The 56,347-nt window shown below is 65.0% G+C and carries 53 protein-coding genes (1 of these 53 cut by a window edge); 19 read left to right on the top strand and 34 right to left on the bottom strand.

Annotated features, from left to right (window positions below; all coding sequences use genetic code 11):
• On the top strand, positions 1-1,067 hold the 3' portion of the coding sequence (locus HMPREF3113_RS09675; RefSeq protein WP_070471890.1) for a sensor histidine kinase. The gene continues 301 nt to the left of window position 1, outside the view; only the last 1,067 of its 1,368 coding nucleotides appear in the window; its start codon lies beyond the left edge, outside the window; its stop codon occupies positions 1,065-1,067.
• Between the two features lie 64 nt (positions 1,068-1,131).
• Here HMPREF3113_RS09675 and glmU read toward each other — a convergent pair whose 3' ends face one another.
• Positions 1,132-2,496 carry a bifunctional UDP-N-acetylglucosamine diphosphorylase/glucosamine-1-phosphate N-acetyltransferase GlmU gene (gene glmU, locus HMPREF3113_RS09670; RefSeq protein WP_070425991.1) on the bottom strand — a complete coding sequence of 455 codons (1,365 nt, stop codon included), beginning with the start codon at positions 2,494-2,496 and terminating at the stop codon, positions 1,132-1,134.
• An 85-nt stretch (positions 2,497-2,581) separates the two neighbouring features.
• Here glmU and HMPREF3113_RS09665 point away from each other — a divergent pair, with 85 nt between their 5' ends.
• Positions 2,582-2,965, top strand: a complete 384-nt coding sequence (locus tag HMPREF3113_RS09665; protein WP_019183638.1) for a GtrA family protein — start codon at positions 2,582-2,584, stop codon at positions 2,963-2,965.
• An 84-nt stretch (positions 2,966-3,049) separates the two neighbouring features.
• On the opposite strand, the gene HMPREF3113_RS09660 is transcribed toward HMPREF3113_RS09665, so the two are convergent.
• The 9 genes from HMPREF3113_RS09660 to HMPREF3113_RS09620 all read right to left on the bottom strand — a co-directional run bounded on the left by HMPREF3113_RS09660 (position 3,050) and on the right by HMPREF3113_RS09620 (position 10,274).
• The gene (locus HMPREF3113_RS09660; RefSeq protein WP_019183637.1) at positions 3,050-3,472 is read right to left on the bottom strand and encodes a F0F1 ATP synthase subunit epsilon; all 423 of its coding nucleotides are present in this window, start codon (positions 3,470-3,472) and stop codon (positions 3,050-3,052) included.
• A gap of 115 nt (positions 3,473-3,587) precedes the next feature.
• Positions 3,588-4,994: a F0F1 ATP synthase subunit beta gene (gene atpD, locus HMPREF3113_RS09655; RefSeq protein WP_070471889.1), complete on the bottom strand. Its 1,407-nt coding sequence runs from the start codon at positions 4,992-4,994 to the stop codon at positions 3,588-3,590.
• 37 nt (positions 4,995-5,031) lie between these two features.
• Positions 5,032-5,895, bottom strand: a complete 864-nt coding sequence (atpG, locus tag HMPREF3113_RS09650; RefSeq protein WP_019183635.1) for a F0F1 ATP synthase subunit gamma — start codon at positions 5,893-5,895, stop codon at positions 5,032-5,034.
• 108 nt (positions 5,896-6,003) lie between these two features.
• Positions 6,004-7,551 (bottom strand): F0F1 ATP synthase subunit alpha, encoded by a 1,548-nt coding sequence (atpA, locus tag HMPREF3113_RS09645; RefSeq protein WP_019183634.1) that lies wholly within the window; start codon positions 7,549-7,551, stop codon positions 6,004-6,006.
• A 44-nt stretch (positions 7,552-7,595) separates the two neighbouring features.
• Positions 7,596-8,123: a F0F1 ATP synthase subunit delta gene (locus HMPREF3113_RS09640; protein ID WP_019183633.1), complete on the bottom strand. Its 528-nt coding sequence runs from the start codon at positions 8,121-8,123 to the stop codon at positions 7,596-7,598.
• 3 nt (positions 8,124-8,126) lie between these two features.
• Positions 8,127-8,597 (bottom strand): F0F1 ATP synthase subunit B, encoded by a 471-nt coding sequence (locus HMPREF3113_RS09635; RefSeq protein ID WP_019183632.1) that lies wholly within the window; start codon positions 8,595-8,597, stop codon positions 8,127-8,129.
• 111 nt (positions 8,598-8,708) lie between these two features.
• On the bottom strand, positions 8,709-9,011 hold the full coding sequence (atpE, locus tag HMPREF3113_RS09630) for a F0F1 ATP synthase subunit C (protein ID WP_017354883.1): 303 nt from the start codon (positions 9,009-9,011) through the stop codon (positions 8,709-8,711).
• A 66-nt stretch (positions 9,012-9,077) separates the two neighbouring features.
• Positions 9,078-9,872 (bottom strand): F0F1 ATP synthase subunit A, encoded by a 795-nt coding sequence (atpB, locus tag HMPREF3113_RS09625; protein ID WP_046273137.1) that lies wholly within the window; start codon positions 9,870-9,872, stop codon positions 9,078-9,080.
• A gap of 33 nt (positions 9,873-9,905) precedes the next feature.
• Positions 9,906-10,274, bottom strand: coding sequence for a hypothetical protein (locus HMPREF3113_RS09620; RefSeq protein ID WP_026069845.1), 369 nt, complete (start codon positions 10,272-10,274; stop codon positions 9,906-9,908).
• 542 nt (positions 10,275-10,816) lie between these two features.
• On the opposite strand from HMPREF3113_RS09620, the gene HMPREF3113_RS09615 reads away from it, so the two are divergent.
• The gene (locus HMPREF3113_RS09615) at positions 10,817-11,635 is read left to right on the top strand and encodes a TonB-dependent receptor (protein WP_019183629.1); all 819 of its coding nucleotides are present in this window, start codon (positions 10,817-10,819) and stop codon (positions 11,633-11,635) included.
• A gap of 339 nt (positions 11,636-11,974) precedes the next feature.
• Here HMPREF3113_RS09615 and lpdA read toward each other — a convergent pair whose 3' ends face one another.
• The 4 genes from lpdA to HMPREF3113_RS09595 all read right to left on the bottom strand — a co-directional run bounded on the left by lpdA (position 11,975) and on the right by HMPREF3113_RS09595 (position 16,208).
• Complete coding sequence (gene lpdA / locus HMPREF3113_RS09610) at positions 11,975-13,786, bottom strand: dihydrolipoyl dehydrogenase (RefSeq protein ID WP_019183627.1); 1,812 nt, start codon at positions 13,784-13,786, stop codon at positions 11,975-11,977.
• Between the two features lie 17 nt (positions 13,787-13,803).
• Positions 13,804-14,001: a hypothetical protein gene (locus tag HMPREF3113_RS09605; RefSeq protein ID WP_070471888.1), complete on the bottom strand. Its 198-nt coding sequence runs from the start codon at positions 13,999-14,001 to the stop codon at positions 13,804-13,806.
• A gap of 81 nt (positions 14,002-14,082) precedes the next feature.
• On the bottom strand, positions 14,083-15,486 hold the full coding sequence (aceF, locus tag HMPREF3113_RS09600) for a dihydrolipoyllysine-residue acetyltransferase (RefSeq protein ID WP_019183625.1): 1,404 nt from the start codon (positions 15,484-15,486) through the stop codon (positions 14,083-14,085).
• Positions 15,487-15,686: 200 nt separating this feature from the next.
• Positions 15,687-16,208: a DNA-deoxyinosine glycosylase gene (locus HMPREF3113_RS09595; RefSeq protein ID WP_070471887.1), complete on the bottom strand. Its 522-nt coding sequence runs from the start codon at positions 16,206-16,208 to the stop codon at positions 15,687-15,689.
• 192 nt (positions 16,209-16,400) lie between these two features.
• On the opposite strand from HMPREF3113_RS09595, the gene HMPREF3113_RS09590 reads away from it, so the two are divergent.
• From HMPREF3113_RS09590 to glpK, 3 genes are all read left to right on the top strand, one after another.
• On the top strand, positions 16,401-17,033 hold the full coding sequence (locus tag HMPREF3113_RS09590; protein ID WP_019183623.1) for an OmpW/AlkL family protein: 633 nt from the start codon (positions 16,401-16,403) through the stop codon (positions 17,031-17,033).
• Positions 17,034-17,182: 149 nt separating this feature from the next.
• Complete coding sequence (gene glpD, locus HMPREF3113_RS09585) at positions 17,183-18,676, top strand: glycerol-3-phosphate dehydrogenase (protein ID WP_070471886.1); 1,494 nt, start codon at positions 17,183-17,185, stop codon at positions 18,674-18,676.
• A gap of 47 nt (positions 18,677-18,723) precedes the next feature.
• Complete coding sequence (glpK, locus tag HMPREF3113_RS09580; RefSeq protein WP_070471885.1) at positions 18,724-20,223, top strand: glycerol kinase GlpK; 1,500 nt, start codon at positions 18,724-18,726, stop codon at positions 20,221-20,223.
• Between the two features lie 73 nt (positions 20,224-20,296).
• Here the strand turns inward: glpK and HMPREF3113_RS09575 are convergent, their stop codons facing one another.
• Together HMPREF3113_RS09575 and HMPREF3113_RS09570 are read right to left on the bottom strand one after the other, a co-directional pair.
• A complete protein-coding gene (locus tag HMPREF3113_RS09575; RefSeq protein ID WP_070426001.1) occupies positions 20,297-21,091 on the bottom strand; it encodes a MetQ/NlpA family ABC transporter substrate-binding protein in 795 nt (264 codons plus the stop codon).
• Positions 21,092-21,204: 113 nt separating this feature from the next.
• Positions 21,205-22,170, bottom strand: a complete 966-nt coding sequence (locus tag HMPREF3113_RS09570) for a helix-turn-helix transcriptional regulator (RefSeq protein WP_019183619.1) — start codon at positions 22,168-22,170, stop codon at positions 21,205-21,207.
• A 91-nt stretch (positions 22,171-22,261) separates the two neighbouring features.
• Between HMPREF3113_RS09570 and HMPREF3113_RS09565 the strand changes: the two genes are divergently transcribed.
• Positions 22,262-22,873 (top strand): hypothetical protein, encoded by a 612-nt coding sequence (locus HMPREF3113_RS09565; protein ID WP_070471884.1) that lies wholly within the window; start codon positions 22,262-22,264, stop codon positions 22,871-22,873.
• 121 nt (positions 22,874-22,994) lie between these two features.
• Entirely contained in the window at positions 22,995-23,771 is a 777-nt protein-coding gene (locus tag HMPREF3113_RS09560) for a DUF481 domain-containing protein (RefSeq protein ID WP_019183617.1), read from the top strand.
• 102 nt (positions 23,772-23,873) lie between these two features.
• On the opposite strand, the gene hemC is transcribed toward HMPREF3113_RS09560, so the two are convergent.
• The 6 genes from hemC to HMPREF3113_RS09530 form a co-directional block, all read right to left on the bottom strand.
• On the bottom strand, positions 23,874-24,785 hold the full coding sequence (hemC, locus tag HMPREF3113_RS09555) for a hydroxymethylbilane synthase (RefSeq protein WP_070471883.1): 912 nt from the start codon (positions 24,783-24,785) through the stop codon (positions 23,874-23,876).
• Positions 24,786-24,859: 74 nt separating this feature from the next.
• The gene (locus HMPREF3113_RS09550; RefSeq protein WP_019183615.1) at positions 24,860-25,588 is read right to left on the bottom strand and encodes a LytR/AlgR family response regulator transcription factor; all 729 of its coding nucleotides are present in this window, start codon (positions 25,586-25,588) and stop codon (positions 24,860-24,862) included.
• Between the two features lie 10 nt (positions 25,589-25,598).
• Entirely contained in the window at positions 25,599-26,645 is a 1,047-nt protein-coding gene (locus tag HMPREF3113_RS09545; RefSeq protein ID WP_046273129.1) for a sensor histidine kinase, read from the bottom strand.
• Between the two features lie 4 nt (positions 26,646-26,649).
• Positions 26,650-27,315: an alpha/beta hydrolase gene (locus HMPREF3113_RS09540; RefSeq protein ID WP_172838074.1), complete on the bottom strand. Its 666-nt coding sequence runs from the start codon at positions 27,313-27,315 to the stop codon at positions 26,650-26,652.
• Between the two features lie 75 nt (positions 27,316-27,390).
• Positions 27,391-29,298, bottom strand: coding sequence for a glucans biosynthesis glucosyltransferase MdoH (gene mdoH / locus HMPREF3113_RS09535; RefSeq protein WP_070471882.1), 1,908 nt, complete (start codon positions 29,296-29,298; stop codon positions 27,391-27,393).
• Positions 29,299-29,793: 495 nt separating this feature from the next.
• Positions 29,794-29,973 carry a hypothetical protein gene (locus tag HMPREF3113_RS09530; protein ID WP_019183611.1) on the bottom strand — a complete coding sequence of 60 codons (180 nt, stop codon included), beginning with the start codon at positions 29,971-29,973 and terminating at the stop codon, positions 29,794-29,796.
• A 194-nt stretch (positions 29,974-30,167) separates the two neighbouring features.
• Here HMPREF3113_RS09530 and HMPREF3113_RS09525 point away from each other — a divergent pair, with 194 nt between their 5' ends.
• A complete protein-coding gene (locus tag HMPREF3113_RS09525) occupies positions 30,168-30,557 on the top strand; it encodes a DUF2628 domain-containing protein (protein ID WP_070471881.1) in 390 nt (129 codons plus the stop codon).
• Between the two features lie 30 nt (positions 30,558-30,587).
• Here HMPREF3113_RS09525 and arsC read toward each other — a convergent pair whose 3' ends face one another.
• Positions 30,588-31,022, bottom strand: coding sequence for an arsenate reductase (glutaredoxin) (arsC, locus tag HMPREF3113_RS09520; RefSeq protein WP_070471880.1), 435 nt, complete (start codon positions 31,020-31,022; stop codon positions 30,588-30,590).
• Entirely contained in the window at positions 31,019-31,771 is a 753-nt protein-coding gene (arsH, locus tag HMPREF3113_RS09515) for an arsenical resistance protein ArsH (protein ID WP_070471879.1), read from the bottom strand. The genes arsC and arsH overlap by 4 nt, the downstream gene beginning before the upstream one ends.
• A 39-nt stretch (positions 31,772-31,810) precedes the next feature.
• On the opposite strand from arsH, the gene HMPREF3113_RS09510 reads away from it, so the two are divergent.
• Together HMPREF3113_RS09510 and arsB are read left to right on the top strand one after the other, a co-directional pair.
• On the top strand, positions 31,811-32,137 hold the full coding sequence (locus HMPREF3113_RS09510; protein ID WP_070471878.1) for an ArsR/SmtB family transcription factor: 327 nt from the start codon (positions 31,811-31,813) through the stop codon (positions 32,135-32,137).
• A 25-nt stretch (positions 32,138-32,162) separates the two neighbouring features.
• A complete protein-coding gene (gene arsB / locus HMPREF3113_RS09505; RefSeq protein WP_070471987.1) occupies positions 32,163-33,215 on the top strand; it encodes an ACR3 family arsenite efflux transporter in 1,053 nt (350 codons plus the stop codon).
• A gap of 80 nt (positions 33,216-33,295) precedes the next feature.
• Here arsB and arcD read toward each other — a convergent pair whose 3' ends face one another.
• From arcD to HMPREF3113_RS09485, 4 genes are all read right to left on the bottom strand, one after another.
• On the bottom strand, positions 33,296-34,720 hold the full coding sequence (arcD, locus tag HMPREF3113_RS09500; RefSeq protein WP_070471877.1) for an arginine-ornithine antiporter: 1,425 nt from the start codon (positions 34,718-34,720) through the stop codon (positions 33,296-33,298).
• Positions 34,721-34,828: 108 nt separating this feature from the next.
• Positions 34,829-37,423 (bottom strand): methyl-accepting chemotaxis protein, encoded by a 2,595-nt coding sequence (locus HMPREF3113_RS09495; RefSeq protein WP_070471876.1) that lies wholly within the window; start codon positions 37,421-37,423, stop codon positions 34,829-34,831.
• Positions 37,424-37,669: 246 nt separating this feature from the next.
• The gene (locus tag HMPREF3113_RS09490) at positions 37,670-39,136 is read right to left on the bottom strand and encodes a SulP family inorganic anion transporter (protein ID WP_070471875.1); all 1,467 of its coding nucleotides are present in this window, start codon (positions 39,134-39,136) and stop codon (positions 37,670-37,672) included.
• 176 nt (positions 39,137-39,312) lie between these two features.
• Complete coding sequence (locus HMPREF3113_RS09485; protein ID WP_070471874.1) at positions 39,313-40,197, bottom strand: helix-turn-helix domain-containing protein; 885 nt, start codon at positions 40,195-40,197, stop codon at positions 39,313-39,315.
• 121 nt (positions 40,198-40,318) lie between these two features.
• Between HMPREF3113_RS09485 and HMPREF3113_RS09480 the strand changes: the two genes are divergently transcribed.
• Complete coding sequence (locus HMPREF3113_RS09480) at positions 40,319-42,520, top strand: TonB-dependent receptor (protein ID WP_070471873.1); 2,202 nt, start codon at positions 40,319-40,321, stop codon at positions 42,518-42,520.
• 32 nt (positions 42,521-42,552) lie between these two features.
• Here HMPREF3113_RS09480 and HMPREF3113_RS09475 read toward each other — a convergent pair whose 3' ends face one another.
• Entirely contained in the window at positions 42,553-43,602 is a 1,050-nt protein-coding gene (locus HMPREF3113_RS09475; protein ID WP_070471872.1) for a DUF5694 domain-containing protein, read from the bottom strand.
• A gap of 193 nt (positions 43,603-43,795) precedes the next feature.
• Here HMPREF3113_RS09475 and HMPREF3113_RS19110 point away from each other — a divergent pair, with 193 nt between their 5' ends.
• Together HMPREF3113_RS19110 and HMPREF3113_RS09470 are read left to right on the top strand one after the other, a co-directional pair.
• The gene (locus HMPREF3113_RS19110; protein ID WP_259462124.1) at positions 43,796-43,918 is read left to right on the top strand and encodes a Sec-independent protein translocase family protein; all 123 of its coding nucleotides are present in this window, start codon (positions 43,796-43,798) and stop codon (positions 43,916-43,918) included.
• A gap of 107 nt (positions 43,919-44,025) precedes the next feature.
• Complete coding sequence (locus HMPREF3113_RS09470; RefSeq protein ID WP_139146333.1) at positions 44,026-44,550, top strand: intracellular growth attenuator family protein; 525 nt, start codon at positions 44,026-44,028, stop codon at positions 44,548-44,550.
• Between the two features lie 28 nt (positions 44,551-44,578).
• Here HMPREF3113_RS09470 and HMPREF3113_RS09465 read toward each other — a convergent pair whose 3' ends face one another.
• The 5 genes from HMPREF3113_RS09465 to HMPREF3113_RS09445 all read right to left on the bottom strand — a co-directional run bounded on the left by HMPREF3113_RS09465 (position 44,579) and on the right by HMPREF3113_RS09445 (position 50,879).
• Positions 44,579-44,929, bottom strand: a complete 351-nt coding sequence (locus tag HMPREF3113_RS09465) for an outer membrane protein assembly factor BamE (RefSeq protein ID WP_070471870.1) — start codon at positions 44,927-44,929, stop codon at positions 44,579-44,581.
• An 11-nt stretch (positions 44,930-44,940) separates the two neighbouring features.
• Positions 44,941-45,123 carry a hypothetical protein gene (locus HMPREF3113_RS09460; RefSeq protein ID WP_070471869.1) on the bottom strand — a complete coding sequence of 61 codons (183 nt, stop codon included), beginning with the start codon at positions 45,121-45,123 and terminating at the stop codon, positions 44,941-44,943.
• A 1,042-nt stretch (positions 45,124-46,165) separates the two neighbouring features.
• A complete protein-coding gene (locus HMPREF3113_RS09455; RefSeq protein ID WP_070471868.1) occupies positions 46,166-48,595 on the bottom strand; it encodes an AAA family ATPase in 2,430 nt (809 codons plus the stop codon).
• Complete coding sequence (locus tag HMPREF3113_RS09450) at positions 48,592-49,167, bottom strand: hypothetical protein (protein ID WP_070471867.1); 576 nt, start codon at positions 49,165-49,167, stop codon at positions 48,592-48,594. Before HMPREF3113_RS09450 ends, HMPREF3113_RS09455 begins: the two co-directional genes overlap by 4 nt.
• Positions 49,164-50,879 (bottom strand): SIR2 family protein, encoded by a 1,716-nt coding sequence (locus tag HMPREF3113_RS09445; protein ID WP_070471866.1) that lies wholly within the window; start codon positions 50,877-50,879, stop codon positions 49,164-49,166. Before HMPREF3113_RS09445 ends, HMPREF3113_RS09450 begins: the two co-directional genes overlap by 4 nt.
• A 266-nt stretch (positions 50,880-51,145) precedes the next feature.
• Here HMPREF3113_RS09445 and HMPREF3113_RS09440 point away from each other — a divergent pair, with 266 nt between their 5' ends.
• The 5 genes from HMPREF3113_RS09440 (at position 51,146) to HMPREF3113_RS09420 (ending at position 56,149) form a co-directional block, all read left to right on the top strand.
• Entirely contained in the window at positions 51,146-52,186 is a 1,041-nt protein-coding gene (locus tag HMPREF3113_RS09440) for a hypothetical protein (protein ID WP_070471865.1), read from the top strand.
• Positions 52,187-52,301: 115 nt separating this feature from the next.
• Positions 52,302-52,703: a helix-turn-helix transcriptional regulator gene (locus HMPREF3113_RS09435; protein WP_070471864.1), complete on the top strand. Its 402-nt coding sequence runs from the start codon at positions 52,302-52,304 to the stop codon at positions 52,701-52,703.
• Between the two features lie 15 nt (positions 52,704-52,718).
• Complete coding sequence (locus HMPREF3113_RS09430) at positions 52,719-53,102, top strand: hypothetical protein (protein WP_070471863.1); 384 nt, start codon at positions 52,719-52,721, stop codon at positions 53,100-53,102.
• Entirely contained in the window at positions 53,102-54,562 is a 1,461-nt protein-coding gene (locus HMPREF3113_RS09425; protein WP_070471862.1) for a YfjI family protein, read from the top strand. Before HMPREF3113_RS09430 ends, HMPREF3113_RS09425 begins: the two co-directional genes overlap by 1 nt.
• An 861-nt stretch (positions 54,563-55,423) precedes the next feature.
• On the top strand, positions 55,424-56,149 hold the full coding sequence (locus HMPREF3113_RS09420; RefSeq protein WP_070471861.1) for a MobA/MobL family protein: 726 nt from the start codon (positions 55,424-55,426) through the stop codon (positions 56,147-56,149).
• The last annotated feature ends 198 nt before the right edge of the window (positions 56,150-56,347 follow it).

Genomic DNA, 56,347 nt, shown 5'->3' with positions numbered 1-56,347 from the left:
AACTCGGCGATGTGCTGCGCGCACAGCGCCAGGACCTGGTCCAGCGCGAACTGCTGCTGGACACCATGGTGCAGAACACGCCGGTGTCCATGCTCCTGCTCACCCACGGGGGCGACGGCGTGCAGCGCGTGGTGTTCTCCAACCTGGCCGCGCGCAAGCTGCTGCACAGCGGCTGGAAGCTGGAAGGCCAGCGCATGCATGATGTCATGGCGACGATGCCGATCGAGCTGCGCGACGCCATCGCCCGTGGCGGCGACAGCCTGTTCGCGGTCCGCGGCGAGGGCCAGGACAGCGACGATGAGCGCGACGAAGACGATGAGCAGATCTACCATCTGTCACGGCGCAACTTCCACCTCAACGGCCGCCCGCACGACCTGCTGCTGATCCGCCTGCTGACCGCCGAACTGCGCCGCCAGGAAGTGCAGACCTGGAAGAAGGTGATCCGCGTGATCAGCCACGAGTTGAACAATTCGCTGGCCCCGATCGCCTCGCTCGCCCACTCCGGTGGCGAGCTGGTCCGGCGCGGCAAGACCGAGCGGCTGGAAGAAGTGTTCGGCACGATCGAAGAGCGCGCGCGGCACCTGGAAGGGTTCATCCGCGGCTACGCACGCTTCGCCAAACTGCCGCAGCCGCAGCTGCAGACCGTGCAGTGGAACCTGTTCCTGGGCGGGCTGCAGCACCAGATCCCGTTCCGCATGGCCGAGGTGCCCGACGACCTGCACAGCCGCGTGGACATCGCCCAGCTGGGGCAGGCGCTGCTGAACCTGCTCAAGAATGCGCATGAAGCCTGCAGTGAAGCCGAACCACCCAACGACGATGTCGAGGTCCGCCTGACCCGGCTGCCGCAGTGGTTGCGGCTGGAAGTCCTGGATCGCGGCAAGGGCATGAACGAGGCGGTGCTGCAGAATGCGTTGATGCCGTTCTATTCGACCAAGCGCAACGGCACCGGGCTGGGGCTGGCGCTTACCCGCGAGATCGTCGAGGCACATGGCGGCCGCATTTCGCTGCAGAACCGCCGCGAGGGCGGCCTGTGCGTCGCGGTGTTCCTGCCGGCCGACGCCCGGTAGTGCCGGCCGCTGGCCGGCACCGTCGTGGACCCGGGATCGCCTGCTTGCCGGCCAGCGGCCGGCGTTACTTCTTCGTGGGGCGCTTCCAGCCGTCGATGGTTTCCTGGCGTGCGCGCGCGACGGTCAGCTTGTCGGCCGGGGCGCCGCGGGTGATCACCGAGCCGGCGGCGACAGTCGCGCCTTCACCGATCACCACCGGCGCGACCAGCGAGCTGTTGGAGCCGATGAAGGCCCGGTCGCCAATGGTGGTCTGCGACTTGTTCACGCCGTCGTAGTTGCAGGTGATGGTGCCCGCGCCGATGTTGACCTTGCTGCCGATCACCGCATCGCCCAGATAGGTGAGGTGGTTGGCCTTGCTGCCGGCGCCGAGCACGACCTTCTTGGTTTCCACGAAATTGCCGACGTGCGAGCCCTCGGCCAGCACGGTACCCGGGCGCAGGCGCGCGAACGGACCGATCTCCGCCGCGCCTTCGCTGATCACGCCATCCAGGTCGCAGTGCGGCTTGACCACGGTGCCCGCGGCCAGGGTGACGTCCTTGAGCCGGGTGAACGCGCCGATGCTGACGCCGTCGCCCAGCACCACGCGCCCTTCCAGGATCACGTTGACGTCGATCTGCACGTCACTGCCGACGGTGACCGGGCCACGGATATCCAGCCGCGCCGGATCCAGCACGCGCGCGCCCTGCGCGCACAGTGCACGCACTTCGCGCAGCTGCCAGGCGCGTTCGAGCTGGGCCAGCTGCCACGGGTCGTTGGCGCCTTCGGCGTCCTGCGGGTCCTGCACGAAGGCCATCTCGGCCGGGGTGTAGTCACTCGCTGCCGCGGCAAAGATGTCGGTCAGGTAGTACTCGCCCTGCGCGTTGGCATTGGACAGCTGGGACAACCAACGGCGCAGCGCGGTCGATTCGGCGGTGATGATGCCGGTATTGATGGTGCGGATGCTGCGCTGTTCGTCGCTGGCATCCTTCTGTTCGACGATCGCACCGACCTTGCCCTCGGCGTTGCGCACGATCCGGCCGTAGCCGGTCGGGTCGGCGACCTCGGCCACCAGCACGGCCAGGCGGCCCGGCTGCGACAGCAGGTGGCGCAGCGTCTCGCCGCGGATCAACGGCACGTCGCCGTACAACACCAGAACGGTTGCCGCATCCGGTACTTCGGGCATGGCCTGCAGCACGGCATGCCCGGTGCCCAGCTGCCGGCTCTGCTCTGCCCAGTGCAGGTCCGGCTGGTCCGCGAAGGCCTGCCGCACCGCCTCACCGCCATGGCCATAAACCACGTGGATCGCCTCGGGCTGCAGCTGGCGCGCGGTGTCGATGACGTGGGCGAGCATCGGGCGGCCGGCAATGGGCTGCAGCACTTTCGGCAGGGCCGACTTCATGCGCTTGCCGGCGCCGGCGGCCAGGATGATCACGTGCAGGGGCTGGGTCATGGGCAGATCACGTTCCGGGAATCGTAGAAGGGAATTCTAGTGCGCCGCTCGTTAACATGTGGGATTGCCCGCACCCGGATCGCACGTGAGTCTCCTCCGCCAAGGCAGCAGCTATCTCGTCATCGGCCTGATCCAGCTCGCGCTGGACTGGGCCGTGTTCGTGGCTGCCACCGCGCTGGGCATGCCTGCGGCACCCGGCAATCTGCTGGGGCGCGTGAGCGGCATGCTGCTCGGCTTCTGGCTCAATGGCCGTTACACCTTTGCCCGCGATGGCGAACACCGGCTGGGCTGGCCACGGTTCGTGCGCTTCCTGCTGCTGTGGGGCGTGCTGACCGCGATCAGTACGCTGCTGGTGACGCTGGCGGCCGAGCATCTCGGGCTTCGCTACGCGTGGCTGGCCAAACCCCTGGTCGAAGGTGGCCTCGCAGCAGTGTCGTTCCTGCTGATGCGGACGCTGATCTTCCGCTGAGCCGGCATCCCCGGAGGCAGGCAAAAAAAAACGCCGGCAAGCCGGCGTTTTCCCTTCGCGGATGGCGCCGTCGCGCCACTCCGCTCAGTGCTTGAGGTTCTTGCGCAGGCGCTCCAGCGCCTGCAGCTGGGCGGACACTTCCGCCAGGCGCTGCTGCGCTTCGGCCACTTCCATTGCTTCACCACGGTTGGCCAGGATGCGCTCGGCTTCTTCCTTGGCCTTGCGGACCGAGGCTTCGTCGATGTCCTGGGCACGGATCGCGGTGTCGGCCAGCACGGTCACGACCTGCGGCTGCACTTCGAGAATGCCGCCGGAGATGGCGAAGTCGATCTGCTCGCCGCTCGGCGTGGTCACCACCACCTTGCCCGGCTTCAGGCGGGTGATCAGCGGGGCGTGCTTGGGCGCGATGCCCAGCTCACCCAGCTCACCGGTGGCCACGACCAGGGTCGCCTCACCACGGAAGATTTCCTGCTCGGCGCTGACGATGTCGCAACGGATGGTGCTCATGAAACTCTTCTCGCTTTAGGGCGGGCTCGCGCCCACCGCAGGATGTCCTCAGCGGTGGGCATGCGCCCACCCCGTGTGACGGGTCGGGACGGGCATGGCGCCCGTCCCCGCCGCATCAGGCCTTTTCAGCCATCTTCTTGGCCTTCTCGACCGCTTCTTCGATGCTGCCGACCATGTAGAACGCCTGTTCCGGCAGGTGGTCGTATTCGCCATCGACGATGGCCTTGAAGCCACGGATGGTGTCCTTCAGCGACACGTACTTGCCCGGCGAGCCGGTGAACACTTCGGCCACGTGGAACGGCTGGCTGAAGAAGCGCTCGATCTTGCGGGCGCGGGTCACGGCCTGCTTGTCTTCTTCGGACAGTTCGTCCATGCCCAGGATCGCGATGATGTCCTTCAGTTCCTTGTACTTCTGCAAGGTCTGCTGGACGCGCTGGGCGGTGTCGTAATGCTCGTTGCCGATGACCAGCGGGTCCATCTGGCGGCTGGTGGAATCCAGCGGATCCACGGCCGGGTAGATACCCAGCGAGGCGATCGAACGCGACAGGGTCACGGTCGAATCCAGATGGGCGAACGTGGTGGCCGGCGACGGATCGGTCAAGTCATCGGCGGGCACGTACACGGCCTGGATCGAGGTGATCGAGCCATTCTTGGTCGAGGTGATGCGCTCCTGCAGGACGCCCATTTCCTCGGCCAGGGTCGGCTGGTAGCCCACGGCCGACGGCATACGGCCCAACAGTGCCGACACTTCGGTACCGGCCAGGGTGTAGCGGTAGATGTTGTCGACGAACAGCAGCACGTCCTTGCCCTTGCCGTTTTCGTCCTTCTCATCGCGGAAGTACTCGGCCATGGTCAGGCCGGTCAGGGCGACGCGCAGACGGTTGCCCGGCGGCTCGTTCATCTGGCCGTACACCATCGCGACCTTGTCCAGGACGTTGGAGTCCTTCATCTCGTGGTAGAAGTCGTTGCCCTCACGGGTACGCTCACCCACGCCGGCGAACACGGACAGACCGCTGTGCGCCTTGGCGATGTTGTTGATCAGTTCCATCATGTTGACGGTCTTGCCGACGCCGGCGCCGCCGAACAGGCCGACCTTGCCGCCCTTGGCGAACGGGCACATCAGGTCGATGACCTTGATGCCGGTTTCCAGCAGCTCGGTGGCCGGGGACTGGTCTTCGTACGACGGAGCCGAACGATGGATTTCCCAGGTGTCGCTGGCGGTGACCGGACCGGCTTCGTCGATCGGGCGACCCAGCACGTCCATGATGCGGCCCAGCGTGCCCGCGCCGACCGGCACCGAAATGGCGCGTTCGGTGTTGGTGGCGACCAGGTTGCGCTTCAGGCCGTCGGTGGAGCCCAGCGCGATGCAGCGGACCACGCCGTCACCCAGCTGCTGCTGCACTTCCAGCGTGATTTCGGTGTTGTCCACCTTCAGCGCGTGGTACACCTTCGGCACCGACTCGCGGGGGAATTCGACGTCGACGACGGCGCCGATGATCTGAACGATCTTGCCCTGACTCATTGCTGCAATCCTCTAATGTGTGCTTTGACTGTGCGCGTCAGACTGCTGCCGCGCCGCCGACGATTTCGGAGATTTCCTGGGTGATCGCTGCCTGGCGCGCCTTGTTGTAGACGAGCTGCAGGGTGCCGATCAGCTTGTTCGCGTTGTCACTGGCCGACTTCATCGCGACCATGCGGGCTGCATGCTCGGACGCGACGTTTTCCAGCACGGCCTGGTACACCAGCGACTCGACGTAACGCGTCATCACGTGCTCGAGCACGGTCGCGGCGTCGGGTTCGTACAGGTAGTCCCAGTCGTGATGCGCGACCTGCTTCTCAGCCGCCGGCAACGGCAGCAGCTGATCGAAGCTGGCCTTCTGCGTCATCGTGTTGATGAAGCGGTTGTAGACCAGGTACACGCGGTCGACCTTGCCTTCGGTGAACGCATCGAGCATCACCTTGATCACGCCGATCAGCTGTTCCAGGTGCGGCACATCGCCCATGTGGGTGACGGTGCCGACCATGTTGACCTTGACGCGACGGAAGAAGGTCGAGGCCTTCTGGCCGACGGTGACCACGTCGATCTCGGCGCCCTTGTCCTGCCACTGGCGCACTTCGCCCAGCATCTTGCGGAACAGGTTGTTGTTCAGGCCGCCCGCCAGACCGCGGTCGGAAGAGACCACGATGTAACCGACGCGCTTGACTTCGTCACGCTGGACCAGGAACGGATGCTGGTAGTCGGTGCTGGCCTGGGCCAGGTGACCGATCACCTGCTTCATCGCCTGCGCATACGGACGCGACGTCTTCATCCGCTCCTGCGCCTTGCGGATCTTGGAGGCCGAGACCATTTCGAGCGCACGCGTCACCTTGCGGGTGTTCTGCACGCTCTTGATCTTGGTTTTGATTTCGCGTCCGCTTGCCATCTCTTCTTCCCGTGGCGCGGGGCACAGGCCCCGCGTTTGACGTAGAGCGGAGCGTTGCTCCGCTGCTTTCAGCCCAGCGGAGCAACGCTCCGCTCTACAGGACCGGTATTACCAGCTGCCGGTGGTCTTGAACTCGGTGATGCCCTTCTTGAAGGCAGCTTCGATGTCATTGTCCCAGCCGCCGGTCGCGTTGATCTTGCTGATCAGCTCGCCCTGGGTGTTGGCGAAGTGCGCATGCAGACCTTCTTCCAGCGCCAGCAGCTTGTTGACCGGCACGTCGTCGAGGTAACCCTCGTTGACGGCGTAGATCGACAGCGCCTGGTTGGCGATGGACATCGGGGCGTACTGCTTCTGCTTCATCAGCTCGGTGACGCGCTGACCGCGCTCGAGCTGCTTGCGGGTGGCTTCGTCCAGGTCCGAGGCGAACTGCGCGAAGGCAGCCAGTTCACGGTACTGGGCCAGCGAGATACGGATGCCGCCGGACAGCTTCTTGATGATCTTGGTCTGGGCCGCACCACCGACGCGCGACACCGAGATACCGGCGTTCACGGCCGGGCGGATGCCCGAGTTGAACAGATCGGTTTCCAGGAAGATCTGGCCGTCGGTGATCGAGATCACGTTGGTCGGCACGAAGGCCGAGACGTCACCGGCCTGGGTTTCGATGATCGGCAGCGCCGTGAGCGAGCCGGTCTTGCCCTTGACGGCCCCGTCGGTGAACTTCTCCACATACTCTTCGGACACGCGGGCAGCGCGCTCGAGCAGGCGGGAGTGCAGGTAGAACACGTCACCCGGGTAGGCTTCACGGCCCGGCGGGCGCTTCAGCAGCAGCGAGATCTGGCGGTAGGCGACAGCCTGCTTGGACAGATCGTCGTACACGATCAGCGCGTCTTCGCCGCGGTCCATGAAGTACTCACCCATGGTGCAGCCCGAGTAGGCGCTGATGTACTGCATCGCGGCCGATTCGGACGCGGTCGCAGCGACCACCACGGTGTGCGCCAGGGCGCCGTTCTCTTCCAGCTTGCGCACGATGTTGGCCACGGTCGAGGCCTTCTGGCCGATCGCGACGTACACGCACTTGATGCCGGTTTCTTTCTGGTTGATCACCGCATCGATGGCCAGGGCGGTCTTGCCGGTCTGGCGGTCACCGATGACCAGCTCGCGCTGGCCGCGACCGATCGGGATCATCGAGTCGACGGACTTGTAACCGGTCTGCACCGGCTGGTCGACCGACTTGCGCCAGATCACGCCCGGCGCAACGCGCTCCACCGGCGCAGTGGCCTTGGCCGCGATCGGGCCCTTGCCATCGATCGGCTCACCGAGCGCGTTCACGACGCGGCCCAGCATTTCCGGACCGACCGGCACTTCCAGGATGCGGCCGGTGGTCTTGGCGACGTCGCCTTCGCGCAGGTGCTCATAGCCACCCAGGACCACGGCGCCGACCGAGTCGCGCTCCAGGTTCAGGGCCAGGGCGAAGGTGTTGTTCGGCAGTTCGATCATTTCGCCCTGCATCACGTCGGCCAGACCGAAGATGCGCACGATGCCGTCGGACACGCTGGTCACGGTGCCTTCGTTGCGCGATTCCGCGGCCAGCTTGACCTTCTCGATGCGGTTCTTGATCAGTTCGCTGATTTCGGAGGGGTTGAGCGTGGTTGCCATCGTCAAGTCCTAGTGCCGGCAATCACGCCGGACGTTAAATGAATTCAGTTAGCGAGCGCGGTCTGCAGGCGCGACAGCTTGCCCTTGAGCGAGCCATCGATGACCACATCGCCGGCGTCGATCACGGCACCGCCGATCAGCGACGCATCGACCGCGGTCGTCACGTCCACCTCGCGGCCGAAGCGCTTGCGCAGCGCGGCCTTGATGGCGTCCAGTTCGGCGCCGGACAGTTCGGTGGCCGAGGTCACCGTGGCCTTGACCACGTGTTCGGCTTCAGCGCGCAGCTGGTCGTACATGCCGGCGATTTCCGGCAGCAGCGGCAGACGGTGCGCATCGGCCAGGATGGCCAGGAAGCGACCGAAGGTCTCGCTGGACGATTCCGGCACCAGCATCGCGACGGCATCGTCGCGGTCCAGTTCCGGGTTCGACAGCAAGGCCGCCACGCGCGGGTCGGCAGCTACGTGGGCGGAGAACGCAAGCGCGTCCGACCACGGCGCGAACGTGCCTTCGTCGCGCGCGGTCGCGAACGCGGCGCGGGCATACGGGCGTGCAAGCGTGAGGGCCTGGCTCATCGATCAGATCTCCGAGGCCAGCTCGTCGAGCAGCGCCTTGTGGGCGTTGGCGTCGATTTCGCGCTTGAGCAGCTTTTCGGCACCGCTCACGGCCAGGGCGGACACCTGCTTGCGCAGATCTTCACGGGCACGGTTGGCGGCAGCTTCGATCTCGGCGTGGGCCAGGTCTTTCTGGCGGTTGGCTTCGACGATGGCTTCATTCTTGGCGGCATCAACGATCTGGTTGGCGCGTGCGTGGGCCTGATCGATGATCTCGTTGGCCTTGGTGCGCGCATCCTTCAGTGCATCGTTGACCTTTTCCTGCGCCTGGGCCAGATCCTTCTGGCTGCGGTCGGCAGCGGCGAGGCCTTCAGCGATCTTCTGCTGACGCTCTTCGATGGCGTTCATCAACGGCGGCCAGATCTTGGTCGCGATGATCCAGATCAGACCGGCAAACGCCAGTCCCTGGGCAACGAGGGTAAAACCGATATCCATGGGGTTCGCTCAATCGGGGGTGACGGGGTGGATGGGCCGCCTTGGCGGCGCATCCGATCCTTCATCCGCGATCAGGCGCACACGGCGCCTGATCGTTTCGCTGTTGCTGGATTAACCAGCAACCTGCGGCAGGCGTGCAACGAACTCGCCGATCATCGGGTTGGCGAAGGCCAGCAGCAGGCCGACGGCGACCGAGATGATGAACGCGGCGTCGATCAGGCCGGCGGTGATGAACATGCGGACCTGCAGAACCGGAATCAGTTCCGGCTGACGGGCAGCCGATTCCAGGAACTTACCGGCCATGATGGCCAGACCGAGACCGGCACCCAGCGCGGCCAGGCCGATCATGATGCCGACGGCGAGGACGGTGGAGCTCTGGACTTGGGCGAGGTTGGTCAGGACGGCGAAGTACATGGTTTTCTCCTGGAACTTTGAATAGCTAAGGGTTTAGAAACAAACGGATGAAGGGTGAAGCGAAACTCAGTGAGCGTCTTCCGACAGGCTCAGGTACACGATGGACAACATCATGAAGATGAACGCCTGCAGCGGAATCACCAGCAGGTGGAACAGCATCCAGCCCAGGCCGAATGCACCGCCTGCGATGGCACCGGCGATACCCGCACCGCCCAGCACCCAGATCAGCAGGAAGACGATTTCGCCGCCGAACATGTTGCCGAACAGTCGCATCGCCAGCGAAATCGGCTTGCTCAGCCACTCGACGATGTTGAGGATCAGGTTGAACGGCATCATCCACTTGCCGAACGGCGCGGTCAGGAATTCCTTGGTGAAACCACCCAGGCCCTTGGAACGCAGCGCGAAGAACAGCATCAGGAAGAACACGCTGATCGACATGCCCAGGGTGGCATTGACGTCAGCGGTGGGGACCGGCTTCCAGTACGGCACGCCGAGGGCTTCCAGCGGCATGGCGATGAAGTCGGCCGGGATCATCTTGATGAGATTCATCATGAGGATCCAGAAGAACAGGGTGATCGCGATCGGGGTCACCAGCTTGCTGGTGCCGTGGTAGGTGTCCTTGGCCTGGCGGTCAACGAACTCCAGGCAGATCTCGACGAATGCCTGCCACTTGCCCGGGACGCCGGCGGTGGCCTTGCGGGTTGCCATCCAGAAGCCGAACACCATCAACAGGCCCATCAGGACCGAAGTCACAATGGTGTCGACGTGAATCGCCCAGAAACCACCTTCCTGCATATGGAACGTCAGGTTGTGCAGGTGATGTTGGATGTAGGAGGTGGGTGTCAGCGCCTCGCCTGCCATGTGTCCGGAACCTTGAGTTAAATGAAAATTGGATCAGCGCCTGGCCAGAGCCAGGACCTGGAACATCAATCCGACGGCGATACCGGCCAGCAGCGCCAATGCAGGCAGCTTGAAGACCAGGAAACCCACCATCAGGACGCCGAATACGAGCACCCACTTTGCCACGACCGCCAGAATCAGGCGGGTCATCGCCGAGCCTGCGGCCTGCACCCCACCCCCCAGCGCCATCCGCGCAGCCACCCAGCCGGCCGCCGAAACCGCCACGCCGGAGAGCAACGCCCCCAGGGCTGCCTTCGGGCCTCCCCACAGCAGCAGGGCCAGAGCCAGGACAGCCACTGCAACGAGCGGGTAAACCGCTGCGCGCAGCATCAGTCGCCGACCCGCGTCAACGGAGTTCAGCACGTGAATGTCCTGCATGGTTGTGAGTAGGAAAGGCCGAGGTCGCAAGCTAGCGCCTCGTCGAGCCGCCAAATTATAGCAATGGGACAATTTGAGAGACAACCGCTGCCTGTTCATCCCGGATGTAAGCCCGCCGTTGGCGGCTCTTGCGAACCTGTTCCACCACCGGGCCAATCCCACTGCGCAAAGGGACACGCGATGCGGCGGTGCAGCATATTGAACTTTGGTCGCACGGTCCGGTCATAACGACCAGCCTGCCGTTGAATCCTCGTCGGCGTCCCGCGCGCAGGCCAGTACAGGGTGGCCCCGAAGCCCTCTCCGGGGCCACCCTCTTTTTGCGGCCTGCGGCGCTGGCGGCCGGGTCGAACAACGCCGGCGGGTAGCGCGTGTAACGGGGTCTGGCCCGGGAACCGGCCAGCAAACCGCCCTTCGGTAAGCCAAAGTGCATGAACGGTACACACAGCCTCCACCATACCTTCACGAATGGTGGACGTCGCAGTGGGCAATGTGACGCCACATCACTAGAACCACCGCAAGGACCCCCGATGCGCCCGATGCTCTCCCTGCTTGCCGTGCCAGTCGCACTGGCCGCGCTTTCCTACGCCGCTCCGTCCCACGCTGCCGAAGGCGATGACCGCTTCGCCCTGCGCCTGGGTGCGATGCAGATCGATTCGGACAACACGATCCGCGGCAACACCAACATCGCTGGCCAGGATGTGGGCTTCTCCGAAGATTTCGGCCTCGGTGGCAAGGAATGGGAGCCGCGCGTGGACGGCATGTTCCGCATCAGCAACCGCCAGCGCCTGCTGTTCAACTACTTCAAGTACGACAAGGATCGCCGCGAGACCCTCGACCAGGGTGTGAGCTTCGGCGATACCAACGTGCCGGCCGGCAGCTTCATCAAGGGTGAGCTGAAGTATCAGGTCGCCAGCCTGGTCTACGACTACTCGGTCGTGGACACCGACAAGTTCGACCTCGGCCTGCAGCTGGGTGCCGAGTACGCCAAGGTGAGCACCAAGGCTTACGCGGATGTCGGTGATCTGTACCAGGGCGAGTTCCTGGACGAGAAGGCCGACGGTGTCGCCCCGGTGGTTGGTGCACGCCTGAGCTTCACCCCGTCCGAGAAGTGGATGATCACCTTCCAGGGCCAGTACCTGAACACCAAGTGGGGCAACTTCGATGATTACGACGGCGACCTGAGCCGTGCCAATGCGATCGTCGATTACCGCTTCACCAAGAACTTCGGCGTGTTCGCCGGCTACGACTGGTTCAAGCTCGACGTCGATCAGACCGGCAGCGATGGCACGATCGGTCTGAAGCAGGAGTTCAAGGGTCCGGTGGCAGGCGTCAGCTTCGTCTTCTAAGCCCTTCGCAACACCTCTCTCCAAGCGCGGCCTCCGGGATATCGGGGGCCGCGCTTTTTTTTGCGTTGCGGGGTGGGGCAACAGCATGGTGATGGGGTGGCGGGCACGGATACCCTATCGCGCGAATGTCCCCCGGCGACGGCCTGTGGCCGTCACCTCCTCCTTGATTTCGCCCCACAGGGTATCCGTACCCGCCTCGACAAGTTCCGGTGGTGGCCTGCAGGAGAGCGCCAGGCGCCCGAGCGAAGCTGGATCGACAACAGCAGCAACAAAAAACCCCGGCATTCGCCGGGGTTTTTCGTTGAACGGGAGCCACCACCAACAGCGGTGATCGACCAGTTACTTCTTCTTCGGCATGTACAGATCGGTGATCGTGCCGTCGTAGATCTCCGCGGCCATTGCCACCGATTCGCTCAGCGTCGGATGGGCGTGGATGGTGTGGCCGATGTCCTCGGCCTCCGCGCCCATCTCGATCGCCAGGCCGATCTCGGCCAGCAGGTCACCGGCGTGCACGCCGACGATCGCGCCACCGATGATGCGGTGGGTCTCTTCGTCGAAGATCAGCTTGGTGAAGCCCTCGGTACGGCCGATGCCGATCGCGCGGCCGCTGGCGGCCCACGGGAACTTGGCTACGCCGACCTTCAAGCCCTTGGCCTTGGCTTCGGTTTCGGTCACGCCGACCCACGCGATTTCCGGGTTGGTGTAGGCCACCGACGGAATCACGCGCGCCACCCATTCCTTCTTCTCGCCGGCGGCCACTTCCGCGGCCAGCTTGCCCTCGTGCGTGGCCTTGTGGGCCAGCATCGGGTTGCCGACGATGTCGCCGATCGCAAAGATGTGCGGCACGTTGGTGCGCATCTGGCGGTCCGCCGGGATGAAGCCACGGTCGGTGACCTGCACGCCGGCCTTCTCGGCATCGATCTTCTTGCCGTTCGGCGAGCGGCCCACGGCGACCAGCACGCGGTCGAAGGTGGTTGCCTCCAGACCCGGCTTTTCGCCTTCCACGGCGGCTTCGAAGGACACGGTGATGCCGGCCTTGTCGGCCTTGACGTCGGTCGCCTTGGTCTTCAGGTGCACCACGATGCCCTGCTTCTTCAGGCGATCGGCCAGCGGCTTGACCAGGTCCTTGTCGGCGCCCGGCATCAGCTGGTCCATGAACTCGACCACGGTCACTTCACTGCCCAGCGCGCCGTACACGGTCGCCATTTCCAGGCCGATGATGCCGCCACCGACCACCAGCAGCTTGCCCGGCACGTCCGCCAGTTCCAGCGCATCGGTGGAGTCCATGACGCGCTTGTCGTCCCACGGGAAGTTCGGCAGCTTCACCGCCTGCGAACCGGCGGCGATGATGCACTGCTCGAAGCGCAGCAGCTGGGTCTTGCCGTCGTCGCCGACGATCTCCAGCTCGTTGGCCGAGACGAACTTCGCCAGGCCCTGCACGGTGCGCACCTTGCGCTGCTTGGCCATGCCGGCCAGGCCCTTGGTCAGCTGGGTGACCACCTTTTCCTTGTAGCTGCGCAGCTTGTCCAGGGTGATGGTCGGCTTGCCGAACTCGACGCCGAAATCACCGGCATGGGCAACTTCATCGATCACTGCGGCGGCATGCAGCAGCGCCTTGGACGGGATGCAGCCCACGTTGAGGCAGACGCCACCGAGGCTGGCATAACGTTCCACCAGTACGGTGTCCACGCCCAGATCGGCCGAGCGGAAGGCAGCGGTGTAACCGCCCGGGCCGGCGCCCAGCACCACCATCTTGCACTCGATGTCGGCCGGCTTGCCCGAGGACAGCGCCGGCTGCGGCGCGGCCGGTTCGGCCGGGGCGCGGTGCGAGGGGGTCACCGGCGGCTTGCTGGCCGGTGCGTCGGCCTTGGGTGCCTCGGCCTTGGCCGGCGCGGCCGGTGCAGCCGCCTCACCTTCAGCCTCCAGCAGCAGCACCACATCGCCTTCGGAGAGGTTGTCGCCGAGCTTGACCTTGATTTCCTTGACCACGCCAGCAGCCGACGAGGGCACTTCCAGCGTTGCCTTGTCCGATTCCAGCGTGACCAGACCCTGGTCCTTCTTCACCGTGTCACCCACGGCGACCAGCAGTTCGATCACCGGCACACCGCTGTAATCGCCGATGTCGGGAACCTTGATTTCAATTGCGGCCATTCGTGTTCTCCTGGTGCTCAGCCGGCCTTGCCGCCGAGCAGTTGCTGCAGTTCTTCGAGCGACTCGTCCAGATCTTTCCAGCGACGGTCGAGCTTCTTTTCCCTGGTGTCGCTGGCCTGGATCGGCGGCGCCACCTGTTTCATCATCCGCCGGCCCGCACCACACGCCAGGCCGGTGCCGCTGTAACGCTGGCCCTCCACGGTGGAGGACCGCACGTTATCGTCCAGCACCGGCGCCCTGCGCTCGCTGCACCATCGGCAGCGCCATCAGCAGCCCGGCCAGGACCAGGCCCTGCTTCACAGAAGGACGCGCCGCATGTCGGCCAGCACCTGCGAGAGGTAGGTGGTGAAGCGGGCGGCCAGCGCGCCATCGATGACGCGGTGGTCATAGCTCAGCGACAGCGGCAGCATCAGCTTCGGCGCGAACTCCTTGCCGTTCCAGACCGGCTGGATCGACGACTTGGACACGCCCAGGATGGCCACTTCCGGCGCATTGACGATCGGGGTGAACGCAGTGCCACCAATGCCGCCCAGCGAGCTGATCGAGAAGCAGCCACCGCTCATGTCCGCCGGGCCGAGCTTGCCATCACGCGCCTTCTTGGCCAGTTCGCCGGATTCCTGCGCGATCTGCACCACGCCCTTCTTGTCGACATCGCGGATCACCGGCACGACCAGGCCGCTCGGCGTATCGGCCGCGAAGCCGATGTTGAAGTACTTCTTCAGGGTCAGGTTCTCGCCGCTGGCATCCAGCGAAGCGTTGAACTCCGGGAACTTCTTCAGTGCCGCGGCGCTGGCCTTGACCAGGAAGGCGAGCATGGTCAGCTTGATGCCGGCCTTCTCGTTTTCCTTGTTCAGGGCCACGCGCAGGGCTTCCAGCTCGGTGATGTCAGCCTGCTCGAACTGGGTGACGTGCGGAATCATCGCCCAGTTGCGGGCCAGGTTCGCGCCCGAAATCTTCTTGATGCGCGACAGCGGCTGGACCTCGACCTCACCGAACTTGCTGAAGTCGACCTTCGGCCAGGCCAGCAGGTTCAGGCCGCCACCGGCCGCCACCGTGCCGCCAGCGGCGGCGCCGCCGCCGGCCAGGGCCGACTTGACGAACTTCTGCACGTCGGACTTGGTGATGCGGCCACCCTTCTCGGTGCCGCTCAGCTGGTTCAGGTCCACGCCCAGCTCGCGGGCGAACACGCGCACGGCCGGCGATGCGTAGGGCACCTTCTGCGGCAGCACGCTGTCGGCGTTGAAGGCGACCGGCGGGCTGGTCGGCGAGCCGCCCGACGGGGCAGCAGCGGCCGGGGCCGGCTGGGTCGGCTTGGCGGCGGACTGTTCGATGTCACGGGCGGCCAGCTTGTCCGGCTCGGCCGGGGCGGCGACGGGCTCGACCTTGGTCGCGGTCTCGGCCGCTTCGGTCTTGGCGGCCGGGGCCGGGGCAGCCGCAGCGGCCGGCGCGGCGGCCTCTTCGCTGACTTCGATCAGGGCCACGAGCTTGCCCTCGGAGAGGTTGTCGCCGACCTTGACCTTGATTTCCTTGACGATACCGGCCACCGAGGACGGCACTTCCATCGTGGCCTTGTCCGATTCCAGCGTCACCAGACCCTGGTCTTTCTTGACGGTATCTCCAACGGCGACCAGTACCTCGATTACCGGGATATCGCTGTAGTCACCGATATCGGGGACAAGTGCTTCCTTGATTTCGGCCATGGGGAAAACTCCGGCAATCTGGTGTAGGGAATCGCCTATTGTGGGGGTATCGCGCGCCAGCGCCAACCGGCTTGGCGAATTTTCCGCCCCCCTGTCCCGGGACAGGCTGTTGCAGGCATCTGCTTTGGCCGCATTCGGCTTGGCACAGTGCAAAGCGGAATTTTCCAGTCGGTACCGTATTGTCCGCCGCTGTCCCCGCCTCAGCGGCGCACGGCATCGAACAGCGGCTGCCACGCCTGCACCAGCCGGGGCAGCGGCCAGGCCGCATTGGCGGGGCTGGTGGAGGGCAGCGACCAGACCGGCAACGCCTGCGCCCGTCCGACAAGCGCGGGCGCGATGAACCGCTGGAACGCGCGGTAGGCGGTGCCGCCATTGCAGGCGATCGCGCACAGCGCGGGCAGCCCCTCGATCAGTGCGCCCAGCGCATTGGGGATTTCACTGCCACGCACGATCGACGCATCCAGGCTGCCGCGCCGTTCGCACCGCCCGATCACATCCCACACGCCCACGCCGGTCGCGTTCAGTGCATGCATGCGATCGGGATAAGCAAGCGTTGCGTCGATCCCGCACAGCACGCCCATCAACGGCCAGAAACGATTGCGCGGATGCGCGTAGTACTGCGCGGCCTGCAGCGACGCCACGCCGGGCATCGAGCCGAGCACCAGCACGCGGCATCCTGCATTCAGCTGCGCAGGAAAGCCGATGCAGCGTGTTGTTTCCATCACACGGTCACCAGATGCATGAATGTCGGAGGTTGCATGATCGCCCGGAAATACAGCGGTTTGGCACTGATCGCTGAATGGAAACAACTAAAATTTAACGCGCGTCGGATGCGATTCATATTGCGGGGACTACGGTTGCCTCGCCCCACAACACCGGGGCCCAGAACAAAAACATCCTGAGGAGATTCCCCCATGCGCTCCATCCGTACTCTGACCCTGGCTACCCTGACTGCTCTTGCTTTTGCGCCGGCTGCTTTCGCGCAGGACAGCACCGTTGATACCGCGTCCGGCAAGCACTTCGCCGTGGTCGGCGGCGTCTCGCTGCTGCAGCCGAAGAATGACCCGCTGGACGGCGTGCGCAAGGTGGACGGTGGCCCGGCCCCGACCCTGAGCTTCAGCTACTACATCAACGACAACTGGGCCGTGGAACTGTGGGGCGCAGCGGACAAGTTCGACCACCGCGTGCGCGGCACCGATGGCGCCCGCCTGGGCACCGTCGAGCAGCAGCCGATCGCGCTGAGCGGCCAGTACCACTTCGGCCAGGCCGACAACGTGTTCCGTCCGTTCGTGGGCGCCGGTTACTACGAGTCCAACTTCAGCAATGAAGACCTCGCCAGCGACATCGGCCACATCGGTGTGAAGACCGCCAAGGGCGCGATCGGCACCGTCGGCGTGGACATGAACATCAACAGCACCTGGTTCGCCCGCGCCGATGCCCGCTACATGCATTCGCGCCCGGAACTGACCGTCAACGGCGAAGGCACCGGCGACAAGGCCAAGCTGGATCCGTGGACCGTGGGCTTCGGCATCGGCGCGCGCTTCTAAGCACGCCTCTTCCGCACCACGCAGTACGCACAACGGGCCCCTTGCGGGCCCGTTGTCGTTGTGGGGCCCGCTACTTTCATCGGGCGTTGCCGACCACTGCCCGACACTGGCCACCACGGCGGACCACGCCGATCCGCCCCGGGGAACCGATGCGCGAGTCCTTCGACATGCTGGTGGTGGGCGGCGGCATCAATGGCGCCGGGATCGCGCGGGATGCGGCCGGGCGCGGGCTCTCGGTATGTCTGTGCGAGCAGGATGACCTGGCCGCCCACACCTCCAGCGCCAGCACCAAGCTGATCCACGGTGGCCTGCGCTACCTGCAGCAGGGTGAAGTCGCGTTGGTGCGCAAGGCGCTCAACGAACGCGAAACGCTGCGCCAGCTCGCCCCGCACCTCATTGCCCCGACTACGTTCGTGCTGCCGCATGCGCGCCATCTGCGCCCGGCCTGGATGCTGCGTGCCGGCCTGTGGCTGTACGACCACCTGGGCCGCCCCAATCCGCATTTCCCGCCCTCGCAGCGCATCGACCTGGAACGCGATCCCCGCGGCGAGACGTTGCAGCCGGGCTACCGGACCGGCTTCACGTATGCGGACGCCCGCGTCAACGATGCCCGGCTGGTGGTGCTCAACGCACTGGATGCACACGAGCGCGGTGCCGATATCCGCACCCGCACCCGCTGCGAACAGTTGATCCGCCACCGCGACCACTGGTGGGCGGTGCTGCGTACGGCCAGCGGCGACGTGCAGCGCATCCGCGCCCGCTGCGTGGTCAACGCCAGCGGCCCCTGGGCCGGCACGGTGCTGCAGCGCGCGGGGCTGGATGCACCGCTCGGGCTGCGGCTCGTGCAGGGCAGCCACCTGGTGGTGCCGCGCCTGTTCGCACATGACAGCGCCTACCTGTTCCAGCAGCCCGACCAGCGCGTGGTGTTCGCGATCCCGTTCGAGCAGGACTTCACCCTGATCGGCACCACCGATACCGATTACGACGGTGATCCGGCGTGGGTCAAACCGCGCGCGGAGGAGCAGGCCTATCTGCTTGATGCGGTGAACCGGTTCCTGCGCGTGCCGGTCGAGGCCGAGGACATCGTCTGGCGCTACAGCGGCGTGCGCCCGCTGCTGGCCGATCATCATCGCGCTGCATCGCAGGTCACCCGCGATTACCGGTTGGAGCTGGATACCGCCGGCGCCCCGCTGCTGAGCGTGCTGGGCGGCAAACTCACCACGTATCGCGCGTTGGCCGAGGAAGCGCTTGGGCGCCTGTCACCCTCGCTGCCGGCGATGGGACCGGCCTGGACGGCCGGCGGGCCACCGCTGCCCGGTGGCGACGGTGGCGACGCGGTACAGGTGGCTGAGACCCTGCAGCGCGATCATCCTCACCTGTCCCCTGCCCTGCTCCAGCGCCTGGCCACCAGCTACGGCACGCGCGCAAGCGGCCTGCTTGCCGGCGCCCAGACACGCGACGCATTGGGCCAGGACCATGGCGGCGGCCTGCACGAGCGCGAGCTGGACTACCTGATCACGCACGAATGGGTACGCACCGCCGAGGACGTGCTGTGGCGCCGCAGCCATCTCGGCCTGCGGCTGGACGCTGCACAGCGCGAGGCCCTGGCGGCCACCGTGCAGGCGCGCGTTTCGATGCCGTAGGCTGTATGTCTGTCACGCCTCACGGCATCGATTCCACGGAGCAGACCATGGACAAGCACTACGTGCTCGCCATCGACCAGGGCACGACCAGTTCGCGCGCCATGCTGTTTGATCGTGCCGGGCGCATCGCCGGCAGCGCGCAGCGCGAGTTCACCCAGATCTTCCCCCAGCCGGGCTGGGTCGAGCACGATCCGCGCGAGATCCTGACCAGCGTCTACACCACGATCACCGAACTGTTGAACCGCCACCAGGTGGACCCGCGCACGATCGCCGGGATCGGCATCACCAACCAGCGCGAGACCACCGTGGTCTGGGACAAGGCCACCGGCCAGCCGATCCATAACGCGGTGGTATGGCAGTCGCGGCAGAGCCATGCGATCTGCGAGCAGCTCAAGGCCGACGGCCACGAGCCGCTGATCCGGCGCAGGACCGGGCTGCTGATCGATGCCTATTTTTCCGCGACCAAGATCCGCTGGATCCTCGATCACGTCGAGGGCGCGCAGGCACGTGCCGAACGCGGCGAGCTGCTGTTCGGCACCATCGACAGCTGGCTGATCTGGAACCTCAGTGGCGGCCAGGCGCACGTCACCGACGTGACCAATGCCGCGCGCACGCTGCTGTTCGATATCCATGCGCTGCAGTGGGACGATGAGCTGCTGGCGTTGTTCAACATTCCGCGCGCGATGCTGCCGCAGGTCCGCAGCTCCAGCGAGGTGTATGCCACCACCCAGGCGCAGTTCTTTTTCGACCAGCACCTGCCCATCGCCGGCATCGCAGGGGATCAGCAGGCCGCGCTGTTCGGCCAGGCCTGCTTCGAGCCGGGCATGGCCAAGAACACCTACGGCACCGGCTGTTTCATGCTGATGAACACCGGCGACAAGGCGGTGGTATCCGAGAACGGGCTGCTCACCACCATCGCCTGGGGCATCGATGGCCGCGTGGAATACGCACTGGAAGGCTCGATCTTCGTCGCCGGCTCGGTGGTGCAGTGGCTGCGCGACGGGCTGCGCATGTTCGGCAAATCCAGCGATTGCCAAGCGTACGCCGAGCGCGCCGCCGACAACGGTGGCGTGTACCTGGTGCCGGCGTTCGTGGGACTGGGCGCACCGTACTGGCGCAGCGATGTGCGTGGCGCGATGTTCGGCCTGACCCGCGGCACCACCAAGGAACACTTCATCCGCGCGGCGGTGGAATCCATGGCGTACCAGACCCGCGATGTGCTGGCGGCGATGCAGGCCGATGCGGGCATCGAGCTGAAGGAACTGCGCGCCGATGGCGGTGCGATCGCCAATGACTTCATGGCGCAGTTCCAGAGCGACATCCTGGGCGTGCCGGTGCTGCGCCCGCAGGTGGCCGAGACCACCGCGCTGGGCGCCGCGTATCTGGCCGGGCTGGCCACCGGCTTCTGGAGCAGCCGGGCGGAGATCGCCGAACAGTGGGCGGTGGACCGCCGCTTCACCCCGCAGATGCCGACGGATCAGCGCGAGGCGCTGTACCGCGGCTGGCAGCAGGCGGTGGAAGCGACGATGGGCTTCCGCGTGGGGTGACGCCCGCGTCGGCGATCATTGCCGCGCGGGGCGCGGCCAGCCACGCATGGCGTGGCGCTACCGCGGGTGCCGGTCAGAACGCGGGGAGGACGGCGCCCTTGTACTTCTCGGCGATGAAGGCCTTCACTTCCGGGCCGGTCAGGGCCTTGGCCAGCTGCTGTACGCGGGCATCGTCCTTGTTGTCCGGGCGGGCAACGAGGAAGTTCACGTACGGAGAATCCTTGCTCTCGATCGCCAGCGCATCCTGGGTCGGGTTGAGCCCGGCATCCAGCGCGTAGTTGGTGTTGATCAGGGCCAGATCGACCTGGTCCAGCACGCGCGGCAGCATCGCCGAGTCCAGCTCGCGGAACTTGAGCTGCTTCGGGTTGGCGGTGATGTCGCGCTGGGTCGCCAACGCGTTGGTCGGGTCCTTGAGCGTGATCACGCCGGCCTTGTGCAGCAGGATCAGCGCGCGGCTGTTGTTGCTCGGGTCGTTGGGGATCACCACATCGGCGCCGTTGGGCAGCGCATCGAGCGATTTGAAGCGGCGCGAGTACGCACCGAAGGGCTCGATATGCACGCCGATCACCTTGACCAGGTCGGTCTTGCGGTCGCGGTTGTAGGCGTCCAGGTAGGGCTCGGTCTGGAAGTAGTTCACGTCGACCTGCTTCTGCACCAGCTGGTCATTGGGCTGCACGTAATCGTTGAACACGCGCACCTCCAGGGTCAGCCCCTCCTTCTCCAGGATCGGCTTGACCACGGCCAGGATCTCGGCGTGCGGCACCGCAGTGGCCGCGACCACCAGCTTCTGGGAATCATGGGCCGGCTTGCCACAGGCGGACAGGGCCAGCGAGGCGGCAAGCAACGGGAGCAGCAGGTACTTTTTCATGGGGGCAGCGGAATCCGTAGGGGCAGCAACGCCCCACGATACCGCACGCCCCGGCCCTTGCGGAATCCGGGGCATATGACCCCACGACATGAGCCGATGCCGGCCGGGCCGGCTTACTCGTAGCTGGTCAGCGCCAGGGCCAGCAGGGCCTTGGCCTGTTCGCGCAGCATCACCGGCTCGACGATCTCCGCGTCCGAGCCGTAGTGCAGCACGTCCATCAGCAGCTCACGCGAGACGCTGTAGGGCAGTTTCAGCTCGTAGCGGCCATCGGGCAGGAAACGGCCCTGCTGCTTGGAATGCCAATGCTCATCGGCCACCCAGCGCGCGGCTTTGGCACTGAAGACGATCGTGGCCCAGCCCTTGGGCGGCCCGGAGAAGATGCCGTAGCTGGCGCCGAGCTGCTCGTCCAGCTCGCTCTCATCCACATCGCGCGCGGTGGTATCGATCACGCGCGCCTTGTAGATGCGGTCCACGGCGAAGCTGCGCAGGCCTTCGCGGCCGTGGTCCCACGCATCGAGGTACCAGTTGTCGCGGTAGTGGGTCATGCGCTGCGGCGACACGGTGCGCTGGGTCGCCTCGTCGGTGGAGCGGGCCCGGTACTCGAAGGCCAGCTGCTTGCGCTCGAGCACCGCCGAGGCCACCGCGCGGAAGCTGGCCTCATCGAATTTGCGCCCGCGGTGCGGAATCACCCGGACCCGGTCGACCGGCCAGCTGGAGACACCGGCCTGCGCCGCCAGCAGCCCTTCGATGCGCTGCTGCAGCGGGGCCAGCACCGAGGAGAGCACGCCGCCCCCTGTCCGCGAAAGCAGGTGCTGGGAGGCCAGCAGCGCGTGCAGCTCTTCCGAGCTCAGCCACAAGCCCGGCAGCTCGAAGCGGTCGCTTTCGTCGGCCTGGTAGCGGAAGCCCGCCTCGCCATCGCCTTCCACCGGCGCCATCAGCGCATCGCGCAGGAAGGCCAGGTCGCGGTAGACAGTCGCGCGGGAACACTCCAGTTTTTCCTGCAGGGCCGCCACCGTTACCGGATAACGGGCGGACTTGAGCAGGCGATGCAGGGCGTTGATGCGTTCATATCGGTCCATGACCCGATTATGTCCGAGTCGCCGTCGTTGTGGCGGCTTCGGCTGCATCTTCGGCTATCGTGGGGCCCCCCATCGCCTGCTGCCGCCCGTCATGCGCCTGTTGCCCGCCCTTGCCCTGTCCGCCGCCGCCCTGCTGCCCAGCGGCTGCGGGCGCACTGAAACGCCCGTGGCTGCGGTGCCTGCCGCGACCGCACCGGCCGCCGACCCGGTCGGCACGGTGCTGGCCGCCAGCCAGCGCTTCGGCCAGCTGCGCAGCTTCCATGCGGTGATGAAAATGCAGGGCCCGCGCGCGGTGGAAGCGCAGATGGACTACGTGGCCCCGGACCGCTACCGCCTCGTCACCGAGGATGGCCCGCAGACCATCATCGGCGGCACCTTCTTCCTGCAGCGTGCCGGCGAAGTGCGCCAGATCCCGGTGCCCGAAGGGATGCTGGCCCAGTGGCGCAATCCGTTGCCCGCTGATCTGGAGCCGGCGCAGCTGCAGGTGCGCGACCTCGGCGAAGAACGCGCCGGCGGCCAGCGCGCACACAAATACGAGGTGCGCCACGCCACTGCAGCGCCCGATGGCCTGCTGTACTGGGTCAATGTGCAGGGCCTGCCGGTGCAGATCGAGCGCAAGGGCCAGACCAACGGGCAGCCGTTCCGGATTACCGTGACCTACTCGCGCTTCGACGACGCCTCGCTGCGGATCGATATTCCCTGAACAGGGGCGAGGCCGAACGGGTCCTAAAGCCCCGGCCCATCGCCGAATGTGACGTGGAACGCATCAAGTATCATCCCCCCCTTGTTGTCCCTCCCCCTTGTCCGATCACGGAGAACCGTTGATGTCCCTGCGCGTTTCGTTGCTTGTTCCCCTGCTGCTCTGCGCCCCGGCGGTTTATGCACAGGACGTTGCCGAACTGGCGGCGATGACCTCCCCCTGGAGCGGCAGTGGCGGCGAACTGGGCTTTGCCTCGGCCCGCGGCAACAGCAATACCGAGAGCTTCAACGGTCGTCTGCGCCTGCGCTACACCGATGATGACTGGGTGCACAGCATGGACCTGTTCGGCCTGCGCTCGCGCTCGGAGTACACCGATACCAACGACGACGGCACCACCATCCGCCGCCGCAACACCACCGCCAACCGCTACACCGGCAGCGCCGGCAGTGCGCTGCAGCTGGGCGAACACCGCCAGATCACCGCCACGGTGCGTTACGAGCGCGACGATTTCGCCACCTACGACCGCCAGAGCTCGTTCGGTCTCGGTTACGGCACCCGGATCATCGACGCCGAGCGGTTCTACATGGACGCGCAGATCGGTCCGGGTGTGCGCCGCACCCACAACACCGAAGACGACTCGACCCGTACCGGCCTGATCGGCCGCGGCCTGTTCGATCTCAAGTACACGCTGACCCCGAACACCGACCTGGTGAACACGCTGCTGGTCGAATCGGGCTCGTACAACACCTTCGCGCAGAACGATTTCGGCGTATCGGTGAGCATGAACGAGCATCTGGCACTGAAGGCCGGCTGGCAGGCGCGTCACAACAGCGACGTCGCCGATGACAAGCGCAAGACCGACACGCTGACCACGATGAACGTGGTCTACAAGTTCAAGTAATCGCTGCGGGCGCCGGTGCGCCCGCCATCGTGACGTAGTGCCGGCCGCTGGCCGGCTACCCGGGAACCTCGCGCGATCTGGAATGCCGGCCAGCGGCCGGCACTACACCGCGAGCAGCTCCCCGGCGCCGGCATCGAGCAGGCCGCGCGCGACGCGCTGGCCCAGCGTCTCCGGATCACTGGCCGGGCCCCGCGCTTCCGCGCGCACGATGCGGCCATCGGCGACCCCGCCGACCAGGCCCTGCAGGAACAGATCCTCGCCCTCCCATTGCGCAAAGCCGGCCACCGGCACATGGCAGCTGCCGTGCAGCGCGCGGTTCATGGCGCGCTCGGCTTCCACGCAGGCACGCGTGTCGGCATCGTCCAGCGCAGCGAACAGGCCCATCACCGCCGCGTCCTCGCCGTTGCACTCCACCGTGACCGCGCCCTGCGCCGGGGCCGGCAACCAGTCCGGGGCGGCCAGGCGCGCCACGATGCGGTGGCCCAGGCCCAGGCGTTCCAGCCCGGCGACCGCCAGCACGATCGCGTCGTAACCGCCGTTGTCGAGCTTGGCCAGGCGCGTGTTGACGTTGCCGCGCAGGTCCTGCAACTCCAGATCCGGGCGCAGCGCGCGCAGCTGGGCCTGGCGGCGCAGCGACGAGGTGCCCACCCGGGCGCCGATCGGCAATGCCTCCAGCGAGGCGTACAGATTTGAAATGAACCCGTCGGCCGCGTCATGACGGGTCAGCATGGCTGGCAGCGCGAAGGGCGCGTCCAGTTCCATCGGCACGTCCTTGAGCGAGTGCACGGCGCAATCCGCTTCGCCACGCAGCATCGCCAGTTCCAGTTCCTTGAGGAACAGGCCCTTGCCGCCGATCGCCGCCAGCGAGCGGTCCAGCACCTCATCGCCGCGGGTGCTCATCGGGATCAGCACCACCTCCAGCCCCGGGTGCACCTGGCGCAGGCGGTCGGCGACGTATTCGCTCTGCCACAGGGCAAGCGGGCTCTTTCGGGTGGCGATGCGCAGGGTCTTCATGGCGCCATTATCGACGCACGGAGGCATATCGACCAACGGTGAGCGCCTGCCAGGCCCGATGGGATCCCCGTGGCCTACAGGTGTTTGAGGTCCTGCTTGAGGCTGGCCACGCAGCGGCGGCTGACTTCCAGCGGCCCGTGGCCATGGCGCAGCACCGCCTGGACCTGGCCTGCGCCATTTCGTCGCAGCTCCACCAGTTCGTGCCGGGCGACCAGGCAATTGCGATGGATGCGCACGAATCGGGTGCCGAATTCTTCTTCCAGCGACTTCAGCGATTCTTCCAGCAGGTCTTCGCCGCGCGCGTGGTGCACGACGACGTATTTCTCTTCGGCCTGCAGGTAATGGATGTCCTCGACCGGGATCAGCCGCAGGCTGCCGCGCAGGCGCGCGCACAGCAGCGTGCGCGCCTGCTGGCTGGCGGCGGTCGCCGGGCCGCTGCGGCCGGCCAGGAAGGTCCGCGCCCGTTCAAGGGCGGCAGCCAGGCGCTCGGGGCGCACCGGCTTCATCAGGTAATCGATGGCCGCCGCTTCGAACGCGGACAGCGCATGCGCGTCGTACGCGGTGCAGAACACCACGGCCGGGCGGGGTTCGAAGGTCGCCAGATGGCGTGCGGCCTCCAGCCCGTCCAGGCCGGGCATGGCGATATCGAGCAGGACCAGGTCCGGTTGCAGTTCGGCGCAGGCATGCAGCGCCTGTTCGCCGTTCTCGGCCTCGGCCACCACCTCGATGCCGGCCTGGTCGGCAAGCAGGGAGCGCAGGCGCTCGCGGGCCAGCGGTTCGTCGTCGGCGATCACCACCTTCAATACAGTTTCCTCACTGGACCGGGACCGTGATTTCGCAAGCATAGTAGCCGTCGGCCCACGCCCCCGTCATCCGCGCGGCCGGGCCGAAGCGCCAAGCCAGGCGGTGGGCGATGTTGCGTTGTGCGTGGCCTGCGCCCTGCAGCAGCGGCAGCCCGCGGGTGGCCGGATCCGGCGCCGGGTTGCGCACCCGGATGCGCAGCTGGGTGCCGTCGCTGGACAGCGCCAGCACGATCGTGCCGCCGGCAGGCACCCGTGAGATGCCGTGCAGCACCGCGTTCTCGACCAGCGGTTGCAGCACCAGCCGCGGCATCGGCAACGACCATGGCAACGGCTCGTCGCGCAGCCAGATCACCTTCAGGCGTTCGCCCAGGCGCAGCGATTCGATCGACAGATACTGCTCGGCCAGTTCGCACTCGGCCTGCAGGGTGGAGTCGCCATCGCCGGCACCCAGCGCGGCACGGAACAGGTCCGACAAATCCAGGACCGCGCGCTCGGCCACGTCCGGATCGCGGCGCAGCAGGCTGGCGATCAGGTTCATGCTGTTGAAGAGGAAATGCGGCCGGATCCGCGCCTGCAGCGCATCGGCCTGGGCCCGTGCATTGGCCAGCATCTGCGCGCTGCCACGATCACTGACGTAGAAGTAGCGCAGCGCCAGTGCGCTGATCAATGCGGTCATCGCCGCGCTGCCCAGCGTGAACCGCCAGAAGCCGACGGTCTGGGCGAAGCTGCCGCCGCCGATCACCCCGTACAACGCATGCACGATCGCCGCGCACGCGCCGGCGATCAGGCCGGTCATCACCACCACCAGCACCATGCCCGGCACCTCGGGCAGGCGCGAGAGCATGGCACGCACGCTGCACAGGCTGACCGTCACTGCCAGCGCCAGCCACAACGCGAAGCCGCTGGCGGACAGAAAGTCCGGCAGCGTCCAGTGGCGGCTGCCATCGGGTGCCAGCGCCACCACCACGACCACCAGCTCGGCCAACCCGAGCATCGCCGCCAGTCGCGGCAGGCGGCACAGCTCGGGCAACCAGGACTGCTGGCGCGGGTCGTTCATGGCGTCAGGCGGCCAAGCGCGCCTCGAGCCAGTTGCCCAGTGCGTCGAGCTCGTCGGCACAGACCTGGTGGGCCATCGTATAGGTATGCCACTCCACCGGCAGGCCGAGCGCGCCCAGCGTCTGTGCGGTGTGCTCGGCGATCGCCACCGGAATCACCGGATCCTGCGTGCCATGGGCCATGAAGACCGGCACGCTGATCGCACCGGCCACACGCGCGGCCGCAGCCTTGGCCGGGTCGGGCAGATAGGTCGACAGCGCGATCAGCCCGGCCAGCGGACGGGTGCGGCGCAGCAGCGCGCTGAGGATCACCGCCCCGCCCTGGGAGAAGCCGGCCAGCAGGATGCGCTCGGCCGGAATGCCGCGGGCGATCTCGCGCTCGATCAGCAGTTCCAGTTCCACGATCGAGGCATCCACGCCGGCGCTGTCGGCGCGCGAGCGAAAATCCATGCTGACGATGTCGTACCACGCGCGCATCGGCACGCCGTTGTTGATCGTGATCGGCTGCACCGGCGCATGCGGGAACACGAAGCGGATCGCCGGCCAGTGCGGGCGCACCAGCTCGGGCACGATCGGGGCGAAGTCATGGCCATCGGCACCCAGGCCATGCAGCCACAGCACCGACCACTGCGGGTCGGCGCCGGTTTCGTTTTCCACGGTATCCAGCATCAGGCGGCTCCAGTACGTTCAAGCCGCATTATGACCGCGCCCCGCTGCAATGGGGCGCTGATCGCGGCAACGCAGGGCTCAGCCGGCCGGGTGCGCCTCGACAGCCGCACGGCGCAGCTCGGCCGCGCGCACCAGCACCTTGGGCGGTGCCGATTCTTCCGGGATTTCCATCAGGCCCAGCCGGTGCATCCACACGCCGGCGGTGCGCGAGGAGGTGAAGCCCACCACCGGAATCGCCAGCACCATGCCGATCACCACCGGCGCCATCCACGCCGCCAGCGAGGGCGAGACCGCATAGGCCAGTGCCCCCATGAACAGACCGAACACGCTCAGCCCGCCATAGCCACGTGCCAGTGCCAGCCAGGACACTCCGCCATCGTCGCGCTGCTGCGCATCCCAGCCCGAGTCCTTGCCGGCCAGCACTTCGGCCACGCCGCGCGACTGCACGTACATCACCACCGGCGCCATCAGCGCGGCAAGGATGGTCTCCAGCAGCATCGAGATGAAGGCGCGGATCGTGCCACCGCAGCCGCGGCGTTCCACCGGCTCCAGCAGCATGGCCAGATAGCCCAGTACCTTGGGCGAGAGCAGCACCACCATGGTGATCGCGAACATGCGGATCACCTGCGTCTCGTCCTGGTGGCGCCAGTAAACGCCCGGCGAGAGATGCAGTACTTCATTGAGGTCGATGCCGCCCTGGAACAGCGGGATCGCGATGCCGATCAACATCAGCATGGCCCACATCGGCGCGGTGAAGTAGTGACCGATTCCGACCAGCATGTGCATGCGGCTGACCCAGTGCAGGCCCTTGGAGCCAACCACCTTGGCGTGCTGCAGGTTGCCCTGGCACCAGCGGCGGTCACGGACCAGCAGGTCGGTAAGGGTCGGCGGGCCTTCCTCATAGCTGCCTTTGAGGTACGGCACCATGTGGGTGGCCCAGCCGCCGCGGCGCATCAGCGCGGCTTCGACGAAATCGTGGCTGAGCACATGCCCGCCAAACGGCTCCTTGCCCGGCAGCGAGGGCAGGCCGGCCTGCTCGGCGAAGGCCTGGGTGCGGATGATCGCGTTGTGGCCCCAGTAGTTGCTCTCCGCGCCATGCCACCACGCCACGCCGCGGCCGATCACCGGGCCGTAGACGCGCCCGCCGAACTGCTGCATGCGGGCAAACAGGGTGCGCCCGCCGACCACCGCCGGCAGGGTCTGGATCAGCCCGACATCCGGGTTGTGCTCCATCCCTGCGACCAGGCGCACGATGGTGTCGCCGGTCATCAGGCTGTCGGCGTCCAGGATCAGCATCTGCGGGTAGGCGCCGCCGAAGCGGCGGACCCAATCGGCGATGTTGCCGGCCTTGCGCCCGCTGTTGTCGCCGCGGCGACGGTAGAAGATGCGGTCATGGCCGCCCACGGCATCGCACAGGGCGCGGTAGGCCGCTTCTTCGGCCTGCCCGATGTCATCGCGCCGGGTGTCGCTGAGCACGTAGAAATCGAAGTTCGCCAGCTGCCCGGTCTCGGCCACTGACTCGTAGATCGCCTGCAGGCCGGCCAGCAGCCGGCGCGGATCTTCGTTGTAGGTGGGCATCAGCAGCGCGGTGCGCGTGTGCACGGTCGGCAGCGGTGCGTCCGGGTCGATGCCCAGCTTGTAGCCCCGATCGAACACGGCGGTCAGGAAGCCCGCCACGGCGCCGGCGAACGACAGTGCGATCCACGCAAACAGGCCCACGAACAGCACCAGCAGGCAGGCCTCGAGCACGCTGATGCCGTTGACGGCCAGCACCTTCCACATCATCCGGCTCGCTGCGGCGGTCATCGCCGCGGTGCCGCCCAGGATGTAGAAACGGCGCAGCCCGATCATCCGCGGCGAGGTGCGCTGGCGTGGCACCTGCAGCCGGCCTTCGCGCAGCGACTGCTCGGGCATCGGCAACGGCGACTCGGCCGGCAACGTCGCCCGGCCGGCATCCAGCGGGGCGTTGAGGGTCTGGGTACTCATGCGCGGTGTCCCTGTGCAGGGCGTGCCAGGCCGGGGGTGCCAAGTGCGGAAGGGGGCGTCCTGAGCCCGGCGTGCGCGCTGGCACGCATGCGTCCTGTCGGTGCGGGCCGGAGACCGGCACGCAGCGTATGTCTGTGACTACCGGAACCCACGAACTCTCCAAACCGACTTGAGACGAAAAATGCGGCTCAGTCTATGGCGCGAAATGTAAGGTGCGCGCGAAGGGCTGACCGGGCATTTCTCCGCATTCAGCTTTTGGATCGAGACAAGTGGAGCGCCCCGCACAGGCACCGCCGCGCAGGCCCTGTGCCATGGGCCTCTGCCCATTCATCTTGCAGGCGGCCGGTCCAGGCCCCGCATGGCGATGGACACCGTTCCAACGGCCCGGGTGCGGGGCCGGATGGGCCGATGTTGCGCGGTTTTCCATCCCGTGGGCGGGGGAACGGGCGTGCGTTTGGACGACCGGCCGCACCGGCGTGCGGTGGCGCGTTGGGCTCAGGCGACGGTGGCGGCGATGGCCAGGTCGGTGTCGACCGGCGGGCGCGACAGCGCACGCGCGCTCACCTGCGAGAACTGCAGCTGGGCAAGCAGGTGTTGCGCCTGGGTGGCGACCGGGCACGGCGTGATCTGCGGTCCTGCCACAGGGCGCTCGGGGGACATCACATCAATGGACATGGTCTGGCATCTCGTTGACTTCTCATGACCCGCGGGGCTTCCGGCCGCGCGGATTGCGCACCCTATCGGAAAACCGGGACGAATGTGTGACGGTGCCCGCAGCCCCTTCCATGCGTCGCCGGAAGCGTCGAAAAATTGGTGCCAATCAAGAGCTTGTCGGTATCATGTAATCGTTTTCAACAAACGATTCGGATATGGATTCCAACACTGCTTCCCCCTACAGCCCCAAGTGGCAGTTCCGCTTCAACTTCTTCGAACAGCACGGCGCCCCCAATACGCCGACCTTCAAGGCGGCGTACAAGACGCTGCCGTTCGGCCAGAAGATCAAGGTCAACTTCAACTTCTACGCCCTGTTCTTCAGCTGGATCTACCTGCTGATCGTGGGCATGTGGCGCAAGGCGCTGACCATCCTGGGCATCACTCTGATGCTGATGGTCGTCGTGGCGTTCCTGCCGGACGTGGTCGGCCGTGCGATCGGGGTGGCCTGGTCGGTGTTGATCGCGCTGACCACCAACTATTCGTACTACCTGGAAAAAGTGAAGGGCGACACCAGCTGGAACCCCTTCGCCGGCATGCGCTGGTAAGCAGCGCGCAGGCGTGGATGAAGAGCCCGGTCATTGACCGGGCTTTTTTGTGGGGCGCCGGCCCTGGGCGTCGATCACCACCTCGCCGTCTTCCTTGCGGAACGGAGCATGCACCGGTGGCAGAATCTCCAGCACGGTCTCCGAGGGCCGCGCCAGGCGCACCCCGCGATCTGTCTGCACGAACGGCCGGTTGATCAGGATCGGATGCGCGAACATCGCATCGAGCAACTGCGCGTCGTCGAGCGCCGGATCGGCCAGGCCCAGTGCGGCGTAGGGCGTGCCCTTCTCCCGCAGCGCATCGCGCACCTGCAGCCCCGCCGCCGCGATCAGTGCGATCAAACGCGCGCGATCCGGCGGGGTCCGCAGGTACTCCACCACCTCCGGTTCGACGCCGGCATGGCGCATCAGCGCGAGCACATTGCGCGAGGTCGCGCAGGCGGGGTTGTGATAGATGACCGCCTTCATGCGCGGTCTCCCACGGCGAGCGGCGGCGGTGGCGGGACCGGCTCCACCACGCCGGCAGTACGGGCCAACTGCGCCGCGTACACGTCGTCCTTGCGTTCACTGTATCGGTCGGTCAGGTAGTCGCTGTGGTCACGCACCAGCAGGGTGAACTTCACCAGCTCCTCGACCACGTCCACCACGCGGTCGTAGTACGCCGAGGGCTTCATCCGGCCGTCCGTATCGAACTCCTGCCAAGCCTTGGGAACCGAAGACTGGTTGGGGATGGTCACCATCCGCATCCAGCGCCCGAGCACCCGCAATGCGTTGACCACATTGAAGGACTGCGAGCCGCCACACACCTGCATTACCGCCAGGGTGCGGCCCTGCGTGGGGCGTACGCTGCCTTCGGACAACGGCAGCCAGTCGATCTGATTCTTGAACACCGCACTGAGGGTGCCGTGACGTTCCGGGCTGATCCAGACCTGGCCTTCGGACCAGTGCGACCAGGCACGAAGCTGTTGGACCTTGGGGTGGTCGGCATCCACCGCGTCGACCATCGGCAGCTCGTGCGGATCGAACACGCGGACCTCGGCGCCGAAGTGCTGCAGAAGACGTTCCACCTCCCTGGCGAGCCGCCGGCTGTACGACTGCGGGCGCAGTGAGCCAAACAGAACCAGAATGCGCGGCGGATGGTCACTGGCACGCGTCGACAACCGCGCGGGATCGGGGATGTCGACCGCCGCAGCGGTCAGGTATGGCAAGCGGGACATCGGGTTGCTCCGGATGATTTGTTCGATTATTCTAGAAACATGGAACATAAAACCGCAACCCACGCCCTGGCCGCGCTCGGCCATGCCACCCGCCTCAGTGTCTTCCGTCTGTTGGTCCAGGCCGGCCGCGGCGGCCGGTTGGCCGGCGAGATCGCCACCGAACTGGGCCTGCCCGGTGCCACCCTGTCGTTCCATCTCAAGGAGCTGAGCGCAGCCGGACTGGTCAACGCCGAGCCACGCGGACGCAGCATCTGCTACCGCGCCGATTTCGAGGCGATGAATGGCCTGATCGGTTACCTGACCGAAAACTGCTGCGCCGGCGAGGCGGACTGTGGCCCAGGCGGCCAATGCGCGCCGCCGCGCTGACACCTAGATGACCGCGCCTGTTGCGATGACGACGCCCGCCTCTTCCCGGTTGTCATTCCTGGACCGCTGGCTGACGCTGTGGATCTTCGCGGCGATGGCGCTTGGCGTGACGCTGGGGACGCTGTTCGACGGCCTGCCCGCCGCGCTGGAGGCCATGACCCTGGGCGGCACCAACCTGCCCATCGCCGCGGGGCTGATCCTGATGATGTACCCGCCGCTGGCCAAGGTGAAGTACGAGGCCCTGCCCGCCGTCTTCGCCGACAAGCGCGTGCTGGCGCTGTCGCTGCTGCAGAACTGGGTGGTGGGGCCGGTGCTGATGTTCGCGCTGGCCGCGCTGTTCCTGCACGACCGGCCGGAATACATGACCGGGCTGATCCTGATCGGGCTGGCCCGCTGCATCGCCATGGTGCTGGTCTGGAACCAGCTGGCGCGCGGCGACAATCAGTACGTGGCCGGCCTGGTCGCGTTCAACTCGCTGTTCCAGATCACCTTCTTCAGCGTCTATGCGTGGCTGTTCCTGACCGTGCTGCCGCCGTTGTTCGGGCTACAGCGCAGCGTGATCGATGTCAGCACATGGACCATCGCCGGCGCGGTGCTGGTGTACCTGGGCATTCCCTTCGCAGCGGGCTACCTTGGCCGACGGGTACTGCTGCGGCTGCGCGGGGCCGCGTGGTACGAAACCCGTTTCCTGCCCGCGATCAGCCCGATCACGCTGGTCGCGCTGTTGTTCACCATCGTGGCGATGTTCAGCCTCAAGGGGGGTGACGTCCTGCGCATTCCGCTGGATGCGGTGCGTATCGCCATCCCGCTGACGATCTACTTCTTCGTGCAGTTCCTGATGAGCTTCGTCATGGGCCGCTGGATCGCACGCGACTACCCGCGCACCACGGCGATCGCCTTCACCGCGACCGGCAACAACTTCGAGCTGGCCATCGCGGTGGCGATCGCCGCCTTCGGGCTGGGCTCACCGGTCGCGTTCGCCGCCGTGATCGGGCCATTGGTGGAAGTGCCGGTCCTGATCGTGCTGGTCCACCTCGCGCTGCGGCTGGGACGTCGCGGTTTCCCAGACACCACCTGAAACAGCAGCAACAGCAGATCGATCTGCTGACCGAACGGGGGGCGCGCGGCAACCGGGAAGGCTGAGCCGATCCGGCGCGCTCAGGCCAGGTGAAGATGACCCTGGTACAGACCCCACGCCGCCCAGCAGGCAACAACGATCACGCCCGCCACGATCACCTGCTCGGCCCGGGTGAATATCCGCTGCCCATGCTGGTGCTTGGCGGCGGCGAACATGGCGATGCCAGGCGCATACAGCAGTACCGACAGCAGCACCTGGGACAGCCCGCCGGCATAGACCAGCCACAGCGCGTACAGCGTTGCCAGCCCGGCCACCAGCAGATCGCGGGCCCGCAGCCCGCGCTGCCCGGCATAGGTTTCCCCGCGCAGTGCGAGCAGGGCGCCGTAACCGGCCGAGAACAGATACGGCACCAGGCTCATCGACGCGCCCAGCAGCACCAGGCTGGTATAGGTGCCGGCACTGAACAGCGTGATGATCAGAAACAGCTGGATCAGCCCGTTGGTGAGCCACAGCGCATTGGCCGGCACCTGGCGCGCGTTCTCACGCCCGAGGAAGGCGGGCATCGTGCCATCCCCCGCCGCTGCGTACAGCACTTCGGCGCACAGCAGTACCCAGGCCAGCAACGCCCCCAGCACCGAGACGATCATGCCGATGATGATCAAGGTGGCGCCCCAGGGCCCGGCGATGGCTTCCAGCACGAAGGCCATCGAGGGGTTGCGTGCATGGGCCAGGGCGTCCTGGCGCAGCACCCCCATCGAGAGCAGATTGACCAGCATCAGCAGCGCAAGCACGCACAGGAACCCGATGATGGTCGCGCGCCCGACATCCGAGCGCCTGGCCGCACGCCGCGAGTAGATGCTGGCGCCCTCGATGCCGATGAACACCCACACCGTGATCAGCATCATGCCGCGCAGCTGTTCGCCCACGCTGCCAAGTTCTGCCGTGCCCCAGAAGTCGCCGGTGAAGATATCGGCCTTGAAACCGACCGCGGCGATGATCAGGAACACCACGATCGGCACGATCTTGGCCACGGTGACGACGGCATTGACCAGCGCGGCCTGGCGGATGCCGCGCAGGATCATTGCGTGCATCGACCACAGCAGCACGGACGCACACGCCACCGCCTGCCAGGTATTGCCCTCACCGAAGGCCGGCACGAAATAGCCCAGGCCACTGAAGATCAGCACGAAATAGCTGACGTTGCCCAGCAGCGAACAGACCCAGTAGCCCCAGGCTGCCGAGAAGCCGATGTAATCGCCGAACCCGGCCCGCGCGTACGCATAGATGCCGGTATCCAGCTCGGGCTTGCGGTTGGCCAGGTTCTGGAACACGAAGGCCAGCATCAACATGCCCAGCCCGCTGATCATCCAGCCGATCAATGCCACGCCCGGGCCGGCGCTGCGCGCGATGTTCTGCGGCAGCGAGAAGATGCCGGCACCGATCATCGACCCGACCACCAGGGCAGTCAGCGCGGCCAGGCCAAGCCGGTCGGAACGGGAGGTCATGTGCTCACCATGCCTGCAAAGAATAGCGCCGATTACCAATGCAGCGCGGTGAGCATCCGGTGAATCACGCGACCCGGCGCGCCATGGGATGTGGCACGCCGGGCAGGATCAGAAAGTCTGCCAGTCGTCTCCGGCCACGGCCGCTGCCGGCATCCGCGCGGTGCTGCGCGCGGGCGCGGCCCGGCGTGCCGATGTGCTGGCCGCGCCAGCACTGGACTGCAGGCGGAAGATCGCCACCGCAGTACCCAGCTGCTGGGCCTGCTCCTCCATCGCACGCGCCGCCGCCGTGGCTTCCTCCACCAGCGCGGCATTCTGCTGTGTGGTCTCGTCCATCTGGGTGATGGTCTGGTTGACCTGCTCGATGCCGGCAGACTGCTCTTTCGAGGCGGCCGAGATCTCGGCCATGATGTCGTTGACCCGACGCACGCCGGTGACGATCTCCTCCATCGTGCGGCCAGCGGTCTGCACCAGTGCCGAGCCCGCACTGACTTGGGTCACCGAGTCGTCGATCAACGTCTTGATCTCCTTGGCGGCGCCCGCCGAGCGCTGGGCCAGCGCGCGCACTTCCGTGGCCACCACCGCGAAACCACGGCCCTGCTCGCCGGCCCGGGCTGCTTCGACGGCGGCGTTCAAGGCCAGGATGTTGGTCTGGAAGGCAATGCCGTCGATCACCGAGATGATCTCGGCGATACGCTTGGACGAGGCCTCGATGCCGGCCATGGTGGTCACGACCTGGCCGACCACCATACCGCCCTGCGAGGCCACCTCGGCAGCACCGGCGGCGAGCTGGTTGGCCTGCACCGCATGGTCCGCGTTCTGCCGGACCGTGGAGGTGAGCTCCTCCATAGAGGCGGCGGTCTCTTCCAGGCTGGCGGCCTGCTGCTCGGTGCGGCGCGACAGATCGCTGTTGCCCGCGGCGATCTCACCGGCGGCCAGGTTGATGCTGCCGGTGGCCTGCTGGATGCGGCCGACGATATCGGTCAGCTGCGCGACCGTGGTATCGGCGTCGTCACGCATCCGGGCGAACACGCCATGGAACTCACCGCGCATGCGTGCCGTGAGATCACCCGCTGCGATGGCGCGCAGCAGCGCGGAAATCTGCTGCAGATTGTCATCACTGACCTGCATCATCGTGTTGAGGTTTTCGACCATGGCGCGGAAGTCGTGGTCGAAGCGCACCACGTCACCACGCTGGCTGAAATCGCCCACCGCCGCCGCGCCGGCCAGGTCCCCGATCTGGGTATTGATGGCGCGCAGGTTGGCCTTGGTGGTATCCATCGCCGCGGTAAAGGCGGCCTGCTCGCCGGGCAGGCGGTCCATGTCCTGGCTCAGGTCACCGACCGCGTAGCGCTGCATCACCTCGACCAGACGGCGCGTGACCGCGATGTTGGCGCCAACCAGCTGATTGGTGTCTTCCACCATCTTGCCGTACTCGCCTGGGAAGGCCTGCGCGTCCATGCGGTAGCTCAACTCACCGGCGTCGTGGCGCTGGGCCATCTCGCCCTGCGCCGCCATCACGGCGCGCAGCTGGCTGCGCATGCGCTGCATCGATTCGAGCAGGCGCCCGACTTCGTCGTTGCGCGCGGGCGGCAGCGGCGTGTCCAGACGGCCTTCGGCCACCTCGGCGGACAGGCGTACCGCATCGGCCAACGGACGGATCGCCTGGCGGCGCAGCAGCACGTACACGCTGCCGCTGAGCACCAGCGCCGCGCCCAGGCCAACGGCGAGAATGATCCACAGCAGCGCACGTGCCTGCGCGGTGATCAGCGCGTGCGGCACGATCACACCGAGCGCGAAATGCTCCTGGCTGCCACCGATGCGCAGCGGCACATAGGCCTTTACGTTGCCGGCCGCATCCGGTTCGAAGGCATCGAAGGTCTTGTCCGCCTTCACCGCGGCCAACACCTGCGTGGTCACCGCATCCTCGCGACGCTTGCCGATCTCGTTCGGGTCCTCCGCAGCCAGCACGATGCCGCCGGGCGAGATCAGTTCAACGTGGCCTTCGCCCATCGGGCGCAACGCGGCCAGGTGCTTCTGCAGTGCGGCCAGCGCGAAATCCACCGTCACCACGCCGAGGAAGGTGCCGTCATCGATCACCGGGGTGGACAGCGTGGTCATCAGCACCTTCTGGCCGCCGATTTCGTAGGTATAAGGCTCGGCCACCGTCTGCCGCTTCAACTCCTTTGGCTTGAGATACCAGTCGCCGTCGCCGGGCACGTCGTAGCCCTTCAGCGCATCCTGCATCGGCGCACCGTCGTGCCAGGCCCAGTAGCTCATGAACCGGCCGGTGTCATCGTGTGCCTCGGCACCGACGAACTCGGTGTCCTTGCCATCGAAGGCTTCCGGCTCCCACAGCGTGCCGAACCCGACCCACTCCGGGTGTACCTGCACCTGCTGGTGGATCACGGCGGCGACGGTCGCCCGTGACAGCGTACCCGCGGCGCGCTGCACCAGCAGGTTCTGCGCCAGCGCCTGGCTGGTGGCGAAGGCACTGGAGAGATCACCACTCACCCGCAGCGCTTCGGCCTGGGCCTCGCTCTGCATGGTGTGGCGTGAGGCATCGACCAGCGACGCGCTGGCTTCGCGATAGCTGATGGCGGCGGTGACACCGAAGCAGAGCATGGCGATCAACGCAGTACCCAGCATCAGTCGGTTGGCGATGCTGCCAGGGCGCTTGGACGCGGTGGGGCGGGACACGGGCATGGGGGGGCGGTTCCGGAAAAAGGGCATACCGGCGGACGCACGCGTGCGCCGCCACGGAAACACGCAGTCCATTGCGGGCCGGCACGCGCGCGGTGTCATCACGGCGCGGCCAGCAGGGGTCGATGCCACCGCCCTGCTCTGTGGAGATACCACCTGCCGGCACCCTGACGGCGCCGGCCCAGAGAAGGGACTCAGCTGGATAACGGCGTGATCGGCCCGATGTTTAGCGCCGCTTCCTGACCGTGTTCAGTGAACGCCCGCGCCGCGCTCGCCACGCCCCAGCCGCTCCACCAGCGTCTGGCTGGCGGCATTGAGTCCGATCACCTCCACGCTGGCGCCACGCGCGCGCAGCTTGCCGGTCACCCGCTCCAGTGCACCGACCGCACTGAGATCCCAGAAGTGCGCGTTGCTCAGATCGATGACCACGTGCTCGGGCACATGCAGCAGATCGAAGGCCGCCGCGAACTGCCCGGCCGAGGCGAAGAACACCTGCCCGCGGACCGTGTAGACACGGCTGCCGTCGGCGGCTTCGGCATCGGCGATGTCCAGCATCCGGCCGACCTTGCGGGCAAAGAACAGCGCCGACAGCAGCACCCCGGTGAGCACGCCCTTGGCCAGGTCATGCGTGGCAACCGTCACGATCACCGTGCCCAGCATCACCAGCGAGGAGCTCTTGGGATGCAGCCGGAACTCGGCGAACGAGCGCCAATGGAAGGTGCCGATGCTGACCATGATCATCACCGCGACCAGCGCGGCCATCGGAATCTGCCGGACCCACTCCGCGCCGTAGACCACCAGCAGCAGCAACAACACGCCAGCCACCAGGCAGGACAACCGCCCGCGGCCCCCGGATGAGACGTTGATCACCGACTGGCCGATCATGGCGCAGCCGCCCATGCCGCCGAACAGCCCGGCCGTGATGTTGGCCAGGCCCTGGCCGGCACATTCACGGTTGCGCTGGCTGGGCGTGTCGGTCATGTCTTCCACGATCTGCGCGGTCATCATCGATTCCAGCAGGCCCACCACCGCCAGCGTGGCCGAGACCGGCAGCAGGATGCGCAGCGTTTCCCAGGTGAGCGGCACGTCCGGCAGCAGGAAGGCCGGCAGGCTGTCCGGCAGCGCGCCCATGTCGCCCACGGTGCGGATGTCCAGGCCCAGCCAGATCGACAGCCCGGTGAGCACCACGATCGCCACCAGCGGCGAAGGCACCGCCCGGGTCAGCAGCGGCAGCAGGTAGATGATCGCCAGGCCCGCCGCGCACACGGCGTACACCGTCCATGGCATCCCCATCAATTCGGGCAGCTGCGCCAGGAAAATCAGGATCGCCAGTGCGTTGACGAAGCCGGTGATCACCGAGCGCGAGACGAAGCGCATCAAGGCGCCGAGTTTCAGCGCGCCCGCGACGATCTGCAGCAGCCCGGCCAGGATCGTCGCGGCCAGCAGGTACTGCAGGCCGTGGTCGCGGACCAGATCGACCATCACCAGCGCCATCGCGCCGGTGGCCGCGGAGATCATGCCCGGCCGCCCGCCCGCGATGGCGGTGACCACCGCGATGCAGAACGAGGCGTACAGGCCGACCTTGGGGTCGACCCCGGCGATGATGGAGAAGGCGATCGCCTCGGGAATCAGCGCGAGGGCGACCACCGCGCCGGACAGCAGATCACCGCGGATATTGCCGAACCATTGCTGGCGCAGCGGATAGGAAACAGACATGGACAGACTCCACGCACCGGCGATCCGCACGGCGCGTTGTGTGATGAAGACAAAGCACTCCCTGAGCCAGCGCAAGGGCCGGCGCGTCGTCAACGCGGTATCAGGGTGGCGTCATCACAAGGGTCCTGCCGGGGCAGTGGAAGCGGCGCGCAGGATAGCGCAGTCCTCCGATGGCCTCAAACATGGCCAGCCAGTTCACCTCGCGCGTTGCCTGCCCAGCGCGACGGTGGCTGCCCGGTCACCCGCCGGAACGCCGCGGCGAACTTGCCGGGGTTGGCATAGCCCATCGCCAGGGCGACCTCGGTGACGCTGCGGCCGGCCAGCAGCATCGGCTTGGCCGCTTCCATCCGGCGCCAGGTGAGGTACGCGTAGGGCGTCATGCCGGTCGCCAGCCGGAAGCCACGACTGAAGCCACTGGCTTCCTGCCCGACTTCCTGCGCCATGCGGGCGACGCCCAGATCGTCGCCGAGATGGGCATCGATCAGTTCCTGCACGCGCTTGACGTGCGCCGGCGACAACGCGCGTCGCGTCGGGGGCGACGCAACCGGAAGTCCCGCCAACCGCTTCAGCACCAGATCGACACCGTGCTCGAAGAACGCGGCTGAGCCTGCATGCGCTTCAGCGCAGTGCCATAGCGCCCCCATCACCGAGGCGATCACCGGGTCCCCATGCAGCGCCGATGCTGCGCGATGCAGCTGCTCCAAGCGCACGTCGTGCCCCTGCAGATGCCGCGCGTCGATGGCCAGGCCCAGCAGCGCCAGCGCTGGGCTGCGGAATTCGCCTGGGCAGTCCGGCAACACAACATTGAACGCGCCTGCGCACCAGGGCTGCGCGATGCGTCCGAGCGCCGTGCGCTGATACAGGGTGCCGCCGCCCGCCGTGAGCAGCCCGATGCGCAGCGCACCACCCTCACCCATCGTGCCCTGCGCCGCCGCAAACGCATGGCGGAGCATCAGCACCGAGCCGTCGGCGCTGCCGACGCAGGCGTCCAGCGGACGGCCGGCTTCGGCCGCCACACGGGCGGCCACCGCTGTCGCTGGCGTGGCAGTGGCGCAGGTCATCAGGTGTCCAGTTCTGGATCCGCCCTGCCGGGAATGGAGCGGCAGCACCTCATTGTTACACAATAACATTTGCGATTCCTCCCCATCACCGTGGTGCGCGCCACCACCCCAGAGGCTCCTCGTGAAACACGCTGTACTTGCCGGCGCCGTGCTCGCCGCGCTTCAGTTGCTGCCCAGTGCGCCCGCCCAGGCCCAGTCCACCCCACCCGCCAAGGCCACCGAGCTGGACGGCATCGTGGTCACCGGCAGCAAACGCGATACCCCGTACCTCAAGAGTGACATGTCGGTCACCGTGCTCGACCGCGAAGCGCTCAAGGAAGCGCACGTCACCGAGTTCCGCGACCTGGACAAGCTGGCGCCTAACGTGAAGTTCAACGTGATGGGCCAGCTCAGCGACATGTTCATCTCCATCCGCGGCATCGAGTCCAACCCGTTTCTGGTCAACCGCGCCTCGGTCTACATCGACGGCATCCCGTTCCGCGAACTGAGCAACGCGGTGTTGAACCATGTCGAGTCGGTGGAGATCCTGCGCGGGCCACAGGGCACGCTGTACGGTGCCAACAGCGAATCCGGCCTGGTGCTGGTGCGCACGCGCGCACCGTCGGCGACGACCGAAGGTGAGGTGAATGTCGGGCTGACCTCCTTCAGCAACGGTCATGGCCGCAGCGTGGATGGCTTCCTCGGCGGCGCGCTTGGCAAGAGCGACCGGTTGTTCGGCTCGATGGCGTTCATGGCCTCGGACGAAGACAGCCACCTCAAGAACCTCACGCCGTTCAATGGCGTAAAAGGCAAGGTCCAGGAAACCTACGTGCAGGGCAAACTTCGCTGGGAGCCGACCGATACGCTGGCCATCAATGCGATCGCCTATCACCTGGGCACGCGTGCACCCGGGATGTTCGAGTACGAATATCTGCCGCTGGATGTCGGCCTGTATAACCGCACCTACGGCGATCTCTACAACGGCGGCCGTGGTACCGGTGACTTCACCTACATCAACGATGCGCCCAAGCGCACCACCAAGAATGAAACCGTCGCCGGCACCAGCGCGCAATGGCAATTGTCCGGCGGCACTCTGGATGCGGCCCTGTCCTACCGCCAAGAGGAGGACACCTCCGCCGGCTACGACTTTGACATGACCGCCACACCCGCGCTGGCCGGCCGCATCTACGACAAACAGCACAGCTGGAACGGCGAGCTGCGCTTCAGCTCCCCCAGCGATCAGGCCCTGACCTACATCGCCGGCATCTCCACCTACCGGCACCACAAGGACTCCATCCTGGGCACGCTGGTCGGCCCGCCGTTGCGCGGCCTAGGCAGCTATGACCTCGCTCCGCTGCAGGGCTCGGATGGCCAGGACTACAGCGTGTTCGGCACGGCCAGCTACACCCCACCCTCGCTGCCGAAACTGACCGCCAGCGTTGGCCTGCGCCATGAGCAGGCCAAGCGCTCCACCCGCCAGCGCGAAGGCACGCTCGATCTGGGCCCGGGCGGCCTGGTGTTCTATCGCGATGCCGAGCTCGCACACACCTTCACTGCCACGCTGCCACGCGTGTCACTGCGCTACGACGCCAGCGACACGCTCTCGTTCTACGCCGCATCCGCCAAGGGCTACATTCCGGGCGGCTTCAATCTGGCGGCCGCGCAGAGTGACGTCGTCAACGACAAAGTGCTGCGCTACGAATCGGAAATGATGTGGAGCCACGAGCTCGGCTTCAAGATGAACGTGCTCGGCGGGCGGGGGCATATCGGTGGCGCGGTGTTCCACATCACCTCGGACAACTGGCAGGAAATCCAGCTGGCCACCGATGCCAACGGCCGGCCGATCTCCTCCGACTACGTAGGCTCGGATGCGTGCATCCGCTCGCGCGGCGTGGAGCTGGAAGGCGCGCTGGAGGTCCTGCCCGGCCTGACGTTGACCGCCAACGCGGGCTACGTGGACGCCGAGTACCGCAAGCTGTTCGTCGGCGCCAATGAAAGCCTGGCCGGCAACGACGTCAAACTCACTCCGCAGTACACGGCGTATCTTGCCGCACGCTACCAGCACCGCTCCGGGCTGTTCGCGCGCGTGGAGTCATCGTTCAATGGCCGCATGGCGCTGGACGAACGCAATCGCGCCTACGAGTCGGCTGTGGCCATCCTCGGCGTGCAGCTCGGTTATGAAACCGGACCGTGGAGCACGCGCGTGTACGTCGACAACCTGACCAACAAGCGACGCATCAACGGGTTGATCTTCGACAACCTGGCGTTCGGCCGTGACGGCAACTACTACGGTCCCATCGACCGCCCGCGCATCGTCGGTGCGGAAGTCGGCTATCGGTTCTGAGGCAGGTGGAGGGCGCTGCGGGCGGTGCCCTCCTACTCCTTTAGCACTTCCTGCGTGTCCACGATATCCACCCCCGAGACCTGCCCCAGCCAGCCATCGAACCACGGCTTGTGCGAGGCACCGACGATGGACAGGACGCGGGAGCCGGGGTGGTCACGCACAACCTCGAGAATGTTGGCGACCATGCGCAGATTGCGGATTTCCCAGCCCTGCACCCAGATCTGGGGGTAGTGCTGCGGTGACACGGCGGCCAGTGTCGGGCGCACGTTGGACTCGGCGAGCACCTGCAGCGCCGCGGGATCGTTGACGCTGCGATACAGCGAGAGCAGATCGTTGGACGCGATGAAGGCCGCTTCGCGTTCCGTCATGGCATCGAACGTGGGGCCATACCCACTCCACGCCTGCTGGAGCGCGGCGCTGAACGCCTTGCGGTCGGCGATCTGGTGATTGTCACCGGTATGGTCGTCGACGGCGTACACGCGCTGCAGACCGAGCCGCGCGGCCAGGATCGCAGCGATCTGGTAGCTCTCGTTCTTGCGCGTTTGAATCTGCTTGAGCAGCTCGACGAGGCTGCCGTCCAGGCCGTCGCCCGCGCGTCGCTCGGCCACGGGCAGCTGCAGCCACTGCACGTAGGCAGACGCCCGTTCGCCAGCGGCAAGGAACAGGGCGGCCAGTTGGCGACGCTGCGCGGCGGTGGGGGCAGCCGGCCAGGCCGCCAACGTCCTGTTGACCTGTACGATCGCCGCCGGCACCTCCAATCCCGTGGCCGTCTTCGCGGTGTCCGTGCTGGCGCAGTAGTCATCGCCGTAGACCGCCGCATGGCGCTTGGCCAGATCGCACTGCTCGCCGCTGATGGCTTCGATGGTGATGTAGCCGGGCTTGAAGGCCGCCAGCCTGTCCAGCAGCGGATCCAGCGCCTTGGGATCGAAGGCCTCGTGCTCGCTCAGGTGCACGCTGCCCAGCACGAGGACCTCGGTGCGTGGGCCGACCATGTCCTTGTCCAGGTTTGCCAGGTCGATCTGCGCCTGGGCGCAGAACGGGATCAGGGCCATCACGCAGGCCGACAACACGCGTTGCTTCATGCATCACCCCCGGGGAAGTCCGTGACAGCCTTTCTAGCAGGCAGATGCGGCGCCGGCCACGTGCCGGATGGCATAGGGGTCCAAAGGCGTTATGCGAGCGTCCTTTCCGGCTTATGGGCTCCAGCACCCAGTTCCCGATGCCGCCTACGGACAAAGATAGTAGGATTGAAGCAACCAACGGAAGGTCTTACGCATGGGCAGTTTCAGTATCTACCACTGGATCATCATCGGCGGCTTGATGCTCATCCCGGTCGCCATCGCAGCGGTGATCGCCATCGTCGTCCTCAGCCTGCGAAAGAAGTCACCCAACCGCTGACGAGCGCCCCCTGCCGGGTCAGAATGGCCGGCTCCCCGGGTGTTGCGGGGTGACTCAAGGGATCCGGCATGGCGACAAGAAACAACACGGTCGAGTGGATCACGGGGGTGATGCTGCTCATCTTCTTTGCCATGCTGTTCGGTATCCCCAACAGCTCACCGTGGTTCGGGCTGGTGTTCGTGTACCTGATGGCGGCCGCGCTGTTCATCGTGGGCAGCATGCTGTGGAGTGCGTTGCGCAGCCGCCGCGCAGCACTGGCATTAGGTCGCATGCCACCCACGCGCGCACTGCACACCCGCGAGGTGAAAGCGCTGGAGTGGTTCGGCCAACCCGAGCGCATCGTTTGGCGCATGCCGCGCGGCAACGTGATCGACCTGATCAAGGCGGCGCAGGCCGCAGGAACCCGGCCGGTAGTGCGCACACTTCGCGGGCCGTATCGCGTGATGGTGCGCGCCCGGCATCACGAGCGGTATGACTTCATCGGCGATGTGGAGGTACTCATGCTGCCGGGGGCGGATCGCTACCTGCGCGAGAACAACGAGGCCGACGTGTTGCTGTGCGGAAGGTTCGCGGTGGTGCTCGCGTTGAATGGTGCGTGGCGGATCGACCAAGCGCCATCGCTGTTGCGATGACGCGCGTGCGCATCGCGTTGTCGTTCAATCAGTAGCGCGGCTTGATTGGCTCACTGGAATCCAGGTACCCCGCGGCGAGAGCCTTCTCGCAGGCGATATAGCCTGCGTTGACGACGCGCCCCTGCGCGTTGAAGACCACATAGTAGGGCGAGGTGTTGCCGCGGTTGCGCAGGAGATAGTTGTAGCAGACGCCGTTGATGCCGGGCACCACCATTGCATCCAGCGGCCGTCCCGCGGCGCTCAGGACTGACTCGCGGGTCGCCCCCTGCTGCAGCGAACTGATCACGACCGGATTGCCGCGGTCATATTGAAGAACGCTGGGCATGCATGCGGACAGACCCGCGCAGACACCACACGCCAGCAGGATCGCCTTGGTCATGGGGGCGGCGCTCACTGCCGGCGCGCACGCGCTGCCGCCGCGTTGGCGTCGCGGATGCGCTGGTTGCGCGCCTGCTTGTCATAGTCATCCTTTGCCTGCATCACGCCACCGGCCGCCTGGATCCAGCTGCTGGTTGTGCAACCGGACACAAGCAATGTCGCGGCAAGGGCTGCCGGGATAGTGAGAAACTTCATGAATCAACCTCTTTGACAGCCACCACATATGGCCGATGGAAAACTGCGCTGCACTACCGCCACGCGCACAGGAAGCGATGCGCAAAACCACATCGCGAAATCGGCAAAGCCACTCATGGCGCCGTCAAACGGGGCGGAACGATAGTTGACGCGCACTTAACAAAAACAGAATGCGCGGCATTTCTGTTTTTGTATATTCCTATTGTTGCTCAAGCGCAGACGCCATGAGGGCGCCTTCTTCCATGCGATCCCAGCTGCGCTGTACGCACTAGGCAATAGACGTTTCTGGTGCCGGCCGATCACTACGACAGAGCGAGAAAATCACTTTGCGCCAGAGTTACCGCTGAGCACTGTTTGGTGGGAGTTGATCAGATGAATCCTCCGACGAGCGGCAGCGGCAGCCGCAGCGGCACTGGCAACGGCAGTGGCAGTGGCAAGACTGCTCAGGAGCGGCCGGCGCGAGGAAGACCGTCAAGACGGAAGAGACAACGTCCGCAACGCAGACGAAAAACCCGCCAAGGATGGCGAAGACAACGAGAACTACCGCACCCCGGTTGAATTGGTGGGCCCACCAGCACACGAATAGCTAGTGCATCTATTTGTTTTGGATATACTTATGTTGAAAAAACCAATACTTCGACTCACTTTTTGACTCACTTTTGAGGCGACGTGAATCGGACGTCATTAGTCGACCTTGGACAGCTTGAAGCAAAGCTCCTTCCAACCAAGCACGCAAGTGTCGCTCCCGTGTGCCGACAAAAACAGCGCCAGCCTTCCAGGCCCGAGCATCTCGGTTCTCGTCCGACCCCCATACGCACGCCGGTAGGATTTGATCACCAAGACCGATCCGCTGGGACCAGCCGGGCGATGCTGGACGGCAGATAAAGGAATGGCGGTTTTCGGGCCAAGAGCAGCCATTCGCTAAACTCACTGCGACTGGTCGTTTGATCGCTAAAACGAGGCGGTATAATCGTAGACCAACATAACGTCTCAGCCAGGCGGCCGTTTCAGGGTTCGGGAAGTCCAGTGCGAGGGCAGATAGCTACGCTGCAATCGCCAAGTCTTGTTTCCAGTCTCTAACCAGAGTGTTCGCTACCGAGTCTCCGTTGGCCGTACGCCCCAACTCTACTGTGATCAAACGGTCCCCTTCGAACGCTGGACTGAGCTCCAGGCACAGGTAGTCGAAGAGGGGCTTTTCGTGCACAGCAATGATCACCTGGCGTCCATGCTGCTTGGAGAGTGTCCGCAACAGCGCAGCGAACTGCGAGATGTGAACCTCGTCCATGCTTTGCACCGGGTCGTCGATGATCAGCCAGGGCAGCTGCGGCTTCACGGACAGGTGGAGCGCAAGGAACAGTGTCAACGCGGCCGTGTTGAGATTCCCGGCGCTGAGCATGGCCCTTGGATTTCCGCCCTTGCTGCCGTCTCGGTAGTGGGTCTCCAGCTTCGCTTCGACGTCGCCCTTCGTAACCTGGGGCAAAGCGAAGGCGGGGATAAAAGGCTCGTCCGGTGCCAGGCGAACGAAGAGGTCTCGCCATGCCGCATTCAAGGAATCGTTGAACACCTGGCCAACAACACGCGAACGCTCGACCTGAGCGAGCTTGAGAAGCTCGCGAGCCTGTCCCATCGCGCGCTCCCCCGCTTCCTTCGCCTCATGCAGGCCTCGACGAGCAGTTCTGCGCTCCAGCTGCCTCGCTTTGATGTCTTCAATATTTTGCTGCTTCAGCAGCAGTTCCCTCAGCGCCGCCTCGCCATCGCGACGTGCCGACTCTTTTTCTGTCAACCGCGCCAGCCGAGCAGTGACTTCAGCAAGGAACCGCTGCAGCGCAGCTTGCAAAGGCTCGTTGGCGCTGATGGAATCCATGGAGAGCAGCGTGGCATACCGAACAGCAGAGTTACGAATGGCTGCTGATTGCTGATCGCCGGCGCGAGCCGATGCCAAGGCCTGCGCGGCGTTGGCAGCTTGCCCGAACAGGGTTTCACCAGCCTTGGCTTCCGCTTCCAGGGCAGACAAAACCTGCAAGGACGTTTCAAGGGTTGCAAGCCTTTGCACGTATTCGGCTCTCACTTCGGCCGTGAGTATTTGCGCCTGAGCGACACCGATCTCTCGATCTCTCGCCGCGACGGCGTTCACCGTGTTCGCCCGCTCCTGCGACAAGGCTGAGAGAAGGCCAGCCGACTGGTTCAGGGACGCAATCCGGGCGGTGAGATGACCAAGCAACGGCGACGACGAAATCTCACCGAAGTCCCGACTACAGACCGGGCATTCTTCCGTGTGCACATGGGGCACTAAGGTGGACAGCGCTTGGGCAAGCTGGCCTGCCTCGCGCGAATGCTGCACGATCTGCTTGTCGATCTCTTCCAGCCGCGTGGTGAGGCCTTGCCGGTCCGTTTGAAGGGTCGAAACCTGCTTTTGTGCTGCTTGATCCTTGCCCTGAACCTGCTGACATCTCGTCACCTCAGTGGTAATGGCCCGATGGGCGTAGCCGCGGGCGTATTCGGGGCGGTTTTGAATGGGTGACGGTAGATCAGAGAAGTAGCCACCGAGCACGCCGAACAGCTCCGTCATGCGCTTGCCGCTGGTATCCAACCAGCCGCGCAGCGCAGCGTCGGCTGCACTGGCGGCCGTTTCGACGGCCTCGCGTTGTTCGGCAGCAATAGTGGATGCCACCCTCTGGCTTTGCGAAACTGTGTCATTGAGCTCCCGCCTGAGCTGCGTCAGCCGTTGCAGCTCAGGCTCCTGCGACTGGTCTTTCAACAGGTCAAGCATCGCCTGTGCCGAGAGACTGGCAAGTTCTGGCCAGTGTGGTACAAGTCGCTGCTCCGCCGTCTGCGTGAGCTGAGCCGCCTGGCCTTCGGCGGCAGTGAGTTCTCTAGCCAAGCGGCTCAATTCGTCATCCAAACTCGGGAGCTGCTCGCGCATGTCCCAGAAGCTCACGGCATGGCCGCGGAGCCGGCGAACGTCACCAGCATCGTACAGGCCGTCAATGAGCGCATCTAGCGCATCCAGCCCTAGCAACTCCTTGACGAACCGCGTTAGCGCCGTGCCATTTGCTGCCTTGTCCTCGTAGAACTCCAGCAGTCTGGTCAACGTAGATTGCGCTAGGTAGCAGCGCTCCGAGAAGTGCTTGGTCAGGTCGGGATCCAGCGCCGGCCTGCCGGCAAACTTGTGGCCATGGATGTCGAAATGCCCTGCAGGAAAGTCGACGCCAAGCCCGTGGACGCCGATCGACACCGCCGCCTTCTTGGACACCGCCTCCTTGTGAACCAGATGTTCACGAAACAGCGGATCCAGCCGAGATAGCGACGCCAGATTTCCAGTCAGCCCAAGTTCCATTGCCGTCAATAAGCTGGTCTTTCCAGCACCATTACGCCCATGGATCAACACAACAGGGCTGTCCATAGGGACCGTGACAGTTCCACGAAGACTGCGGAAGTCGGTGGCTGTGAGGGACGTAATGCGCGGCGTCATATGGTCTTCTCCTTGGCCTGGACAGCAGCGGCGTCGATGATCGAGTACAGCTCCTTACTAACGGCACCCTCCCCTTGCGACGCAACATCGATCAATTTCCTGGTGGTTTCGTCCAGCGTCTGCGCGACGGCGTGGATGCGGGCCAGAGAGTTGCCCGCCACGGACTCAGGCTGTGGCAACGACAGTGGCAGAAGCACAGCCAGCCAGTTCTTAAGGACTTCGTCGCCGTCGTCACCGCTGATATTGCCGGTGGGAAGGACCCGGCAGACCCGTCCTAGAGATTCCAGCGCGGCAGCACTGGGACGGGGGCCGGTCACCACCAAGGTGAGCGACCGTGTGGAGGATGCGATGTCCAGCGCGCGCGCCACGCCATCGACCTTACGGGTCAGCTGCGGCTCGCTCTCGCTTGCGATGTCGACGACGAGGATAAGTTCGGCTGAGTTCTTCGCTTTCACGAACGCGGCCGGAAACTGGAACTTCAGTTCGCCGATCTGGAGTCCGTTGGCGATCCGCTGGTACCCAGCATTCTCAAGAGCCACCGTGACACGGCCCACCGGCGTTGAATCAGTCATAGCGCAAGCTCCTGTCGGAATGCGTCATACAGCTCGTCAGCGGTGGCGTAGGTCTGCAGTAGGGTCGATATGCTGACTTCGCGCGCTTTCGCTAATCCAGTTCTCCCAGATGCCGCCCTTGGGGATCGGGTCATTCGTACACCCAGCTTTTGAGACTGGATCAAGAGGGGGCTTTCTATTTCCACCAGGTGGCCCTCGCTGTGAAGCAGTGCGGTGCCTGCCGCGCTGGCCGTCAGGTAGACCTTGGTGCGAGCCGCTGCTGCACCTCTTCCGGTAACTGCCAGCACACCCGATTCTCTGTCTAAAGCCTCAGCTTCCACAGTCCAGTCACCGCGGCTCAAGCCAATCCCCAACAGGCCGAGTGCAACGGCTGCCTCGCGTAACCCGAGAGCCCCTAAGGCGAGATTACCTGGGAGAGCCGTCACGACGTCATTCGTAATCGGCTCAAACCTGACGTTGGGGTGTTCGATTTGGCCGTCGCGTAGCAACTTGCAGGCGCGACCAAACCGATCGATGAGCGCATCGATGAAGTTGAGCTCCGGCTCCGCCGCATCTGCCAAGTAGTTGCGAAGCGAAACGATGCCGGCGCAAAGGTTCTGACGCTCGGTAGGCAGAAGCGGACTTGGAGCGAGAGAGATCAGCGCCTGCAGCTTTCTCGACCACACATCCAGCAGCAGCGCGGTGAGCAACCGCTTTGCGTATGCCTGGATGCGCGCCGCCTCAAACACCGCTGTCAGGTTCGCTGACGTGATTTGGTCGCGATAGACGTTTCTCAGAAGTGATCGCTGGTCCATGCCCAGTTCTTGCTCTGAGAACACGTAGCTCGGCTGAGGATCGCCGAGCTGCCAAGCCAACTCGTTAGCTGCTTTGTTGAAGATTCCCTGGATATTAGCATCCTGGGCCGATAGGCCAAGCATCAGCGTGCGCTTGCTCCCGACGATGTGCGTCAATGCTGTTACCAGCCCTTGATTGTTCGGCTGCGAGCAGAAGGCGGTTACCTGATCATTGGACGCCACCAACCATTGGCGGTACTGGCCCGGGTCACCTTGAGCCCTGACAGCGCAGCCGTGAAATTTGATGAGGCGGGTCTTGTTGCGGGGCAGCTGAAGGTCGGCGGGACGGGCGACGACTGTTGGGCTCAATGCTGTATTGCCGGCCGTCAGTGCGTCCACAGCTCTTTCGATCAGCGGATCCCAGTTAGCCGAGAGCATCTCAGGGACCGCACCTTCCAGACTCAAGGCAGCCAGGCAGAGGTGCTCCACGTCGGGAGTCATAGCGGTGCCCGAAAACGTCGCACCGACGTCGATGACGGTCCACAGAAGATAGTCGAGGTCCTCGCCATCGACGGTGAGGCCGAGCAGCTTGGAATAGTTGTTGACCAAGCGCCCAGCAAGGGCATCCCGGTCCGGCCAGCTGGCAAAGGGCTCATCGAACTTCGAGCGCGCACGTTCGTCCGCTGAAGCGCTGGCCAAATTGAGAATCTCTCCCAAAGTACGGGCGAACCTGCAGTTGGGATCTGCATGGTCAATGCGCGAGCGTACAAACTCAACGACTTTGCCGACGAGGATGAGCAGACTGGGCGCGCGTCCGAATGAAATGCCGGAGCCCAACCAGAATGCATAAAGCCCGTTTGACACGCCGGCAGCGAAGGGCTCGAACGAGCCATCAAGCAGCTTGAGCGTGTCGCGCACACTGATGTCAGATGCAGCCATGGAAAGCCCCCCCCTCTCCCTGCTTTTTCAATTTTGAGCGCTCGAATGGTAGCGCCTAAGGTCCGACAGAAAGTCCTATGCTACCGATGCAGTGCAACTGTGTCCCGGGATCCACTCACGCCTACCTGGGCTCGCTTTAGAGCGAGGCGTTCTAGCCGCTAGTGGCAGGTTCGCATTTCAGATTCACGACCCGAACACCGCGCGGGCCGGCCCAATGAACAAGTAGTATTCCGCATTAACCACCAGAAATACCAAAAGACCGCATCATGAGCAAGAAGAAGGCAGATCCTGAAGCAAGCAAGCCGCGCCATCTCTTTCCCGCCGATATCAATTTCCCCAGGACGCACTTCCTTTACGAGTACGAGGGCGAGAGGGTCGTGGACCCGGCTTTACTCGTGGAGCACGGCATCTTGCTCTGGCACGAGCAGATCCACGCGAACGAGCTGGAGGACGTCAGCCCGCTCTGGGCCTTTGCCGAAGCCGAGCTGCGGAAGCGTGGCCAGGCCGCCACTCACTCCGATCTGGAATGGTTGCGCCAGCAGGTCATCGTCAATGCTCTGGTTCCGGAATCCTGGAACAAGCTAGAGCCCTATCCCTACAAAGGCCTGCTGATCGCGGCGGTGTATCTGCAGGAAGCCCGGCGTTTGTGCCTCAACGGCCATAGCGACCGCGTCTGGCACATCATCGCCCTCGCCTACTACAACCTCGGCTTGAATACGACGAAATCCGCTTCGCAGGCGATGGCGCTCTACGCCGCCAAGGCGAGGGCCGAAGACACCGAGTTCAAGCGCTACATCGTCCTGAAGGCACTCGACACGCTTAAGGGCAAAACGAGGATCAAAAGCGTCGCCGAGGCCAAGCGGGCGGTCATTGGTTTCATACAGGACTACAAGGACAAGAATGGCAAGCACGTGCTCCTGGACAAGCTGAGAGAGCTCGACGGTGGGAATACGGAGGAGCCTCTGACGGAACGAGCCAAGTCGAACGCGGATGACCGCGCCACGGCCCGGCTGGAGGCCACGCTCAACTCCTGGGCCAGCCCCAAGGGTCCCTACCCGGAGATGGCTGAAGCATTCGCCGCGTTCGAAGCAAAGAAGGCCCCTCTCACCACCGCTGTGCCCGAACCCAGCGCGGCGCGAGCCACGTGCGAAGTGTTCGAGTTCGAAACCGGCGAGTACCACACGCGCCTAATCAACCTGCTGGCCAATGACGACACGCTAAGCGTGCGCCTGGGTCACGAACAAGCCCCCGTAGTAATTCGAGAGACGGTGCCGTCACCGCCAGGCACCAAGCGATACCGCAATTAGCCTAAATTGTCAAACGGTCAGCCCCTGACCGGAAGCGAGCCTGATGCGATTTTCGCATCCTGTTTGGACTCGGACGCACTACTGCGGACGAGCAACTCAACAGGAAGAGAATGTAATGCTCGCATCCAAGACCCTCGCCGTAACCGCACCAGGCCGCCGCAAGCTCGCGACAGCTCTCGCCTCCGAAATCGGCGGCACCCAGACCTCTCGCGATTTGGATCTGCTCCGGGAGCTGATGGAAAGCAACGTCCTGGACCGCCTCAAGAACATCTTCGAGATGGTCCGCGCCGAGGCCCCCGCCGATGAACGTGCCATTCGCCTGCCGGAAGTGCTGCGGATCCTGTCGATCAGCAAATCCGCCTGGTATGACCGCCTGAACTCGCAGTCCCCGGCTTACGACCGGTTGGCACCGCAACCGTTCAAATTGGGCAAGTCCGAGCGTTCGCCCTCGGTCTGGTGGCACTCGGAGATCATCGCCTATCTCGAAATCTGCGCCGCTGCGTCGCGTACCCGCTAACTGAGGAGCCTACCCATGAAGATCGAGAACAATACCGCCACCGATACCAAGGCCAAGGCCGAGCGCCTGGCCAAGCTGCAGCGCAAGATCGATCAAGCGCTGTCCAAGAAGACGTCCGGCGTGGAGACCACCTTCTCCGAAGCGTACGAGCTCATCGAAATGGCAATGAAGCAGGGACTTTCGCAGAAGGATGTCATCGCACTGCTGAACGATAGCTACGACCTGAAGCTGCACGCAGCCAGCTTCCGTAAGCTGCTGAATGATGAGCGCAGCACCCGTGGCGCTGACGGCAGGTCGGCCTTGTGCCCGACCTGCCGTCACCCGCTTGCACTGCAGCCGCAAGCCGGACCGGAAGCGACTGCCAACGACATCACCTCCAACGACAAAATGGTCGCGTAATGGTGCGCAAGAACTTGATCGAATACCCGATCGATGCGCTTACGCCCATCTTCCACTATGCCGGTAAGGACACGCATACGGCAACGCAAGCGCCAAATGCGCTGATCGCGCTTGTGCTCCTGTCCTCGGCGGCTGCAGTCTGCCAGCGATTGATCGATGTCGTGCTTCCGGTCGCGAACGGATTGCTGAGCCCAGCGTCGTTGTACCTGATGTTCATCGGTGAGTCCGGGGAGCGACGCAGCGCGGTCAACTCCCTTGTCGCGGCACCGCTATACGCACACGACGAAGAGATCACCCGAAAGCAGGATGAGTACACGAACATTCATAGGTCCAAGCTCGAAATCTGGAAGCTGAAGAAGAAGGGGATCCTCAAGCGAATCCGAAAACTCCAGGAGGAAGGCCTGGACACGGATCCGCTCGAGCTGGAGCTGATCGCGCACAACGGGCTTGAACCGGCGCACCCCAGGGCACGACAGATCGTGCATCAGGACATGACCGCCACCGCCATCCACGAAGCGCTGGAGGGTGATGGCCAAGCCATCGCCCTGATCACCGACGAAGGGCAGCTACTCCTCGAATCCGCAGCCATGCGCAACCTCGGTCTCTTCAACAAGCTCTGGGATGGCCCCCGGACGCTACCGTTGGCTCGCGCCGGGAACAAGGTCATCACGGTCCATAATGCCAGGACCACGATGCACGTCATGAGCCACTACGAGGTGGTGCAGAAGTACATGCAGAAGAAGGGTGATATTGCCCGCGGATCAGGAACGCTTGCCCGCTTCCTGATCGCAATGCCGCCTTCGAACAAGGGCTATCGTCAGGCTCGTTTTGACTCCTCCACCATGCCGGACCTAGACAGGTTCCGCGCACGCCTCGGCGAACTCATCAAGTTGAACGACAAGCTGGCCGAATCGAGAACCAACACCCGCCTCACCCTCCAGTTCACGGAACAGGCCGCGTCGCTTTGGCGCCGTACCGCCAATGACATCGAACTCGGGATGCGACCGGGAGGTGACTACGCCGAAATTAGCGACATCGCTTCCAAGACCATGGAGAATGCCAGCAGGATAGCGGCGATCATGCATTACTTCGAAGGGTATACCGGAGGCATCAGTGAGGATGTCCTGAGGCGCGCCATCGAAATTGCGATGTGGCACCTGTGGGAGTTCCACCGCCTCTTCGTCGATGGAAGTGAACCCGCGGAAGAGGTCGACGCCAGGAAGCTACTGACCTACCTGGAGCGGAAATACTGGAAATTCGGTGCAACCGAGGTTGAAAGCACCACGGTCTCCCATAACTGCGGGCTTCGTCCCAAAGCCCGCATGGATGCTGCGGTGGATGTACTGGTCCGCTGGAACGAGATCGTGATAGTCCCGTACGAGCGCGACAAGCGTAAGTACAAGATTCGTACGAAGCCGCAGCGATGGCCACTTGGAGCCACGCCGCAAGGAAGCTTCTGAAACACCCGGCCAGCTCACAAGAGCTGGCCTTTTCACAACGGGCTGTTCAATTGATCCGCTCCTTCCATAGCGTATCGCTCGGGGCTATCTCGCGGCGGGGATGTTCCGCTTCCTTGACAAAACAAAGTTGCTTTGAAGTCAGTGATCATGTCGTAGCTCGTTGGGATACGCGCACTGGTCGATGCGCCAGCACCGAGGAAACGGGCGAACTGCTCGAGCCGAAGCGCAAACTGGTCGCGAGCTGGAGGCCAGTGGTATCGGCAGTATTCACTCCTGTTCCCCTGTGAGCCGCGCCGGCGTCTAGCTAGACGATGGAAATGACTGCGTAATCGCAAGATACAGCGATCACTCACGTCAGTGGTGCTCCAAAAAATGTTGAGCCGCGTATGGCGCGCACCTCCGCGGACAGCACCATGATGTGGAACAACTGTGGTGGCAGTCGTTCCACGAGGCGCTCGTTCCTGCAGAGTCGGTCTATGCGAACACTTGCGGCGTCAATGTCCTTGGGACTAGCAAAGTACTTCGGTTGGTGATCCAACATGCCAGAGCACGATCTCTTATTTCTGCTTTCCCCCGTGTAAGTAGCTAGATCCTGTAGATGCCACCTAGAAACAGGATTGCATGTATTTCCCTACATAACTAAAGGTAACCCTATGTAGATACGGAGAGGCTACGGTAATGAGCATTACTCATCGATGATCGTCACACGGCAGTGACAGTGGTTGATCTTTCAATAAATTAGGGGGCATGAGGAAGCGCAGTTAACCTTTCCTCCCGTCAGCTATCAAACACCACGCAGCACAACGACCGGCAAGGGCCTCCCTTGCCGGTTTTTTTTGCCTACAACAAAGGAGAACATACATGGCCATCTATCGTGTTGAAGTAAAAAGCGGCAAGAAGGGAACCTGCGTCGAGCACAGCCGCTACGACGCTCGCAGCGGGAAGAAGTACGAGGACCGGGAAGACCTGCTGGCCTTCGAGTTCGAAAACCTGCCGGAGTGGAGTAAGGACAAGCCGCAGGACTTCTGGAAGGCGGCCGACAAGTACGAGCGCAGTAATGCCGCGGCCTATCGGGAATGGATCGTGGTGCTTCCGAATGAGCTGGCAGACGAGAAGAACCTGGACCTGAGCCGGAAGATCGCTCAGGCGATTGCCGGTGACCGCCCCTGGCAACTGGCCATGCATCGCCCAGATGGGAAACTGTCGGGCGACCCGAATCCGCACGTCCACGTGATGACCTCGGACCGGGCACCCGACGGAATCCCGCGACCGGCAGAAAAGTACTTCTCCCGCTACAACCCGACGCACCCGGAGAAGGGTGGCTGCCGAAAGCTCAGCGGCGGTAAGACACGCCAGCAGATGCGGGAAGACCTTATTACTGTCCGCAAGAAGATCGCCGATCTAGAGAACGAGGCCTTGGCCGAGGCCGGGGTGGAGGCGCGGGTCGATCACCGCAGCCTGCGGGATCAGGGCATCGACCGCGTCCCGGGCCGGCACTTGGGACCGGCACGCGTCAAACGGATCATACGAGGTGAACGGCAGGACGGCGTCGCGCCTACGACAGACGAAAAATCGACCCGGCAATAAGTCGCGACCTCCTTCCGCTGCCATTCCGCGGCAGCGCCCGACTTGGCGGCCCAACTGCTATTTTTGATCGCTTGCTCTATGAAATAGATGCGTTTTTGCGTCAGAAACGCATAATCGCATCGATTTCATACTTGTTGTTGAATTTTTTGGTGCATCCGCCCGCCCTTGCCGCGGTAGCGGCCCGCCCTTCAGCGGGCC

It is taken from the genome of Stenotrophomonas sp. HMSC10F06, from assembly GCF_001807865.1.
In the GTDB taxonomy this organism is placed as follows: domain Bacteria; phylum Pseudomonadota; class Gammaproteobacteria; order Xanthomonadales; family Xanthomonadaceae; genus Stenotrophomonas; species Stenotrophomonas bentonitica_A.
Note: the sequence above shows the minus strand (reverse complement) of the source record. Positions and strands in the feature narration are given on the sequence as shown.

Bases quoted from the DNA above. Each gene is read 5' to 3' on its own strand.
- atpG (WP_019183635.1), bottom strand. From the start codon at position 5,895: ATGGCAAGCGGACGCGAAATCAAAACCAAGATCAAGAGCGTGCAGAAC.
- arsB (WP_070471987.1), top strand. From the start codon at position 32,163: ATGACGACGCCCGCCTCTTCCCGGTTGTCATTCCTGGACCGCTGGCTG.
- HMPREF3113_RS09445 (WP_070471866.1), bottom strand. From the start codon at position 50,879: ATGGCTGCATCTGACATCAGTGTGCGCGACACGCTCAAGCTGCTTGAT.
- mdoH (WP_070471882.1), bottom strand. From the start codon at position 29,298: ATGAGTACCCAGACCCTCAACGCCCCGCTGGATGCCGGCCGGGCGACG.
- HMPREF3113_RS09640 (WP_019183633.1), bottom strand. From the start codon at position 8,123: ATGAGCCAGGCCCTCACGCTTGCACGCCCGTATGCCCGCGCCGCGTTC.
- HMPREF3113_RS09615 (WP_019183629.1), top strand. From the start codon at position 10,817: ATGCGCCCGATGCTCTCCCTGCTTGCCGTGCCAGTCGCACTGGCCGCG.
- HMPREF3113_RS09575 (WP_070426001.1), bottom strand. From the start codon at position 21,091: ATGAAAAAGTACCTGCTGCTCCCGTTGCTTGCCGCCTCGCTGGCCCTG.
- arsC (WP_070471880.1), bottom strand. From the start codon at position 31,022: ATGAAGGCGGTCATCTATCACAACCCCGCCTGCGCGACCTCGCGCAAT.
- HMPREF3113_RS09490 (WP_070471875.1), bottom strand. From the start codon at position 39,136: ATGTCTGTTTCCTATCCGCTGCGCCAGCAATGGTTCGGCAATATCCGC.
- HMPREF3113_RS09430 (WP_070471863.1), top strand. From the start codon at position 52,719: ATGAAGATCGAGAACAATACCGCCACCGATACCAAGGCCAAGGCCGAG.
- HMPREF3113_RS09475 (WP_070471872.1), bottom strand. From the start codon at position 43,602: ATGAAGCAACGCGTGTTGTCGGCCTGCGTGATGGCCCTGATCCCGTTC.
- HMPREF3113_RS09635 (WP_019183632.1), bottom strand. From the start codon at position 8,597: ATGGATATCGGTTTTACCCTCGTTGCCCAGGGACTGGCGTTTGCCGGT.
- glmU (WP_070425991.1), bottom strand. From the start codon at position 2,496: ATGACCCAGCCCCTGCACGTGATCATCCTGGCCGCCGGCGCCGGCAAG.
- HMPREF3113_RS09425 (WP_070471862.1), top strand. From the start codon at position 53,102: ATGGTGCGCAAGAACTTGATCGAATACCCGATCGATGCGCTTACGCCC.
- atpA (WP_019183634.1), bottom strand. From the start codon at position 7,551: ATGGCAACCACGCTCAACCCCTCCGAAATCAGCGAACTGATCAAGAAC.
- aceF (WP_019183625.1), bottom strand. From the start codon at position 15,486: ATGGCCGAAATCAAGGAAGCACTTGTCCCCGATATCGGTGACTACAGC.
- HMPREF3113_RS09570 (WP_019183619.1), bottom strand. From the start codon at position 22,170: ATGGACCGATATGAACGCATCAACGCCCTGCATCGCCTGCTCAAGTCC.
- HMPREF3113_RS09485 (WP_070471874.1), bottom strand. From the start codon at position 40,197: ATGACCTGCGCCACTGCCACGCCAGCGACAGCGGTGGCCGCCCGTGTG.
- HMPREF3113_RS09545 (WP_046273129.1), bottom strand. From the start codon at position 26,645: ATGAACGACCCGCGCCAGCAGTCCTGGTTGCCCGAGCTGTGCCGCCTG.
- HMPREF3113_RS09420 (WP_070471861.1), top strand. From the start codon at position 55,424: ATGGCCATCTATCGTGTTGAAGTAAAAAGCGGCAAGAAGGGAACCTGC.
- HMPREF3113_RS09565 (WP_070471884.1), top strand. From the start codon at position 22,262: ATGCGCCTGTTGCCCGCCCTTGCCCTGTCCGCCGCCGCCCTGCTGCCC.
- HMPREF3113_RS09530 (WP_019183611.1), bottom strand. From the start codon at position 29,973: ATGTCCATTGATGTGATGTCCCCCGAGCGCCCTGTGGCAGGACCGCAG.
- arcD (WP_070471877.1), bottom strand. From the start codon at position 34,720: ATGACCTCCCGTTCCGACCGGCTTGGCCTGGCCGCGCTGACTGCCCTG.
- HMPREF3113_RS09450 (WP_070471867.1), bottom strand. From the start codon at position 49,167: ATGACTGATTCAACGCCGGTGGGCCGTGTCACGGTGGCTCTTGAGAAT.
- HMPREF3113_RS09510 (WP_070471878.1), top strand. From the start codon at position 31,811: ATGGAACATAAAACCGCAACCCACGCCCTGGCCGCGCTCGGCCATGCC.
- HMPREF3113_RS09465 (WP_070471870.1), bottom strand. From the start codon at position 44,929: ATGACCAAGGCGATCCTGCTGGCGTGTGGTGTCTGCGCGGGTCTGTCC.
- HMPREF3113_RS09595 (WP_070471887.1), bottom strand. From the start codon at position 16,208: ATGGAAACAACACGCTGCATCGGCTTTCCTGCGCAGCTGAATGCAGGA.
- HMPREF3113_RS09460 (WP_070471869.1), bottom strand. From the start codon at position 45,123: ATGAAGTTTCTCACTATCCCGGCAGCCCTTGCCGCGACATTGCTTGTG.
- HMPREF3113_RS19110 (WP_259462124.1), top strand. From the start codon at position 43,796: ATGGGCAGTTTCAGTATCTACCACTGGATCATCATCGGCGGCTTGATG.
- HMPREF3113_RS09440 (WP_070471865.1), top strand. From the start codon at position 51,146: ATGAGCAAGAAGAAGGCAGATCCTGAAGCAAGCAAGCCGCGCCATCTC.
- hemC (WP_070471883.1), bottom strand. From the start codon at position 24,785: ATGAAGACCCTGCGCATCGCCACCCGAAAGAGCCCGCTTGCCCTGTGG.
- HMPREF3113_RS09455 (WP_070471868.1), bottom strand. From the start codon at position 48,595: ATGACGCCGCGCATTACGTCCCTCACAGCCACCGACTTCCGCAGTCTT.
- HMPREF3113_RS09660 (WP_019183637.1), bottom strand. From the start codon at position 3,472: ATGAGCACCATCCGTTGCGACATCGTCAGCGCCGAGCAGGAAATCTTC.
- lpdA (WP_019183627.1), bottom strand. From the start codon at position 13,786: ATGGCCGCAATTGAAATCAAGGTTCCCGACATCGGCGATTACAGCGGT.
- atpD (WP_070471889.1), bottom strand. From the start codon at position 4,994: ATGAGTCAGGGCAAGATCGTTCAGATCATCGGCGCCGTCGTCGACGTC.
- HMPREF3113_RS09590 (WP_019183623.1), top strand. From the start codon at position 16,401: ATGCGCTCCATCCGTACTCTGACCCTGGCTACCCTGACTGCTCTTGCT.
- atpB (WP_046273137.1), bottom strand. From the start codon at position 9,872: ATGGCAGGCGAGGCGCTGACACCCACCTCCTACATCCAACATCACCTG.
- HMPREF3113_RS09560 (WP_019183617.1), top strand. From the start codon at position 22,995: ATGTCCCTGCGCGTTTCGTTGCTTGTTCCCCTGCTGCTCTGCGCCCCG.
- glpK (WP_070471885.1), top strand. From the start codon at position 18,724: ATGGACAAGCACTACGTGCTCGCCATCGACCAGGGCACGACCAGTTCG.
- glpD (WP_070471886.1), top strand. From the start codon at position 17,183: ATGCGCGAGTCCTTCGACATGCTGGTGGTGGGCGGCGGCATCAATGGC.
- HMPREF3113_RS09525 (WP_070471881.1), top strand. From the start codon at position 30,168: ATGGATTCCAACACTGCTTCCCCCTACAGCCCCAAGTGGCAGTTCCGC.
- HMPREF3113_RS09435 (WP_070471864.1), top strand. From the start codon at position 52,302: ATGCTCGCATCCAAGACCCTCGCCGTAACCGCACCAGGCCGCCGCAAG.
- HMPREF3113_RS09495 (WP_070471876.1), bottom strand. From the start codon at position 37,423: ATGCCCGTGTCCCGCCCCACCGCGTCCAAGCGCCCTGGCAGCATCGCC.
- atpE (WP_017354883.1), bottom strand. From the start codon at position 9,011: ATGTACTTCGCCGTCCTGACCAACCTCGCCCAAGTCCAGAGCTCCACC.
- arsH (WP_070471879.1), bottom strand. From the start codon at position 31,771: ATGTCCCGCTTGCCATACCTGACCGCTGCGGCGGTCGACATCCCCGAT.